The organism is Rhizobium sp. WSM409 (genome assembly GCF_057653825.1).
Genome location: NZ_CM172794.1, coordinates 2,633,869 through 2,687,207, shown reverse-complemented (window position 1 = coordinate 2,687,207; position 53,339 = coordinate 2,633,869). Strand labels below are relative to the sequence as shown.

Sequence of the window (53,339 nt, the reverse complement as noted above, 5' to 3'; positions counted from 1 at the left end):
CCCTTGCCGGGGCCGTCATTGCCGCCCTTGCCGGGACCGTCGTTGCCGCCCTTGCCGGGACCGTCATTGCCGCCCTTGCCGGGACCGTCATTGCCGCCCTTGCCGGGACCGTCATTGCCGCCCTTGCCGGGACCGTCGTTGCCGCCCTTGCCGGGACCGTCATTGCCGCCCTTGCCGGGACCGTCATTGCCGCCCTTGCCGGGACCGTCATTGCCGCCCTTGCCTGGGCCGTCATTGCCGCCCTTGCCCGGACCGTCATTGCCGCCCTTGCCCGGACCGTCATTGCCGCCCTTGCCGGGACCGTCATTGCCGCCCTTGCCGGGACCGTCATTGCCGCCCTTGCCCGGACCGTCGTTGCCGCCCTTGCCTGGGCCGTCGTTGCCGCCCTTGCCGGGGCCGTCTTTGCCGCCCTTGCCGTGACCGTCGTTACCACCCTTGCCTGGGCCGTCATTGCCGTCATTGCCGCCTTTGCCTGGGCCGTCTTTGCCACCTTTGCCGTGATCGTGATCTTCTCCGCCCTTGTCGTGGTCGTGATGATCGCGGTCCTTGCCGCCGTGATGGTCTTTTCCACCGTGGCCCGGACCGTCCTTGCCGTGCCCGTGATCTTTCCCGTCCTTGCCGCCGTGATGACCATGGCCCTTGCCGCCGTGATCGTCCTTTCCGCCATTGTCGCCGCTGCCGCTGCCGTCGCCATTGCCGTCGCCATTGCCGTCGCCGCTGCCGTCGCCGTCGCCATTACCATCATCGCCATTATTCCCATTGCTGGCGACGGAGCCGGTGCTGGATGTCTTCTTGCCGCCGCCAATGTTCTGGCTGCCGCGATCGTTATCGTTCGGATTGAACCTGCTATCGGACTGAATTGCTCTGGTCGGCATGCACAGCCTGTATTCGAGTGTTCCGCGAACTGCGGCCTTGCAATTAACGACTGCCGGCGCTGCCGTTGCCAAGCTGCTGCTTGCCAGAAGGGAAGCAACGGCGATGCTGAATTTCGCTGCTCTGCTGATCATTTCAATCCATCTCCCAAGGTTAACCGAATGTTAATGGGGAGAACTCTTACACTAACAATAAATTAACACGAAGAATAGATGATGGTTAATCTGTCTAATTCATCTAATACAGTTAAATTCGCAAGTATAAAATTTTACTAAATTTTTATTGTGCCTATGTTATTGTTTCGCAACAAATAAAAGGAATCGGCTATGAAGCGCCTCTTTTCGCTCGCTGCCTTTTTATTCATTCTTCTGCATTTTCAAGCGGTTGCGGGATCCTCGCTTCCTGTGACGCGAAGCATCGGCGCACCCGTGGGATTCGCCGCAGCCTGCGCCAAGTACAAGTGGCTGTGCGGCAGGATGGCGGCGCAACAGCTGAATGATCAGGCAGGAACAGCGCTACTTCAAAAGGTCAATCGTGCCGTAAATGGACGTATCATTCCCGCGGAAGATCGCCCGTCTTCCCGAAATAAGGATGTTTGGTCTCTGCCGGTTGCCGGCCGTGGGGACTGTGAGGACTACGCTCTCCAGAAGATGAAGGACCTGATCGAAGCTGGTTTTCCATCGAACAGGTTGGCGCTTTCCGTGGTGATTGGACCGCACGATCAAAACCATGTCGTTCTCATTGCCCGGACGGACGGCGGCGATTATGTGCTCGACAATCTGACCAGCGCCGTCAGGCTCTGGCGCACCACGGGCTATACGTTTCTGGCCACTCAGGATTTCCAATCGCGAACGGGCTGGCGCGTGACGCTTGCTGGTCCCCGTGCAGGCGAGTTCTCTTGAACTGAAAGTCTCGAGGCGGCGCGCTCGCCGCTGGCAAGTGCAGATGCCGGCGCTATCTTTGCCTGAGAATCCAAGCCAGAGACGATCGCGTGACGAAAACCGAACTCGCGAAGATATACCGCGGCTACATCGCCTGCCTGAACAGGCAGGACTGGCCCAATCTCGGGCAGTTCGTCGGCGACGATGCAGTTCATAACGGTCGGCGCCTCGGGCTGTCGGGTTACGTCGCCATGCTCGAGCGGGACTTCGATGAGATTCCCGATCTCTATTTCAAGGTGCTGATGCTTCTTTGCGATCCGCCATACATCGCCTGCCGGCTCGGCTTCGATTGCAGGCCGAAGGCAAAATTCCTCGGCCTCGATGTGAACGGCAGGCGCCTTTCCTTCACCGAGAACGTCATCTACGAATTTCGCGGCGGCAAGATCGTCGAGGTCTGGTCGGCCATCGACAAAGTGGCAATCGAAGCCCAGCTTCGGGGTGGGGAGAGGCCCAACAAGATGGAGTGATTGGCGTGTTCGATGCAAGGAGCCTCGTCCCTCGTGACAAGCACGACGTTGCCGCTCTTTCTGGTATCGAGAGCGCTGGTTATCCTGCGATCGCTCCGATCCTGGATGACTTGCTGGCGTGGACCGCGGACGGCAACTGGCCTATTGCTCCACCTCTGGCTCGTTTTCTCGTCTCACTCGGAATGCCAATTGTTGACCCGGTGTCGCGCGTTCTCCGAGGAGATGACTCCCCTCAAAAATATTTCTGCTTTCAACTGATCGTCGAAAAGCTGTCGATGGAGGTTGTTGAAGCGCTTGAGGGCGACCTCCGGAAGCTGGCGGATCAACCGAGCAAGGCGGACCAGTTGGAAGGGGTCGACGAGTTGGCACGTGAAGCGCTTCAGCGCTTGCATTCATAGCTTCCGGCAGCGCTGTTGCTGATCGTCTGCTCGGGGCCAAGTTGAAGATGAATGCCATCAATGTGATGTGGAGGCGCGATTTTGGTGCGCTTTTGATCAGATGATAGCGACGCGCTCGCCGAAGGGCGTGTCGTCGTCGAAATTGCGGGTGCCGATCCGATCGCTTTCGCCTGACAAGGCCGGCTGTTCCGCCTGTTCGCCGGCCTCTTCCCCTTCTTCCGATGCCGCATGCCGGTGCCGCTTTTGCGGATGCTCCTCGTCGTCGACGATCAGATCCGCGTGCGGAATGAGATCGGCTGCGGCTTCCTTCTCCACGGCCCTCTTTGCTGCCAACTGATCGGCGGTGATCTGCGACTGGCGGGCGGCGACCCAGGCGTTGTCTGGTTCGGAGTCGATCGAGGTGCTGGTGCCGACCTTGGCGGGTTCGGGCGCGGCGGTGGCGGAGATGGGGTTGATCGCGTCGACCATGAAACTCTCCTGCGGTGACCAACTAGCGAAGCAGTCGGCCGCTTCTTGGGATGAAAAACGGTGCGTTCTTCGGACCAATCAGGGAGACATATCGAGCCCGCGCCGAAAAACACAAGGGGACATCAACGTGACTGCCACCTCGGAATGACGAAATCGGTAGCAGGTAGCGGGAAATTCGACGAAGAATTGTGTGCACAAGGGGTGATCGGCGCGTGGTTAATGTAAGAATCGGAAACACTTTGTGACTAAGTGTCTCCAAAAGCAGCGTTTTTTGACTTGCTGCGCGCGAAGACATGACGGATATTGTTTAAACGTTGAGGAAGCCGTCATGATTAGAATGATTGAAAACCCTGCCGAACTGGCTGGCGAAGATATCACCGGCAAATATATACTCCGGAGGCTGAACTATCACTGGTTCGCCTACGGCAAGGCGGCTATCGTGACCGCCTGCAAGGGAACGATTCTGCAGCTTGAGCGGGAAGAGACGGTTTATTCCGAGCGTTGGGGACGTCGCGCCTATACGGGCACCGGCAGACGCTATCCCGGCGGTATCTGTCCCATTTCTGCGGTCGCCTGCGTTTGCGATACGCCCGACGACGTCAATGCCGTCATTCAATTGGACGTCGAAGCGCAGGACGAATTCTATCAACTGATCGCCAAGGCGGAAGCCAGGGTTCAGGCACTTGCCTCATCTTCACGAAACAGCCTGTTTCTCGAAGCCGCCGAGTAACGTGATTTTTTCAACGAAATCCGCCATGTTCAGCGTCCTTCTGCGCGTCCAAAAGGACGCGCGGCGCTGTCATGGTATGGAGAGCGATCATGACGCAGCGGGACACTCGGCCCGGTCACTCATTCGCCGCGGCGCCATCTTTCGGATCGCTCGCCATCACCATTGCCGTCATGTTTGCCGCGCTGTTCTGGCCGGCGGGCACGCTCGACTGGCCGCGCGGGTGGATTTTTCTCGGCCTGTACCTTGTGCTGACACGTGTCGCGCTCATCTGGATCCGGCGGACGAATCCGGAGCTGTTTGCGGCGCGCAGCCGATACCAGAAGGGTACCAAACCCTGGGACGCCGTGGTGGCGACGCTGACGATCATTCTCTTTGCCGCCATTTTTCCGGTCGGTGCATTCGACGACGGACGGTTCCACTGGGCGCCGCAGCCCGATTGGGTCGTCCTCATCGGCTATCTCCTGATGACATCAGGTTATCTCGGCCTGACCTGGGCGCAATCGGTCAACCGGCATTTCGAGCCGACTGTGCGCATTCAGACCGACCGTGACCACAAGGTGATCGACACCGGACCCTACGCCGCCATCCGCCATCCCGGATACGCAACCGCCCTCGTGCTCAGCGTCGGCATGGCGCTGTCGCTTGGATCGCTCTACGCGCTGGTTCCCGCCGGCCTGCTCATCATCGTCCTCTTCGGCCGGACGCTGGGGGAGGAGGCAGAATTGCGCAAGGGGCTCGAGGGGTACGAGGAGTATATGGCGCGCATGCGGTGGCGTTGGATTCCGGGCGTGTGGTGAGCGCTTTGGCGGGCGGAGAGGGGCCTAATCACCCGCCCCGGTCCTTCGAGGCTCCGGCCCTTGGCCTGCGCACCTCAGCAACCGTGTTGTTGGGGCTGGTTCCATGGGGTTCGTCTTTTAAGAATAGTGTTGATCATGATGATGAGCTTTCGCATGGCGGCGACGATGGCGACCTTGGGCGGTTTGCCCGCGTCGCGCAGCCTTTTGTGGAAGGTCTTGATGGCCGGGTTGCAACGGATGGCCGAGAGCGTAGCCATATAGAGGGCGCATCGGACGGTGGCGCGGCCGCCGGCGATATGGCGTTGTCCACGCCATGTGCCGCTGTCGTGAGCGATGGGGGCGACGCCGACGAGGGCTGCGAGCTTCTTGTCGTCGATGGCGCCGAGTTCGGGCAGTTCGGCGATGAGCACGGCGGCACTGACCTCGCCAATGCCCGGCACGGTCAGCAGCAGATTGCGGCGTGCGGCCATGTCGGGCTCGGCCTCGATGGCGAGCGCGATGGCGGCATCGACGCGGGCGAGCTGAGCCCTGAGGGCGGCGAGGGTCTCGCCAATCAGCGCTGCGACGGCCTCAGGCGCATGCTCGAGGCGGTTCTTCTCGGCGACCGCCATGTCGATGAGTTGGCGACGGCGGGTGACAAGCGCAGCAAGCGCGATGCGGCCGTCGTCGATATGGGGGATCTGTGCCGGCCGCATCGCTCTGGCGAAGTGGAGCGTGACGCGGGCGTCGACCTGATCGGTCTTGGCCAAACGACCGCTGGCCCTGGCGAAGTCGCGCACCTGGCGGGGATTGACGACGGCGACGGCAATACCGGCGGCCATAAGCGTTCTGACGATTGCCATCTCGTAACCGCCGGTCGCCTCGACGACGACAAGCTCTGCGCCGGCCACTGCCGCAGTGAGTGCGGCACAGCCTGGCGCATTGTTGTCGAAGCGGACAACGGCGCGTTTGCCCTCAACGGCAACGTCGAGATGGGCCTTCGAGACATCGATACCGACCATGAAAGATTGCTGGATATGCATGACTGCTCCTCCTTGCAACGCGGGCTCGAAGCCCAACCAACCGTTCGAGCGAAGACATGGCGACGGAGATGCTTGCTGAGGTACGAGTTCAAGACCCAAGGATGACACGCATCCCCGCCGCACAGCCCCTTTATACAGCAACGGCAACGTACAAGGATGAGGGCTGATCGGTGTGCCGTGTCGTTGGAAGGCTATGGATGTGTCTGCAGGCTGATGAATTCGCGACCGTCATCTGTTGCTCTTCTCTCACCCGTGCCCTCTCTCCAGCCTCATCCTTGTACGTTGCCGTTGCTGTATAAAGGGGCTGTGCGGCGGGGATGCGTGTCATCCTTGGGTCTTGAACTCGTACCTCAGCAAGCATCTCCGTCGCCATGTCTTCGCTCGAACGGTTGGTTGGGCTTCGAGCCCGCGTTGCAAGGAGGAGCAGTCATGCATATCCAGCAATCTTTCATGGTCGGTATCGATGTCTCGAAGGCCCATCTCGACGTTGCCGTTGAGGGCAAACGCGCCGTTGTCCGCTTCGACAACAATGCGCCAGGCTGTGCCGCACTCACTGCGGCAGTGGCCGGCGCAGAGCTTGTCGTCGTCGAGGCGACCGGCGGTTACGAGATGGCAATCGTCAGAACGCTTATGGCCGCCGGTATTGCCGTCGCCGTCGTCAATCCCCGCCAGGTGCGCGACTTCGCCAGGGCCAGCGGTCGTTTGGCCAAGACCGATCAGGTCGACGCCCGCGTCACGCTCCACTTCGCCAGAGCGATGCGGCCGGCACAGATCCCCCATATCGACGACGGCCGCATCGCGCTTGCTGCGCTTGTCACCCGCCGTCGCCAACTCATCGACATGGCGGTCGCCGAGAAGAACCGCCTCGAGCATGCGCCTGAGGCCGTCGCAGCGCTGATTGGCGAGACCCTCGCCGCCCTCAGGGCTCAGCTCGCCCGCGTCGATGCCGCCATCGCGCTCGCCATCGAGGCCGAGCCCGACATGGCCGCACGCCGCAATCTGCTGCTGACCGTGCCGGGCATTGGCGAGGTCAGTGCCGCCGTGCTCATCGCCGAACTGCCCGAACTCGGCGCCATCGACGACAAGAAGCTCGCAGCCCTCGTCGGCGTCGCCCCCATCGCTCACGACAGCGGCACATGGCGTGGACAACGCCATATCGCCGGCGGCCGCGCCACCGTCCGATGCGCCCTCTATATGGCTACGCTCTCGGCCATCCGTTGCAACCCGGCCATCAAGACCTTCCACAAAAGGCTGCGCGACGCGGGCAAACCGCCCAAGGTCGCCATCGTCGCCGCCATGCGAAAGCTCATCATCATGATCAACACTATTCTTAAAAGACGAACCCCATGGAACCAGCCCCAACAACACGGTTGCTGAGGTGCCCCGCAGGGGCCTCGAAGGACGGGGCTGGCCACCGGTCGCGTTGCCCGATCAACTGATTTGCCGGAGATCCCGCGCAAACCGCTGCCAATTCGCCACGTAGTTTTCCGCCGAGCGGCGGATGCTCTCGACAGCCTTCTCGTCCAGCACACGCACGAGCCGGGCGGGTGCTCCGACGATCAGGGAGTTGTCGGGGAATTGCTTGCCCTCGGTGACCAGCGCATTGGCGCCGACGAGGCAGTTGTCACCGATCTTCGCACCGTTCAGGATAATCGCACCCATGCCGATCAGCGTGTTGTCGCCGATGGTGCAGCCGTGGAGGATGGCGTGATGGCCGATGGTGCAGTCTTTGCCTATCGTCAGCGGCAAGCCCATGTCGGTATGGGCCATCACGCCTTCCTGGATGTTGGTGCCTTCGCCGACGGTGATCTTCTCGTTGTCGCCGCGCAGCACGGCGCCGAACCAGATGCCGACATTCTCGCCGAGCTCGATCTGGCCGATGATATTGGCGTCCGGTGCGATCCAATAGAGGCCGGCGGCGGGCAGTTTCGGCGTCGATCCGCCAAGTGCGTAGACGGGCATCGCTTTCTCCTCAGACGACCTCGACCGATAGGGTGGCGACGCCGTCGATGCCGCAATTGATGCGATCACCCCTGGCCACCGCGCCGACGCCGGCGGGCGTGCCGGTCATGATGATATCGCCGGCTGCAAGAGTGAAGAGCTTCGACAGTTCGGCGATGATCTCCGGCACCTTCCAGATCATCTGGTTGAGATCGCCGTCCTGCACGCGCTTGCCGTTCTGTTCCAGCCAGATCCTGCCTTCCGCGGGTTGGCCGAGGCGGCTGGCCGGAACGATTGACGAGATAGGAGCGGAATGTTCGAAGGCCTTGCCGACCTCCCAGGGACGACCAAGTTTCTTTGCCTCGCCCTGGAGGTCGCGGCGGGTGAAATCGATGCCGACGGCATAGCCGTAGACGCAGTCGAGCGCGTCCGCGGCCTCGATGTTTGCGCCGCCTGATTTCAGCGCCAGCACGCACTCGACCTCGTAGTGCACGTCGTTCGACAGAGACGGATAGGGAAAGGCCTTGCCCGCCGGCAGCAGGTTGTCGGCATTCTTCTGGAAGAAGAAGGGCGGCTCGCGGCTGGGATCATGGCCCATCTCGATTGCGTGATCGGCATAATTACGCCCGACGCAATAGACACGGCGCACCGGAAAGCGCTCGTCACTGCCTTCGACCGGCAGCAAAACCGGTGCGGGACGCGGAATGACGGTGGCGGGATGGGGCATGGCGGGTTCTTCCTTTTTGCGAGTCTTGCCCCATCTTAGACGCAAAACATCGCGCCGGGAAAGCCGTCCTTGGCGTCCGGCTTCGGCGCATTGACGCTGTCACCGTCGCGGGTTAACATTAGCCATGAACAGGACTTTTGCAGTTTCGATGACGTCTACGACCACCGCGCCGCGGTGGGTGGTAGACGCGTGAACTGAAATCCGTTCATCGCTGCTAAGACCAACCCGCCGGAGACGAGCGGGTTTTTTGTTCCCGCCCGTGCCCGCATTCGAGGACGAGATCGTGGACGATATCCAGAAGCATATTCTTGCGGAGCGGGCGCTGACCGCTGCCAACCGCTGTGTCGTTGGCCGCTATGTTGGGGCTGCTTTCGCCTACGCGGCGGGTTCCATCATGCGCGGCGAAGGGACCGCCTTTTCGGATATCGATCTGGTCGTCGTGTTCCCGTCCCTCGAAAGAGCATGGCGCGAATCGTTCACTGAAGGCGGTTTCCCGGTCGAGGCCTTCGTCCATGATCCGCAGACGCTGGCGCATTATCTCCATCAGGATGCCGACAGCGGTTATCCCATCATGGCCAACATGGTTGCGACAGGCAGAATCCTGGGATCGGATATCGACCGCGCCCGCGCAATCCAGACAAAGGCGACGGAGATGCTGGCGGCAGGACCCAAGCCTCTCGGCGGTCCAAGCTATGACATGCTGCGCTACCAGGTCACCGATCTGGCCGATGACCTGCGCGGCGCCCGCCCACCCGAAGAGATCGCCGCCATCGCCGCGCTGCTCTACCAGAAGCTCGCCGACCTGATCCTGCTCGGGCGTGGCGCATGGGCCGGCCGCGGGAAGTGGGCGCCGCGCCTGATGCGAAAGCTCGATGCAGAATTGGCAGCGGAATTCGACGCGGCGTTCAGACCGGCGGCAGCGGGCGACGGCACCCGATTTCTGGCTTTGGCCGATCGGGAGCTTGCCCTGCATGGCGGCCGTTATTTCGAGGGGTTCAGACAGGACGCGCCGCTGGAAGCGCGCCGCCTGGAATAACCGCGGTCAAGAAAGGGAAGCTGCGGCTTCTTTCTTGCTCCGGCGGCGTTCACGCTCGCGAGGTCATCCAGACGCCCACCAGTGTCACCGCCAGCCCGATGAACATCGTTGCCGTCAGCGGCTCGGAAAATAGAGCCCAGGCCCATAACATGGTGACAGGCGGGCTGAGGTAGATCGCGGCGCTGACCTGCGCCACGGGGAACAGTCGAAGGCTGGTGTAGTAGACCGAATAGGCAGCGAAGGTCGCAATCAGCACGAGCCATGCCATGCCGATGGCGAAATCGACGCTCATCGGCGGGATCATGTTGCCCTGCATGAAGGCGCAGAACGAAAACAAGGCCGAGCCGGTCAGGGTCTGGATGCAAAGGCTCTGATGGACAGGCATATGCGCCTCGCGCCGCCGTCTGTAGAGAACGGAGGCGAGGGCAAAGACCAGCATCGAGCCGGCCGTCAGCCCGTAGGCCCAGAGCGGGGCCTCGCCGAAGCTCAGGCTTTCGAGCGAAACGAGCAGAACGCCCGCCACGGCGATTGCCGTCCCCAGCCATTGTCGCTGCGTCAGCCGTTCGCCCAGGAGGGGTTGCGACAGGCACGCAATCGCCAGCGGCAAGAGGTCAGAAATCAGTGCGACTAGCCCCGTCGGCACGCGCTGCTCGATGGCGAGAGCGAATCCGCCGAGATAGAGGAAGACTGACATCACGCCGAACAGCATCTGGCCCAGCACAATGCGCAGATGCATCCTCGGCCCAATGGTCAGCGCGAAGGGCAGCAGTGTCAGTCCCGACAGAAAGGTGCGCCAGAACAAGACCAGGATGACGCTCGCCTCCTCGCTGGCGTAACGGATGCCGACGAAACCGGAACTCCAGCTGATCACCAGAAGCGTCGCCAGAACGGGCCATAAGAAGCGGTGATTTGGCGCACGCCGAGCGAGAACTTCATCCGTCATGGGATACTCATTTTGATTTCGTTCTGCTCAGCCATAGGCCAAAGGGATCGACCTCGCACATGACAAATTTCGATGACGACATGACAGGATGATTGATTTTTCGATGGTGGCTTGCCAACGTCACCACCTCCATGCATAGGCTTTGCAGCATAGTCAGCGGAGAGTGCCTGCCTTGACCGAACTCAACAGCCGACGATTGGAAATAGACGCGCTACGGGTCCTTTGGTCCGTTCGCCGTCATGGCGGCATCACTCGCGCTGCCGAGGCGCTGGGTCTGTCGCAATCGGCCGTCAGCCACAAGATCAAGCGGCTTGAAGTCAGCCTCGATTGTGATCTTCTCAGCCGCAAGCCGGGAGCGCCTGTGTTCACAGCCGCCGGCGAGGATTTGCTGGTTTACGCCGAACGCATTCTCGGTCTTCATGACGAAGCGCTTCTCAGCCTGACGAAAACGCCGCTCGCAGGACGCATCGCCCTCGGGCTGACCGAGGACACCACGTGTACCGATCTCGCCCGCATATTGGGCCGGTTTCGCCGCCTCCATCCTGATGTCGCCGTGCGCACCAAGGTCAGGATGAGTTTGGTTCTACGGGCGATGCTGGAGCAAGGAGAGATCGACGCTGCGATCGTGCAGATCTTTGCCCATGAGGTTCGCCCGACCGATATCGTGCTTTTCCGGGAGCAGCTCTACTGGGTGAAACATTCCGACCTGGCTCTGCCACCGAGTGGTCCGATTCCATTCCTGTCTTTCGACGACGAATGCTTCTATCGCCAATGGGCACTCGATATCGGCCAAGATGACGACACCCTTTTCGAGACGGTGTTTGAGTGCACCAGCGCCGCCGGAATCGTCTCGGCAGTCACCTCAGGCCTGGGTGTGGCGCTTCTGAACGGGCGCCACCTGCGTCCCGCGATGGATATCATTACCAACCGGCTGCCCACGCCTCCCGCCCTGGCCTATGTGGTGCGTCGGGCCCGTAAGGCGCGAAATCCTGCGCTCGATACTCTGGTCGCAGAAATCGAAAATGAAGTCAGTCGTTACGGCGGCCTGACCTTGGCGAGCTGATTTGCCGCCCTTAGGACGCAGAGCTGCCGGTGGCATTCGCCCCCCGAAAGTGATGGTCATTCCTCACCGGATCCGGCCAACGCATCCCGCATGATCGCGTAGTAGCCGGAAAGCCCTGGGATATCGGCGGCCAGCCTGTCGAAAGCGGGGTCGGATGGCGCAAGCGTGCCGGTGTATTTCGCCTCGAGAAAAGCCCGATGGGCGGCGAGGGCTTCGGCTTCGGCCTTGTGCACGACGGTATAGACAGGCGAGGGCGCGGTGCGGCCCTTGACGATGATGCGGTCGAGCTCGACGACGGTGTAGATGCTGGCGACCAGCCTTGCGGTCTCCTCGCCGAGTAGCAGGGCCACGCCATAATTCTTCGAGGCGCCTTCGAGGCGGGAGGCGAGGTTGACGCTGTCGCCGAGGCAGGAATAGTCGAAGCGGCGGGTCGAGCCCATATTGCCGACGATGCATTCGCCGGTGTTGATGCCGACGCCCATCTTCAACACATGCGGCCTGCCGCCCCGCATCGCCGCCTCTTGCTCGAGCTCGCGGTTAAGGCTCGATATCGCCGCCTGCATGGCAAGCGAGGCTTTGACGGCGTGCAGGGCATGATCGGGATCGTCGAGCGGCGCGTTCCAGAAGGCCATGATGCAATCGCCCATATATTTGTCGATCGTCCCGCCATGGTCCATCACCACGTCGGAAAGCGGCGTCAGCAGCCGGTTGATCAGGCCGGTCAGCTGCTCGGGGTCGTCCTTCAGCGTCTCGGCGATGGTGGTGAAGCCGCGTACGTCTGAGAAAAGCACCGAGAGGGTGCGCCGCTCGCCGCCGAGCTTCAGCTGCGAGGGATCGCTCGACAGGCGCCTGACTAGATCGGGCGAGATATATTGGGCAAAGGCGCGGGTGATTTGGCGCTTGTTGCGGCGCTCCTCGGCAAAATCGAAGGCGGCCTGGCCGAAGACGACAGAGATATAGGCGACCGTCGGCCCAAGCGGCGAGACGAAGATATGGGTTAGCCGCATACCGGCGGCACTGACGGCGGCGAAGGCGAGCAGCGCCGCCGCGCTCGTTACGATCGTCAGCCATCCCGTCGAGCGCCAGACGGTGGTGGCGGCCAGCAGCACCGATATCAGGATGCAGGCAGCGACCGTCGGCAGCCGGGCTTCCGCGATCGACAGGCCGCTGCGGATATTGTCGTAGATCGTCGCCTGGATCTCGACGCCGGAGACGAGCTTGCCGGTATGAACCGTGTAGGGCGTCGCAAAGGCATCGACGCCACCTTTGTCGATCGCCGGCGCATTCTGCAGGCTGAGGCCGACCAGCACGACACGGTCCTTGAAATAATCCGGCGGCAGCAGCTTCTTCGGGTCGAGCGCCTGGTAGTAGGAGACGGTGGGATAGCTGCGGGCGGGGCCGAAGGACTGGATGAGCCGGCCGGCGGGCAGAGTCTCGGGGGCCACGCCGGCGACCTTGGCCAGCATGGCGGCAAAGCCGTCCTCATAGCCCGGAATACGCCGGAAGGTGCCGTCGCCACTGAGTTCGACGGAGGCGATGCCAGTCACGGCACCTGCCTCGGTCAACTGCGGCAGCGGTGTCGCACGGATCAGTTGCGAGGCCTGCGGCGTCTCGATCAACGTCTCGTCGCCGGCAAGGACGACATCCGGGCCGACGGCGTTAGTGATCGCGTTGTCGTTCTCCGGCGTCGAGGGTTCGGCCAGGATGATGTCGAAGCCGATGACGCGGGCGCCGGCGGCGCGCAACTGGGTGACGAGCTGGGCATGAAGACTGCGCGGCCAGGGCCATTGCGCGTTGATATCGGCAAGCGAGGGTTCGTCGATCGCGACGATGACGGGTCCGCCGGGTGGCGGACGGGGATCGTCGACGGTCGAGAGATAGTCGAAGCTTCTGAGCTCGAGCAGTGACCAGGCGGGCAGGCGCGACAGCAGCGAGATGGCGATCAGCGTCGTCAGCGACAGCACGAGCAGCCTGAGATGGCGGCCCCTGGTGTGACTGGCCTGCCGAGGTTTGTCCCGCAGCCGCATCAGAAGCGGACTTTGAGCGTGCCCTTGAAGGCGCGGCCCCAGCCGGGCACACCGGGGGTGATCTCGAAGTCCTCGTCGAGCAGGTTATAGGCGGCCGCCTCCAGCTCGATGCGCTTGTCGAACGGTTCCCAGATCAGGTGGGCGTCGAGGCTCCAGTAATCGTCGAGCTTGGTGCCGAACCGATCGCCGTCGCGCTCGCCGATATAGTTGGCGGCGACCGTCGCCTTGACCTTGGCTTCGTTGACCCAGGTCAGCGCAATCTGCCCTGAATTCTGCGGTATGAAGGGAAGAGGGCCGCCATAGATCGGCTCAAGTGGATCCCGGTTTTCCGAATCCATGTAGGCATAGGTAGCCGAAAGGCCGAAACCATGGCCGAGCACGACGTTTGCTGTGACGGCAGCCCGATCGATGCTGCCGCGCGAGATCGGCAGGCTGCTATCCGAGGGAAGCGAGATCAGCGGAAAATCGATCGAGAAATCATGCAGCTCCTGGTGCTGGTACTCGACCGAGGTGAAGAAGCGGTCGGTCCATTCGGCATCCCACTGCAGGGCGACCGTATCCGTGTAACCTCGCGGATTGGTGGAAAACTGGTTGGCTTGCAGCCCGAGAACGCCGATGGGGGCAAGGGTCGGAATCCCAATATCAAAGCTCTGACGCATGAAGGCAGCACGCAGCCAGTGGTTTGGAACCGGCGCCCAGGCGAGGCCGAAGCGCGGCTCCAGCCGGGTGATATCGATGCCGTCGCCCTCCAGGCGCGTGGCAAACAAGGCGTATTCGCCCTTAAGATCCGGCGTGATCTCATGTAGCACATCGACATAGCCGCGGCCGATATCGATGGTGTTCTCATTGTGATCGAGGGGCGCCGTCAAGCCCAGAAGCGTCGTATCGACGGTGCTGCTGGCATCCATCCAGCCGCCTTCGATGCCGTAGCGAAATGTCAAAGGCCCGGCACCTATGGAATGGCTCAAAGCGCCGATATAGGTTTGGGATTCGCTTTCCTGAGTGACGCTGGCAAAGGGAATGATGAAGGGAACCCCTCTGCCGATAAACACTGGGTCCAGGTCGACATCAAGCACGCTGCTGGTATTCGATTTGCTTCCTGAATAAAGCAGCGCTCCATTCAACACGTTTTCATACGCAAAAGTGTGGCTCCAGCCGATGCCGGCATATGTGCTTTCTCGTACAGTCTCCTCTGTCGTGTAGAGAGGCAGAGGGATAGGGACACGGAACACGAGTTCCATGAACCCGGTGTTTGACGACAAGGCGCTCAGCGCTCCATCATTCTTGCCGTGGTTGACGAAGGCTACCACGCGATCATCAGGTGTGACCGTTGCCGTCAGATAACCGTTGGCGCTTAGCAGCTTGTTATCCGTCTGGACACCGCCGAAATCCTGGTAGTCGCGGTCGAGCGCCAGCTCTTCCCAGGTCAGGTTGCCATAGAAGCTGATTGGGATCGTCGCGTTCGAATAACCTTGGATATCGGCCTCGCCGATGCGTCTCGTGTGGCCGTCGACGCTGTTGATGCCGCCGCCGAGCGAGCCTTCGATGAAGGGGACATCGAACAGCGTTGCCGAGCGCGAGCGGCCGGAAAGCATGTGCGGCGAAAGCAACAGGCCCTGGATGAAGGATGAGTAGCTCGACGCGTTGCCGCGGTTTTGGATGATATTGTCGTCGCTGAAGCTGGTCGCGTTGACGAAAGGAAAGATGCTACCCTTGATCGTTTGATCGATATAACCGGTGCCGCTGAAGGGATCGAAGACGGCATCGCCGTAATAGCGGCCCCAGGCATCTAGGCCCTGCAGGCGGAAGGCGTTGTTGAGCGTAGAACCAGCACTCGCATTGGCGCCGAGCGAGCTGTAATCGCCGCCGCGGGCGCGCGAGCGGCGCAGGAATTCCTGCGCGTTGCGGATCGCGCCGTCGGCGTCGTAATCGTCGATATCGACGGCGGTGCGGAAGGCCGAGATAACCGGGTCGTTCTTGTCGAGCCGGTCGGCATTGTCGAGCGCCTGCTGGGAAGGAATGCGGTCGCCTTTTTCGTAATGGGCGGCGGCGAGCATCAGCTGTGATTGCGAATGCGCCGGGTTGGCGGTGCTGGCGGCGAGCAAATCTTGCAGCGCCTTATCGCGCTCGCCAGTTTGCAGGTAGTATCGGCCGCGGGCGAGCAGGGCGATATCGAAGGATGGATCGAGCGCAATTGCCGTGTCGATCTCGTGCTTGGCTTCCTTCATGCGCCCCTGATCGAGATAGAGGATTGCGAGATTCGCGCGCAGCAAGGGGTCCTGCGGATCGAGCTCGATCGCCTCCTTGAAGGCTTTTTCCGCTTCGCCATTAGCATCGCGCGAACTCTGCAGCAGGCCGAGCGAATTCAGCGTGCCTGAACCGCCGGGGGCAAGTTCGATGGCGCGGTTCAGATCGGCAAGCGCGCCGTTGACGTCGCTCTGATAGACCGCCTTGTAACTCGCGCGGGCGGAGAGCGCCATCGGATGGTCAGGGTCGAGCGACAGCGAGCGTTCTATCGCTTCCTTCATCTGCTCACGGTCGTCGGTGAGCTCCGCCAACTGGGCGCGGACCGCCGGCAGGGTCGGATCATCGGGATAGCGTTGCTCCGCTTTCTTTATGATCTCGAGCGCTGCGTGTGGGTTTTTTAGGAAGCCTGTCGTATAGGCCTGCATGATCGCGCCATAGGGGCCGGTGGTATTCGCGGGCGGCTGTTCGGCATGGGCAGGCTCGGCCAGCGAGCGGGCGAAATAGCCGCCATATTGCGCCATGTTGCGGCGTATCGGGTCGAGATGCGGCAGGGCCTTCTGGAAGAGCTTGGCGGCATCGCCATAACGCTTTTCCGAGCCGGCGATGGTGGCGTCGATCAGGTCGACGCGCGCCTGCTGGGCTGCCGTCAGTTTGCGGTCGCGGATATTCGTCAGCGTTGCCGCTGCAGCCCGGCGTCCGTCGAAGGCGCTCTGAACTTCGGCAAGTGCCAGCCAGTCTTCGGTCGTGCGGCGTTCCGGCGGCAGCGCCAACAGGCGGCGGCGTTCGGTCGCCATGCGGTCGGCCCGTAGCGGCGAAGTCGGCATCAGGTCGAAGCCGTCGCGCAGGTCAAGATAGAAGAGCATCTGTTCTCGGTCGTCAGGATTGACGCTGATGATCTTGCTCGGCGCCTGGCCGATGGTCGCCACAGCCCCTTCGCCCTCGTTCACCTCGACGCTGCCCTGCGGGTTGCTGAGCGCGACGCGGCCCTCGAGCACAATCATCGAAGTCTTGTTGCCCTCGACCGTCATCGTCCAGTCGGTGCCGCGGATTGCGGCCGCGGCGGCCGGCGTTTCCACCGTCAGGCCCTGGCCGCCGCGCTCGGCGCGCGCCCAGATCGTTCCCGATTGCAGCTCCAGCGTCGTGTCGCCGCTCGCGGCCATCTTCTTGACCTGCAACGAGGAATTGCGGCCGAGGCGAACCTGGGTGTGATCGGAAAAGACGATGGCGAGCTGGCCGTTGGCGTTGGTGCGCAGCACGTCGCCGGTCAGCAGATCCTGATTGATGTCGACGACACGCCAGTTCGACACGTCGATGAAGCGGACTTCTTCGCCGGTCTTGCGGGCGATGACGGAACCGGCCACCGGTGTTGCACGCTGCACCGGGTCAGCCGCGGCCGGCGAAAAGCCCGGCACGGCAAGCGCAAGCGCCACCCCGGCGCGACAGATGTTTTTCCAGCGACCCAGCATGACCCAACCCCAACTCCCGCTTCCCCTTTGTCCATGTAGAAAAGAAAAGTCAAGCACATTGCACACGTGTTCTTGAATTCTCTGTGAAGTGTAATATCAGGGAAACACTTGTTGGGTGGAGTATTCATGTGAGCGAATTCGAGAGTGCAACTGAACTTATGCCAAGCGAACCGTCGACAGGTGACATTGGTGTCGGGTATTTTGACCATATCAAGAAAATCAACGACATATTCTACGATCAGATCAAGATCTCAGACCAGAAAGCCGCCTATATCTTTACTTTTATGCTGGCCTTCCTGGTGAGTTCCAGCGAGGTGAGGGCGGTCTTCAGCCTGGCGCGTTACGCGACCGGGACACCAGGGAGCATGCTCTTCTCGGGCCTGCTTGCCGCCGCCTCGGTCTTTTCCATCCTATCGGCGATCCTCGTCGTGCTGCCGCGCCGTTTGGACACATCTACCTCGCTGTTCTGGGGCGCCTGGCAGAACCATCGCGACCTGTTCTTCGAGGCGGCACTGCGGCGCGACGAGCGCTACCTCTTCGACCAATATCTCGAAAACGCCAACATCCTCTCTGCTATCGCCCGCAGCAAATACCGCTGCGTCACCTTCGCGTTCCGCGGGCTGATGGTGAGCGTGATCGCCTATGTGCTGCTGTTGGTGGCGGTGTGAGGGTGTGATGCTTTGAGCTTATCGGTCGGCCGCGGCCGCGCTCACGAGAGCCTCATCCTGAGGCGCCCCGCAGGGGCCTCGAAGGACGAGGCGGGTGCGCCGGCGGTCGGTAGATGCAAGGAGCAGTGCCGGAGCGTCCTTCGAGGCTTCGCCCTGCGGGCTACGCGCCTCAGGATAAGGGACCTCGGACGATGCCGCGCCGGTACCGCCCCCATTCAGCCCTCGACCTCAAGGACAAGTTCAAGTTCGATCGGCACACCTAAAGGCAGGCTAGCGACGCCGAGCACGACGCGGCCGGAGAGCTTCTCCTCGCCGAAGACCGCAAGCAGCATTTCGGATGCGCCGTCCGCGACCTTCGGATGGTCGCGGAAATCGCCTTCGGTCGCGATATAGATGCCGAGCTTGACGACCCTGACGACCCTGTCCAGCGAGCCGAGATAGTCCCTGGCGGCTGCGAGCGCGCTCAGCGTTGCCGTTTCAGCCGCCTGCCGGCCGTCTTCGGCCGTCAGCGCGCCGCCGACGCGGCCTATATACCGCGGCTCGTGGCCGACGACCGGCAGCATCCCGCTGAAGAAGACCAGGTTGCCGGTCCTTATCGCTTCGACATAGGCCCCAAAGGGCGTCGGCGGCGGGGGAAGTGTGATGCCGAGTTCCTGCAGCCGTCGTTCCGCGCCGGCTGCCTGCGCTTTCGCATGGTCTACCATCTGCCCAGATGTGCGCCGCCGTCGACGTGCAGCACCTCCCCGGTTACGCGCGGCGCTTCGGTGAGGAAGACGACTGCGTCGACGATCTCCTCGACGTTTGATATGCCTGCCATCGGCGACAGCGTCTTCAGAAAATCCTTCGGATTGTCCTTGTGCAGCGGCGTGTCCACCACGCCAGGAGCGACAATGTTGAAGCGAATTCCCTCGTTCGCATATTCCATCGCCAGGTTCTTGGAGATGGCGTTGATGCCGCCCTTTGTCATCATCGAGACTGAAGCAGAGAAGCCGGCGATCGGATGATCGGTCAATGGCGTAGTGATGCTGACGACGCTACCGCCCGTTTTCTGCGCGAGCATCTGTCCGACGACCAGTTGGGTCAGATGGATGAAGCCCTCGAGATTGGTCGAGGACAATTTCTGGAAGTCGGCCATGGTGAACTCGACGAACGGCTTGGCTAGAAAAATGCCGGCATTGTTGACGAGTGCGTCGATCGAGCCGAACCGGTCGATTGCTGTCCTTGCCACCCGCGCTGCGGTTTCGGCATCGCCGATGTCGCCATCGACAAGCGCCAGTCTGTCCGAGGCTTGGAAAGCCTCCGAGGCGCTGACCTGGCGCGAGGTAGCAACGACATTGTAGCCGCGCTGGATGAAAGCGTTGACGAGGCCCGCTCCGATACCCTGGGAGGCGCCCGTCACGATGACTGTTTTTCTCGTAGTCATGCTGATCTCCATAATCTGGTTCGGGCAACGCGGGCCTTGCGGTTGCAAAGGCGGGGTCGCTCGAGATGGGGCTGCTGCGAACGCGCCTCCATCGGGTTGTCTTGTTTTCGCAAGGTGAATATGGCGAAAACTCCATTACTCGATTAGATGGAAATATCTGGATTCTCTTTTGCATCCATGCAAAAATCAGAACATGGCTGATCTGAACGACATCGCGGTTTTCGTGAAAGTGGCGCAGTACGGTAGCTTCAGCCGTGCTGCCCATTCCCTCGGCATGCCGGTATCGACCGTCAGCCGGAAGGTGACGTCGCTGGAGGAGCAGCTCGGCGTGACGCTTATACAGCGCACGACCCGCAAACTGAGCCTGACCGCGCAAGGCCGGGCCTATTACGACAGGTGCAGCGAACCGCTCGCCCATCTTCTCGACGCCGAGCACGCGCTCACCGAGACACAGAGAAAACCGGAAGGTCTGCTGAAGATCTCCGTGCCAGTCATCTTCGGACAGGAGGTCTTCTACGAATTCGTCTCGGCTTTCCAGAAGACCTATCCGAAGATCCAGGTTGACCTCTTCGTCACCAACCTGTTCCTCGATCTGATCGCGGAGAACATCGATCTCGCCATCCGCTTCGGCGACCTCAAGGATTCAACCATCGTCGCGCAGCGGCTCGGCAAGAGCGTGCGTTATCTGGTCGCCGCACCGGACTATCTGAAGGGCAGGGTGCTTCCCTTGAAGCCCGAAGAGCTGAAGGACCATCAGTGCGTGCTCTTGAATGGCCGCAACGGCGAGGCGGAATGGCATCTGGTGAGCGGTCGCAAATCGGTTCGCCTGCATGTGTCGGGGCCGATATCGAGCCGGGATTTCGACGCGGTAAGCGCCTTCACCTATCGCGGGCACGGCATCGGCCTGCTGCCTTCGACCTATTGCGAGGAGCAGATCAGAAAAGGCGAACTCATCCGCCTGTTGCCGGACTGGTCGTCCGAGGAAATTTTCGTGCACGCCGTCTATCCCACACGCCGCTTCCTGCCCTCCCGATTGCAGGTCTTTCTCGAGGCGCTGAAGGCATGGAAGACCCCCTTGTGGCTTCCCTTGCATTGAGGGCTTTCGATTCCATCACTGAAAATTGAAGCTGCACGCGCGGGCGAGCGTCCAGCGTCCGCCAAGCTGTGTTAGAGTTCTCCCGCTTGGATGGCGCAGGGATTGGATTGCCAATGCTGACGACACTTGCGGTGCTTATGGGTCTTTCCGGCCTCGTGCCCATCGCGCAGGCGGGGGGAAGCGAGGTCGATGTGACCCTCGTGCTTGCCGTTGACACCTCGCGGTCGATGGACTTCGAGGAGATCGGCATCCAGCGCGAGGGTTATGTCGAAGCGCTCAAGCACAAGGAATTCATCGACGCGGTGAAGGACGGGCTGACCGGCCGCATCGCCATCAGCTATTTCGAATGGGCTGGCTATGTCGTTCAGGATTCCGTCATCGACTGGCAGGTGATCGAGACGGAGGAGGATGCGATCGCTTTTGCCGATAAACTCGAAGCCCGGCCGATTGCCACGCAGCGGCGCACATCGATCTCCACCGCGATCGCCCAGGGCGCCAGCATGATCGTTTCCAGTCCCTTTCAGTCCAGGCGCCAGGTGATCGATGTCTCCGGCGATGGGCCGAACAATTCCGGCAATCCCGTCACCCCCGCCCGCGACAAGGCGGTAGAAGCCGGCATGATCATCAATGGTCTCGCCATCATGCTGCGGCCCTCCGATGCACCCAACGGGCTCGACAAATATTATGCGGATTGTGTGATCGGTGGTCCCGGCGCCTTCGTGCTGCCGGTCCGCAAAATCGAGGATTTCGCCGTTGCCGTGCGCCGCAAGCTGGTGCTGGAGATCAGTGGCCTATCCCCGCCGGCGACGGTGCAGAAAACAGCCGGCGCCGAGACGGGCGCCGACTGCCTGATCGGTGAGAAGCAATGGCGGGACATCTTCGACCGTTGATGCCAGAACAGGATGATTTTAGGCCGGGGCGGCCTAAAATCTCAATCCTGTTCTGAATTAGATAGTTAGAGCATGATGTTGTCCGAAAACCGCGTACACTTTTCGGCATCATGCTCTACCGGGTCAGCGCGCCGACGTTATATCAGTCAGTATCCGGTAAGCGGCAGAGACGCGATCCTCGTTGGGATAGTTTTTGTTGGCCAGAATGACGATGCCGAGCCGCTCCTTCGGGATGAACGCGACATATGCGCCGAAACCATTCGTTGAGCCGGTTTTATTGATCCAGACATCCTCGCGCGGTTCCATTGCGGGCGTCAGTTGCTTGACGGGAATGGTCTTCAGCATCGCGCTGGAATTGTTGTCCAACAACGTCGTCAGCGTCGCCGGATAGGAATACTGCTCCCAAATAAGGTCTTGGGTCATCGCGCCGACATCGAAGTATCCCCTATGCGTGTTATTGATCGCCTGCTGGAGCTTATCGCCCAGTTCGACCAGTCCCATGTTCGCGTCGATGAACCGGATCATGTCGCTTGCTGTGGATTTCACGCCATAGGCCTCGGACGAAAGAATGGCAGGTGTCATCCGCGCCGGCTCGCCGTTCCGCTTGTAGCCTTGGGCATAATCCGCCATCCGCGATTTCGGCACATCAATAAACGTGCTTTTCAATCCAAGGGAGGGAAACAATTTGCCTTCCATCAAAGCGACGAAACCGTCATTCATGCTTTTCGCCGTTATATATCCAAGCATCCCGATGCTTGGATTGGCGTATGTCCGGTGCGTTCCGGCGGCATATGAGGGTTTCCAGGTTGCGAGATACTCCATCAGTTGCTTCTCGGTTTTGACTTCATCGGGAACTTGAAGCGGAAATCCACCAGCCGTATGGGTGCCCAAATCCGTCAGGACGACATCGCCGAACGGCCTTCCCTTCATCGCCGGCAGATATTTGTTTGCCTTGTCCGACAGCGAAAGTCGGCCGGTCACGTCTGCGTAGGAGGTGAGGGTGACTGTAAAGGTTTTGCTGATCGATCCCAGTTCGAACATGGTCGCCGGGCTGACGGGCCTGTTCGTGTCCTTCGACTCGACGCCGTAGTTGAAGATGTGGTTCTGCCCGTCAACGGCGATGGCAACGGCCATGCCCGGAATGCCGTATTTATCCATGATTGGTCTTATCGCGGCGTCCGAGATGGCTTTCAGTTTCAGCGCGTCAGCCGCAAGGCCACTTGTGGAAATGCATGTCGAGACCAATGCGGCCGATAGAATTTTTATCCAATTACGATTCATTTTCATCCTCCGCAGGCAGCTTTTCATCAGCGCAAAGGCGCATGAGGACGGCATTTAATGGCACTGTTTTGCGGCAGCAAACGATGATATCTCGGAGGAGATCCAAGAAAATCTAGGGCTAAGATGGTTCGGCAATTCCTCCCCTTAAATGGCTTGAGGGCCTTCGAAGCATCGGCGAGACATCTCAGCTTCACCCGCGCCGCGATCGAGCTTTGTGTTACCCAGGCCGCTGTCAGCCAGCAGGTCAAAAGCCTGGAGAAGCGATTGGGGGCTGCCCTTTTTCAGCGTCTCCCGAGGGGCTTGAAAATCACCGCAGAAGGCGAAGCTCTTTTGCCGACCTTGACCAATTCCTTCGATCAGATGGCGATCATGCTGGACCGGATTGAAGCCGGGCAGGTTCGGGAATTGCTGTTCCTGGGCGTGGTCGGGACGTTTGCCGTCGGCTGGCTGTTGCCAAGGCTTTCGGATTTTCAACAGCAGCATCCGTTCATTGATGTGCGCGTTTCGACTAACAATAATCGCGTCGATATGGCGGCCGAGGGACTGGACTTTGCCATTCGCTTCGGCAGCGGCTCCTGGCACGGCACAGAGGCGCTGCGTCTGTTCGACGCTCCGCTCTCTCCTCTGTGCACACCCAAATTGGCCGAGCGTTTAAAGTCGCCTGCAGATCTGGTCGAGGCGACGCTTTTGCGGAGCTATAGGGCGGACGAGTGGAGCACGTGGTTTACCGCAGCGGACGTCCCTCCGGCGGCACAGATAAACGCCGGTATCGTTTTCGACTCTTCCCTCGCCATGATGGAAGCGGCCCTGCAAGGACTGGGGATCGCTCTGGCACCGCCGTCGATGTTTTCCAGACATCTATCCTCGGGGGCTGTTAGACAACCTTTTCCGACGACCATATCATTGGGGAGCTATTGGCTTACCCGGCTGCAATCGAGGCCGCCAACAGCAGCCATGCTTGCATTTTCCGATTGGATAACGTCGCAGAAGTCTCCCGCATCTCAATGAAGGCTTCCGGCGCACCCCAATATCCGACTTCGGTCTGCGCCCCGCGGATGGGGCCGGCGCGAAGCCGCAATGCGCGAGGCGGACTCATATCCGACGTCCGGGCCGATATAGCCGACGGGATAATAGGTTGACTGCAACAGCGAGAGGGTGGGGGACATCCTGACGTCGGCAAGGAGACCGGTGAGATTGGTGAGGCGAAGACACGATAAAGCGTTTCGGTATGGCGCGCGCCATACCGAAGTTCCCTTACTTCTCAGAGGATGTCACCGCCTATAGAGGTAGCTGCTTGCCGGCCTGTTCGCTGACCATGTATTCGGCGTACCAGTCCGGCCAGTTGTCGTCGTGTTTGCCGCCGTTTCGCTTCTCGTGTTCGCCGTGCGCGGTCGCTGCACGGCGCATGGCTGACGCGAGATCGGTCGAGGTCGTGAATGTCGTCCCGTCGGCGTCGATGCGTCCCGGCAGGCGCGTGGTGACTTCCTGGAACAGCCAGCCGTTGCCATCGGGATCCTTGAAGGAGGCAAAGGAGCGATAGCTGCGGTGATCGGGATCGCGGCCGGCAATGCGGAGCCGCCCGAACAGGTATGGTTCGTCCTTGCCGGCATAGACGCCGGCCGCGTCATGGAACACTTCGCTCACCTCGACGCTGCGGGCGATCAGATCACGGCGGGCGGCCTCGACGTCGGAGACGATAAGGTAAAGGCCTTGGGCCGAGCCGGGTGGCGCGGCGGTGACGTTCTTGCCGAAGATGATCGCGCAGCCGGAGCCGGGCGGGGTAAACTGGATCACACGGAAATCGGCATCATTGGCGAAGTCGGCGTCGAGCCGCCAACCCAGGCCGTCGTAAAAACGCTTGGCGCGGTCGACATCGGAAACAGGGATGACGACGACCTCGAGCTTGGTGTCGACGGGCTGTGTTCTCGGGGTCTCAATGGGGGTTTCACTGCGCATGGCATTGCTCATCTTCAGCTCCTTGGCGTTTTGGATGCGTTAAGAATGGCGATACATGTCACCGGCCAGTGGACCACAGCGCTGTGAGGCCGTCGAATCAATTATTCTGTCTGATTTGGCTGGCATTGGCGGATTCCACGCCCATTCCTGTTGAAGGCAGATCCCGGCCTGGCCATGCGAAGATCCCGCAGACGGCGCGTCACTCATGATCCGCCTTCAGCCGATGCCGGTGAGCTGCCTGTTTTGCGCGGTTGCCGCACATCGCCATACTGCACCAGCGCCGCCGGTGGCCTCGGGTGTGGTCGGCGAAGAGCAGCGTGCAGGCCGGCCCTTCGCAGGCCTTCACCGTGGAGAAATCCTCGGTGCAGACGAATTGCGCCAGCGCCTCGCCGACCGGCAGCAGCAGCGCATCGGGTGCGCGCCATTTGCGCATTGGTTGAAGTGCGAGTGTGGCATCGGCATGTCCTGCGATGATGCGGCTGAAGCCCTCGTTACGTTCGAGTAGGCGGTTCAGCGGCTCCAACTCCTCCAGGGCATTTGCCGGAAGAGGGTGGCCCTTGTGGCTGCGGACGAAATCCCGGAACCATTCGCGCAGGCTCCTTGCCTGGTCTGCGACCTTGTCGAGTTCGCCCGGCAGCGCCTGCGCTCGCATTGCCTCCAGCGTCGCATGGGGGACGAGCCCCGCCTGCTCCAGCCAGCGCAGCAGGCCTTTGCCATCATCGATCCAGTCGACTGGCGTATCGACCGGAGTGGCGATCGAATTCAAAAAATCCAGTCCCAGCGCATCGCCGACGAAAAGGGCAGGTGAGCGGTTGTCCATCATAACTCCTGTTCCGGTCGCCACGATGTGCACCGCTGGCGGTCTCTCGAAGACATGAGTGATATGTAACCTCTTAAAAGGCGCTTGACAAGTTATGCGCTCTGGGAGTAACCGTCATAAATACATTAGATAGGTTACTTTAGCAGAGCAAAGAGAACGCTGATGTCCCCCGAGAATGTGAATCTCGCGAACAGTGTGAATGTCGTATTTGTCCACGGCGCATGGGCGGATGGTTCGAGCTGGACAAAAATCATTCTGCCGCTCACCGCCGAAGGCTTGAGCGTGTTCGCGGTGCCGCTGCCGCTGACCTCCTTCAGCGACGATGTCGCAGCCCTTGAGCACACGCTGGAGCGGGTGACCGGGCCGGTGGTTCTCGTCGGCCATGCCTATGCCGGCGCGGTGATCGCTGCGACCCGGGACGAGAAGGTCAAGGCGCTGGTCTATATCGCCGCCCTGGCACCTGATGAAGGCGAGACGGTCGCCGATATCTTCTATCGCGGCGAGCCGCACCCCAAGGCGCCGAAGCTCGCGCCCGACAGTCATGGCCTGATCTATCTGCCGCTAGAGGCTTTTAGCACCGCATTCGCGCAGAATGCCGAGGCGGGTGAGCAGGCGGTGCTTGCCGCCGTACAGCGGCCGATCTCGCCGGCCTGCATCACTGTTCCCGTGCCGCGCCCGCTCTGGAAGGACCGTCCGGCCTGGTTCCTGATCGCGGAACAGGACCGGATGATCGTTGCCGACAATCAGCGCTTCATGGCCGAGCGCATGCAGGCGCGGGTGCGCTCACACGCCGCCGATCACACGCCAATCGTTACGGCGCCTGCCGCCGTGCTCGACATCGTCAGGGAGGCGGCCGCCGCGGTGGCAGCCTGAATTCAACTGTCAAAACAAGGGATGAGGAGGAAATCGAGATGCACGGAGAGAAGATGACGACCGAGCGGGTGAGCGCCTTTTCAGACGCCATGATCGCGGTGATCATCACCATCATGGTGCTGGAGCTCAAGGCGCCCAAGGTTCCCGACATATCAGCCGTGCTTTCGCTCTGGCCGATCCTGGTCAGCTATGCGCTGAGCTACCTGTTCATCGCGATCATCTGGATCAACCATCATCACCTGCTGCGGCTGGTGCGCTTTGCCTCTACCCGGCTGATCTGGATCAACTTCGTGCACCTCTTCCTGGTGTCGCTGCTGCCGTTCACGACGGCCTGGATGGCGAGGACCGGCCTCGCGCCGATGCCGGTTGCCGTCTATGCCGCGGTCTTCGTGCTGGTCAATGCTGCCTATCTGATGTTCGAGCGCGAGATATTCGCGCAAGCCGAGGCGGGCGCCATGCCGGAACCCGCCCGCCGCCTGGCGCGCCGGCGGACGCTCATCGGCCTGGCGATCTTTGCCGTGGCGGGGCTTGTTGCTCCCTTCGTACCGCTCCTCGGCTTCTTCCTGATCTGCTGCGCCCTCGTTCTCTATCTCCAGCCGGAGATCTTCAACAGCCGCCAGCAAGGGCAGGCGGAATAACCAGACCGGAAATACCAATCAAGTTATCACAGCAAAGGAGACTGTCATGTCCACCATCAAATACCGCACCGCCGACGTCGACGGCTTCAACATCTTCTATCGCGAGGCCGGTTCGCCGGATGCTCCGAAGCTGCTCCTGCTGCACGGCTTTCCGAGCGCCGGCCACATGTTCCGCGACCTGATGCCGCTGCTCTCCGATCGCTTCCACATCGTCGCGCCCGATCTTCCGGGCTTCGGACGATCCGACCTGCCGGCACGCGGCGCCACTTTCGACGGGATCGCCACGACCATCGATCGTTTCACCGAAGTCGTCGGCTTCGATCGTTACGCCGTCTATGTGTTCGACTACGGCGCGCCGACCGGCTTCCGGCTGGCCGTGAAACATCCTGACCGGATCATGGCGATCATCTCGCAGAACGGCAACGCCTATGTCGAGGGCCTGAGCGAGGGCTGGAACCCGATCCGGGCCTATTGGGAGGATGCGTCCGAGGAGAACCGCAATGCGCTGAAGGCGATGCTGCAGCCGGAAACGACGGTCTGGCAATATACGCATGGGGTTGCCGATCCGACGACGGTTTCGCCCGACGGCTATTCGCTCGACAATTTCTATCTGGCGCGGCCCGGCGTCGAGGACATACAGCTCGACCTCTTCGGCGACTACAAGAGCAATGTCGCGCTCTATCCTGCCTTTCAGGATTATTTCCGCACCCACAAGCCGCCGTTCCTGGCCGTGTGGGGCAAGAACGATCCGTTCTTCCTGCCGCCCGGCGCCGAGGCGTTCAAGCGCGATAATCCCAATGCGGTCGTCCGCTTCCTCGACACCGGCCACTTCGCGCTGGAAACGCATGCCGCAGAGATCGCGGCTGCGATCCGCGATTTTCTGGCCCGCTGAGAGCAGAACCAGGCGCTGCCCGCCGGAAGGGGCGGGCGGTCGCCCAAGCCAACAGGAGAGACGACATGTCTGATACAGTTGCCATCATCACCGGCGCCAGCCAGGGCATCGGCCAGGCGACGGCGCTGCGCCTCGCGCGCGATTTTTCCGCGCTGGTGCTGGTCGCGCGCAACCGCGCCAATCTGGAGGAGACCGCGCAGGCGGTGAGGGCGGTCGGCGCGCAGGCCCTCGTCATCGGCGCCGACCTTGCTGAGCCGGCGGCGGCGCAGGCCGTGGTCGATCAGGCGCTCGGTGCCTTCGGCCGCATCGATGCGCTGCTCAATATCGCCGGCGCCGTGCCGCAGATCGATCTTTTCGAGATGACCGACGCGCAGTGGGAAGGTGGACTGGCGCTGAAGCTGCACGGTGCGCGGCGCCTGACGATTGCCGCCTGGCCGGCACTGAAGGAGACCAACGGCTCCGTCGTCCTGATGTCGGGCAATTCGGCGGTGTTTCCAAAGGCGCCTTATGCGGCGGTCGGTACCATCAATGCTGCCATCGTCGCACTCGCCAAGGCCTTTTCCGATCGCGGCATCACCGATGGCGTGCAGGTCAACAGCGTGCTGCCCGGTCCCGTCATGACCGGCCGGCGCCGCTCCTATCTCGAGCACTGGGCACCGTTGCACGGTGTGAGCGTGGAGGAGGCGACCGCGCATTTCCCCGAACAGGCAGGCATTGCCCGCTACGGCGAGCCGGAGGAAATCGCCGAACTGATGGCCTTCCTGGTGTCGCCGGGTGCCCGCTGGATGACCGGCTCGGCGCTACGCATGGATGGCGGCGAGGTGAAGTCGATCTGATGCGGTCGACGGCGGGAGTGCCCCGCCGTCTTCATCTCCTGCGTTCCTCTATTCGTCGAACCGCTGACTACGCGGCAAGAGCGGCGCGCGTTTTGCCGATCGTCAGAGCCGCTTTTGCTGCTTCGCGGCCTTTCTCGACGAAGTGCGCGCGGTAGATCTGCTTGTGGTGCTCGGTTTCTTGATACTGATGCGGCGTCAGTGAGACCGACAGTACCGGCACGCCCGTATCCATGCCGGCGCGCATCAGCCCATCGACGACGGCCTGGGCGACGAATTCGTGGCGGTAGATTCCGCCGTCGACGACGAAGGCGGCGGCAATGACCGCGCAGTAACGTCCGGTTGCCGCAAGATCGCGGGAAAGCAGCGGCATCTCGAATGCGCCGGGGACGTCGAACACGTCGACCTGCTCGGGCGGAATAAGCTGATGGAAGCCATGAAGGGCGCGGTCGACGATGTCGGCGTGCCAACTGGCTTTGACGAAGGCGTAGCGGGTGGGTGTCACGGTAATCTCCTTTGGCGAACAGACACATCACCCAAGGCGATCACGAACGTTCCCGACAGCCGCAAGGGCGGCAGGAACGCACGTTCTCTTTCATCCGGACTATGACCGTCGGCTCAGGCATCTCACCTGATCTGCTGACCCTTCCTAAGAAGGCGCTCGCGGGCTCGCAATCGAAATTGCATACCGCCGGTAGGGACTTGCACCCCGCCCTGAGAACGGCGCGGACAATAGGGGGAAGGCGGCGGGCTGGCAATAGGTCGATATGCTTTCGCGGCCGGAGCTGGATCAGGCTCCCCAAGCGGCGATTTCGCTCGTTCGCCGATGGCGGCGGGCAATCCCTCTTGCGGAGGAGGAGCTTGCGCCTACATGCTCTCTGTGAGGACATCCACGTCAGAAGCACGACAAGACAGGACGCGCTGTCTCCGCCTGGGCGAGGCCGTGACAACCATGGGAGAGAGTGATGCCAGAATCTTTCGTCGTTCACCGCGAGGCGCATATTGCGGCGCCGCCGGCCGCGGTGTTTGCGCTGATGACCGATCCGGAGAAGATCCTGCGCTGGATGGGAACGGAAGCGCAGGTCGAGCCGCAGCCCGGCGGGCTCTATCTCGTCAACGTCACCGGCGCCCGCTTTGCGCGCGGCTCGTTTCGTGAGGTGGTGCCGGTTCATCGCCTTGCCTACAGCTTCGGCTGGGACGGCAGCGAAGTGGTGCCGCCGGGGTCGAGCCTGGTCGAGATCGACCTGATCGAACAGGAGGGCGGAACGCTGTTGCGGCTCACTCATAGCGGCCTGCCCAGCGCCGATCAATGCGCCGGCCATGCGGAAGGCTGGGCGCATTACCTGGGGCGCCTGACCGAAGTCGCCGCCGGGCGGGATCCGGGTCCCGACGCTTTTTACGGCCGGACATGAACAAATTTGCCGGCAGCGGGGCGTCTCTGCTTGCGGTTGTGACAACAACGGTCGGCGAGCGCCCAAGCGGGTCGTGCGGAAGCGCTTCTTTTGCTACCGCAAACATGAACGCGCAGTTCATCTCCAGTTCAATTTAGCGGTCCTAATCTGCGGACGGCTGGATTGAAAATGGAGTTCACGATGAAGGCACTTTCTATCGCGGCTGCCTTGCTTGCCGGCAGCCTCTCGATCGGTACCGCGGAGGCAATGCCGATGGGGACAATCAATGTCCAGAGCAGTGTCACAAAGGTCGACTACGCCTGCGGTCGCGGCTGGCATCTGACGCGCTGGGGCGAATGCCGGCGAAGCTGGAGACGCCCGCCGCCGGTAGCTTTCTACGGTGGTCCGCCCCGCTGGGGCTGGGAGCGGCGTCACCGCGATTGGGATGGCCCGCGCTGGCGCCATGAGCGGCGCTGGGATCGCGACCGGCGTTGGCGGGATAATGACTAAAAGTCTCGCTTAGATGTAAATGGACGAAGGCCGGAGCGATTTTCGCCCGGCCTTTTCTCATGAAAAAGCGTCGCCGACGCTGACAGCCAGCGTTCTCCCGATTTACCCGAGAGGGTCAGATCCTGCTGACGAGCCAGTGCTTGTCGTCGATCAATTCCTCGAGCTCGACGGGATCCTTGACGCCGAATTCGAACCATTCGACGAGTTCCTTTGCCTTGCGGCTGCTCTCTTCCGCCGTCAGCTCGACCTGATACCTTTCGCACCATCGCCGAAGGATCGACGTCAGCAGCGTCATGTCATTCCCATCCAGCGGATCTTTCGGCCAGAATACCGTGCCCATCGTACCCCTCAATCACACGATGACGAACGGCCCTATAATGGAATCAAAGTCGCGCAAGTTTAAAGTGTTTATTTTTTGTTTTCCACCGCGGCGAAGGGTTTTCGACAGGGGAGTGGACGTCCTTTGGGGCGACAGGTTGAGTCTATGGGAATGTCTTCACGGACACCCGCGGGGTGTCCTGATGGACGTGCGAACGTCGGCTTGTCGCACCCAGGGATGACCGCCAGCGGTCACCCCGAGGGATATCCTTGCGGACGTCCCGGCGAGCGTGCGATGTTAAGCCATGGATCTGCCATCTCCCCTTGCCTGGCTGGTTGACGAGGCCGGGGCCTCGCCTGGTCCCGAACGGTTTCTGGCCGAGCTCGGGCGCCGGTTGCTGGCCGATGGCCTGCCGATTTCCGGCGGCGCGCTGACACTTTCGGTGCCGCATCCGATCATCGCGCGGCGCACCTGGCTGTGGCGAGCCGAGACCGATGCTGTCATCGAGGCTTTGGCCTTTGCCGCGGCGCCGCAGAGCGAGGCTGGGCGCGAGTGGCTGGCTGGGCTCGGACCGGTATGGGAGGAGAGAATCGGGCCTTCGCAGGATAGTCCGATACTCGGCTGGGCGGGTATCGCCAACGGGGCAGGGGGCAGCGCATTCGGCCCGACCGAGGCTGGCCTGCTGCGCGAAGTCGCGCGTTTTTCCGTAGCCCCGCTCGCCGCTTTGGCGGCGCGGGAGGCGCGGGCCGCGCTGCTTGAAGCCTATCTCGGCCGGCGCAGCGCCGCCCGGGTGCAGGCCGGCGCGCTTGCCCGCGGTACCGGCGAGACCATCCGCGCAGCCCTTCTCTGCGCCGATCTGCGCGACTTCACCGCGCTCTCCGAGGTGACCGAGCCTCACGTGATGATCGCCGCATTGGACGCCTGGTTCGACCGTGTCGCAGGCGCCGTGCATGCCTTCGGGGGCGAGGTGCTGAAGTTCATCGGCGACGGCGTGCTGGCGATCTTTCCGGTCACGGCTACGTCGAGCGAGGGCGACACAGGCCGAGGGGATCGCGAGGCTTGCGAGGCAGCGTTGCGCGCGGTCACCGCCAGCCGCGCCGGCATGGCCCATCTCGATCAAGTTCGCCAGGCGCAGGGGCTAGCGCCGCTGCCCTTCGGCGCAGCACTGCACTTCGGCGAGATCCTGTGGGGGAATATTGGTGCTGCCGACCGGCTGGACTTCACCGCTATCGGCTCCGCCGTCAATCTGGTCAGCCGGCTGGAAGGGCTGTGCAAGCCGCTCAGCCGAAGCGTGTTGATCTCGGGCGCGGTGGCGGCGAATACGGCGACGGCGCTGATGCCGCTCGGCGAGCACACCTTGCGCGGCATCGCCGACCCTTGCGCGGTCTTCACCCTGCTTGAGGATTGAGCTGCGGACAGGGCACTTGCACTTACGCAAAGAAACTTTGCAAAGATGTCTTTGTAATAGTAGGCTTCCGGCATGAAAGACCCGCGCCCGCAGCCTGCTCAATCCGTCACCGCACCCCGCACCCTCAGCCGCGTCGTGCCCGATCCCACCGCGCTGAAGGCGCTGACGCATCCTGTCCGGCTGCGCATGCTCGGCATGCTCAGGGTCGATGGACCCGCCACGGCGACGCAGCTGGCAGTGCGGCTCGGGCTGAATAGCGGCGCGACCAGCTATCACCTACGCCAGCTCGCCCAATACGGCTTCATCGAGGAAGCGCCGCATGCTTCGCGGCGCGACCGCTGGTGGCGCGCCAGCCACGAGCTCACCTCGGTGCCGGCAAGCGAGGCCGAGGGTGAAGCGCTTGATCTCGACCTCGCCTTCAACCAGGCGATACTCTCTCTGCAGGTCGGCCAGATGCAGCAGGCGCTGGAGGAATATGCCGAGCTGCCGGCGGAATGGCGCAAGGCGAGCACGGCCAGCGACATCATCATCCCGATGACGGCGGAACAGGCCGAAGCCCTGACCAAGCGGCTGACCGATACCATTCTCGAAGCGATGCGGGTGGCTCCGCCTTTGGGGGAGCTGGCACCCCCGGATATGGTTCCCTTCTCGATCATGCTGCACGCCTTTCGCTATCCGGGCCGGCTCCCGCATCGCGAGGAAGATGATGGGTCATGAGGAAGGGTGGGCCATTCCTGGCGCTTGCCGCGGCCGAGACGCTTTCGCTTTCCGGCACGCGGCTGTCGACCATCGCTATTCCCTGGTTGGTGCTGAGCGCGACCGGCAGCCCCGTTTTAACCGGGCTGACAGCGATGATGGAGATGCTCCCCTATGTCGCCGCCAAGGCGCTCAGTGGGCCGCTGATCGACCGCGTCGGCCCGAAACGCATCGCTGTCGTCTGCGACACCGCCTCGGTGGCCGTGGTGATGCTGGTGCCGCTGCTCGATTGGCTCGGCCTGCTTGATATGTCGCTGCTGCTGCCTGTCGTCTTTGCCATGGGTGTGCTGCGCGGTCCATCCGATGCTGCCAAACAGGCGATGGTGCCTGATATTGCCGAATTGGCGGCGGTGCCGCTCGAGCGGGTGACAGGCCTCGTTGGTGCCATCGAGCGGCTGGCCTCGACGGCGGGTGCGGCCGGCGCCGGCGCGCTGATCGGCCTGATCGGCCCGGGCCAAGCGCTGGTGGTCAATGCCGTCACCTTCGCCGCCGCTGCGCTGATTGTGGGAGTAGGCATCCCCGGATTGCGGCGCGTCCCCGAGCTGCGCTGCATGCCCGAGGCCCGGCCGGGCGGGATGTCCTCCTATCTCGGCGATCTCAGGGAAGGCTGGCGCTTTCTGCGCGGCGACGCGGTGCTCGTCAGCATTGTCATCATGGTGGCGACCACTAACCTGCTGGACCAGGCTTATCACGCGGTGCTGCTGCCCGTCTGGACGCGGAGCTCAGGCCATGGCCCGGAATTGCTGGGGGCGATGTTTTCGGCCTTCACCGGCGCCTCGATCGCGGGTGCTGCGATTGCCGCTGCGATCGGCGAGCGGATGCCGCGCCTGATGGTTTATACCGTGGCCTTCCTGCTGACCGGATTTCCGCGCTTTCTCGTTATTGCGCTGGATGCGCCACTCCCCATCATCTTCCTCACCCTGGCAATCGCAGGATTTGCCTCGGGCTTCCTCAATCCGATCCTGTCGGCGGTGATCTTCGAGCGCATCCCCAAGCCGCTGACCGGCCGCGTCACCGCGATGAACGCCGCCCTCTGCTTCGCGCTCATCCCCTTCGGCGGCCTCGTCGGCGGCGCCCTGATCAGCACGATCGGCCTCGCCGCGGCGCTCTCGCTCACCGGGCTCGCCTATCTCGCCGCAACCCTCTTTCCCCTGGCGCTGAAGAGCTTCCGCGGCTTCGACAAGCCTATCACCCAGACCTAGCGTCGCGGTTGCGTGCCTCGCTCTGGTCTCCAAGCTCCTCGACCATCAGATCGATGAAGCGTCGGACACGCGGTTCCAGCAGGCGCTTGTCGGGATAGAGCGTGACGATCTTTACGTCGTCGGTTTCGAGGTCGGGCAGGATCTGCCGGAGGCGGCCGGTGACGAGATCGTCGGCGACGAGAAAATCGGGAAGCAGCGCGATGCCCAGTCCCGCCAGGGCGGCGTCGCGGATCGCCTCTGCGCTGTCGAGCCTCAAGCGGCTGCGGTCCTGCGCCTTGATCCAGGAACCGCCTTCCCCGCGAAAGCGCCAGCCCTGCCTTTGATTGCGGCCGGCGAAGATCAGGCAGTCATGGACCGCGAGATCGTCGATATCGCGGGGCTCGCCGCGCTCGGCAAGGTAGGCCGACGAGGCGCAGAGCCGTGCCTTATAGGTGGCGATCACGCGTGAGACCAGGCGGGTGTCCGTCGCCGTCGCGCCGATCCGGATCGCCAGATCGAAGCCTTCCTCGACGATGTCGGCCAGGCGATCGGTGAAGCTCACTTCGACCTGGATGTCGGGCCAGGCCTGAAGATATTTTTCAAGCAAAGGCAGCACGACAAGCCGCCCGAAGGCATCGGGAACGGTCAGCCGGAGAACGCCTCGCGGCGTGCTGTTCTGCCCCGCAACGCTCGCCTCCGCCTCGTCGACCAATGCAAGGATCTGCAGCCCGCGCTCGTAAAACATCCGGCCTTCGTCGGTCAGGTTCAACGTTCTCGTCGTGCGGTTGAGCAGACGCGCGCCGAGCCGGTCTTCCAGGCGGATGACAGCCTTGCCTGCCGCTGAACGCGACAGGCCCATGGTTTGGCCGCCGGCGATAAAGCTTCCGGCATCGACGACGGCCATGAAGATCAGGATATCGTTCAGGTTCGTACGCGGCATCAGGCAACTCGAGCGGTTCGGCTACGGCATAACTCGGTCAGTCATGCGACCGATTCAAGGTTCGGAGCATCAACGTCCAACACGGCAGTAAGGTCCGAGCACGTCGCTTCTGTATCGGCGGTCGGCGTTTCGCGCCTCGCTTTCCGCGTCAGCTGCGCGGTCGCCTATACCGGATGACATGCAGCCAGAGCCGGGGTTGTGCCGAATGAGGCAGTCGAACCAAGCTACAGCATATCGCCGAGGCTCCAATGGTTATTCCATCGGACGTCGATCTCGTCGTCGACATTCTGATATCTGATGTCGGTGGAGAGGCGCAGCCGCCGGCTGCGGTCCTGATTGGTGGTCGAGGCGTGGATCATGTAGGGCGAGTGAAGCACCACGTCGCCGGCCTCATAATCGGCGGCGAGCCAGCGGGTGTCGAAGCGCTCGGCCATATCGGGCAGATCCTTCGAGATCCAGCCGCCTTCCGCCATGTGGCGGTTATAGGCATTGATCCGCTCCTCCGGCGAAAGATCGCCACTCGTGGCCTGGAACTCGGCTTCCATCTTGACGCCCAGCGCGTGCGAGCCTTCGAGGTAAACCAGGCCACCCATCTCGGTGGGGATGTCGCCGATTGGAATCCAGGCCGTCACCAGGCGGCTGGTGCCGCCGCGGAGATAGACGAGATCATAGTGGGCGGGCGTGGCCGTCGGCGATCCCGGTTGGACGAAACGCATGAGCTTGCGCTTGTGCAGATAGGAGATGCCTTGCATGAAATCGTCCATGAAGCGGGCGAGCGGCGGTTGCGCACAGAAGCCTTCATAGGCGGCTGAGCGGACGAGCGACATCAGGCGCCGGTCCGCCAGGCTCCTGTCGAAGCCACCGGCAGACGCGATGCCCAGAGAAAAATCGCTGCCGGGATCGACCAGGCCGGTTTCGGCGAGATGTTCAAAAACCCAGCGGCGGAAGTCGATCACATCGGCCCGAGGCAGAAGGCCTTTCAGCCAGACATAGCCATCGTCCTGGAAGCGGCGGCGGATGGCGTCCACGCCGATGGCGGGATCGGTCGGCGTGAGCCAGCCCGTCCGCTCTGCAGCCAGGGTTTTGCCATGGGCGGCAAGGGGAAATTCCGGCTTTCGGACCTGCATGACCTCCGCAGCAATTGACATTTCACTCCTCCATCGCTTGAGTTGGCTTGTCATCAATTACCTGATCCGGCGGGCCAACCGACATAGAGGAAATTCATAACTGGACTTTTCGCTCATCATGAGAGACACCGAGGCCATCTATAGAACGCCGCTTACCGCTGCCGGCGGACTTGCTGTCACGGGCAGCGGCAGGCAGCATGCCCGCCGTGCGGTGACGGACCGGAAATTACCGAGTTTCGCCGTCGTGCTGGTGGAGCGGGGGCAGGGCTGGCTAGAAACCGCCGCCAGCGGCCGCATGAGCCTGACTGGACCTGCACTGTTCTGGCTGTTTCCGAACCGAGTGCATTCCTATGGCCCCGACGAAAGCGGCTGGGACGAGCGCTGGGCGCTTTTCGAAGGATCGTTCACGCGGGACTTCGTGAGGCTGAGGATCATGACCGAGCGACACCCGGTCGTTGCCTTGCATCATCTCGATGAGGTTGTACGGCAGTTCGGCAAGCTTCATGCCGATCTGCTTGACGACACCAATCTCGGGCAGGCATCGGCGGCATTGATGCTGCATCATATCGTCATATCAGCCGCCAGACAGGCAAGCGGCGCGGCCGATCGACGCCAGGAAAGGCTAGATATGGCCGACATCGTGGAAACGCTACGGCGGCGGGCGATGCAACCGTTGGACCTCGCGGCCTTTGCGGCCGAGCACGGCATGTCGCCGGCTACGCTGCGCAGGCGATTCACGCTCGAAACCGGATTGCCTCCCAAGGCATTTCAGCTTCGGGCGCGCATGGACCATGCCAAACAGCTCTTGGCAACCACCGACGAAAAGATCGAAACGGTGGCCGCCATGATCGGCCTGGATGATCCGTTTTATTTTTCGCGTGTTTTTCACGAACGCGAAGGCTGCAGTCCTCGCGAATTCCGTGCGAGGTATCCGCGGGTTTGAGAGTCCGGCAGCAATGACAGCGCGTCAGCGCCAACCCATCGCAGGCGCGATGTGGGTCAGGATCGCTTCGATGACGTGGGCGTTATATTCGACGCCGAGCTGGTTGGGGACGGTGAGCAGCAGCGTGTCGGCCTCGGCAATCGCCTCGTCTTCGGCGAGCTGCTTGATCAGGGCATCGGGTTCGGCGGCATAGCTGCGACCGAAGATTGCCCGGGTCTTCTCATCGATGAAGCCGATCTTGTCGCCCTCGTCGTTGCCGTAGCCGAAATAGGCGCGGTCGCGATCGTCGACCAGCGCGAAGATGCTGCGGCTGACCGAGACGCGCGGCTGGCGCGTGTGGCCGGCTTCTTTCCAGGCCGCGCGGTATGCCCGGATCTGGTCGGCCTGCTGGACGTGGAAGGGCTCTCCCGTCTCATCGTCCTTCAGCGTCGAACTCTGCAGGTTCATGCCGAGCTTGGCCGTCCAGACGGCGGTGGCATTCGAGCTTGCGCCCCACCAGATCCGCTCACGCAGGCCCTCGGAATGCGGCTCGAGGCGCAGGAGGCCGGGTGGATTCGGAAACATCGGCCGAGGGTTCGGTTTGGCAAAACCTTCGCCGCGCAGCACTTCGAGGAAGACTTCGGCATGTTGCCGGGCCATGTCGGCTTCGCTCTGGCCTTCGGGCGGGGCATAGCCGAAATGGCGCCAGCCATCGATCACCTGTTCGGGCGAACCGCGGCTGATGCCGAGCTGCAGACGGCCGCCGGCGATGAGGTCGGCCGCACCGGCATCTTCGGCCATGTAGAGCGGGTTTTCGTAGCGCATGTCGATGACGGCAGTGCCGATCTCGATCCGATTGGTTCTAGCGCCGACGGCTGATAGCAGCGGGAAGGGTGCGGCCAGCTGGCGGGCGAAATGATGCACGCGAAAATACGCCCCGTCGGCGCCGAGTTCCTCGGCCGCCACCGCAAGCTCGATCGACTGCAGCAGCGCATCGCCGGCCGAGCGCGTCTGCGATTGGGGCGAGGGCGTCCAGTGCCCGAACGAGAGGAAACCGATCTTCTTCATACCGATGCCGCACCTTGATCCGTTGTATCTGGGGTCGATGGGTCATTGCACAATTTCGGCTCGAAAGACAATCGTAACCGGATGAGTTCGGCGTATCACTTCTGCGGCATTGGCGCGCTATCCGCTCCGCCGGGCGGCGGTCAGGCGGGTGCGCCCCAACGGCGAGATCAAATGGAGCGGTGACCTGATCTACATCGCCCAGGGCCTCGCGGGCGAACCGGTGGCGGGCGAGGAAACCGAGGATGGGCAGTGGGTCGTGCGCTTCTATGCTCATCCAGTCGGCGTCATCGATCCCATCCACGGGAAACTGCGCCGCTGTGGCTTCAACTGCGCCGGAACTGTAACCTATGTATCCGGTTCAATCTGTCACCCATCTTTCAGCTGGACAAGGCGGATGGGGGTGAGCGGCAAAGCCGCGAATGCGCTGAACGCAAGCGAAGAGTAGCATGAAGGGCGTAACGTGCGGCCCCTCACGACCCTTCGGGCGACCTTCTCCCCGGCGGGGAGAAGAGGGAACAAGCGGCGACCTCAGCCATTCCATAAATCACGCGCTGCCCACATCCTCCATCTGCTGGCGCACGCCGTTGAAGACCTGCGCCGGCACGCGCAGCCCGGCATCGCCCTCATAGAGCGCCCGCAACTCCCCGAAGCGTTCGTCCGCTGCCACCGTCAGGGCAGCGAGGCGATCGAAGCGGGCGAGACTATCCGCAGACATCTCCTCCTCGGGTTCCGGCATCGCTCCCCAATTGTCCCAGGGAAGCATCTCAATATTGTTGAGCGCGGCGAAGTCGCGGACGAGATTCATGGCGATGAACCAGAAGCCGGACTCGTTGAAGATGCCGAATTTCCCGGGGTCGGCGGTGCCGGCGCGGCAGCGTTGCCAGGTTTCGCCGGCGCTCTGGAATTTGCCCGGCGGCTGGTCGAGCGGGTCGAAATCGAGCTGAAAAGCGGCGCGCTGGAGAGCATCGATCTGGAAATCCGCGGAGACCCAGCGCTGTCCGTCCCAATATTCGGCGATCCAGTGATCGATGCCCTTGCCGGCCTCGAAATACATGCCGAAGCCGCAGCGGGCGCGTGCCGGCACGCTATGGGCCTTAAGTGCTGCGCAGGCAAGCACGGTGAAATTGCGGCATGTGCCGATGCTGCGCTTGTCAGGCGGGCGCGTGATGTCGAGGGGCGCGGGATCGATCGCCATGATCGTATCGAGTATCGCGCGCGCCGGCCGCGTGTGCGATTGCGCCCTTCGCTCCGGGGTCAGCACCTGATCGTAGTGTTGCGCCCAGGCATCATGCAGCAGCGTGCCATGCACGGCGGCGGCAACGGCGCCGACGCCCTGGAGCGCGGCAAGGGCGGGCGCATGCAGCCCGGCCGAGGTCATCGGGCCGGGTCGCGTGTAGAACTCGATGGGGCTCTCATGTCCGCTCATGCCGGGCAGTATGATAAAACCGGCGTCGCAGGGCAAGATCCCGCGGGCCATGCGTGAGGCCCGCGAGCGGCGTGGCTGGATTCCTGTGACCAGCACAGGACGGAGGAGAGGCGAGCGACCGTCAGGAATTTGCCAAGCGATTGGGGATGAGTTCCGACTGCATCCAATGCGTTTCACTCTGAACGTGGTTGTCCCGCACATACTTGCCCATCCGAGCTGGCATTTCGGTTTCCAGGAACGCATCAGCGATCCGAACGACAAACCCCTCCTGCTTGGTCTTATCCAGCGATGCCGCAGTATCTTCGAACAGGCCGGCTTTGTATGGTCCCCGATATAGTGTCGACACCGGAACGATGCCCAGTTCTTCGAACCGGGCTTGCGTCAGATCCCAGGATTGGACCTTATCGTCGATAATCCATGCAAAGCCGAGGAAGTATGACGGCAGATCATCATAACCGATCGAGTGCCGGGCATAGAGGTTCTCACCCACGATGCGTTCGCCATCTGCAAGTTGCGGGCTGATGCTGGCAGCAAAAGCCTTAAGCCAATCGCGCGACGAATGGTAACGGCTATCGGGACTACGCGCATGAGACCCGTCCCGATAGATGGTCGTGTTCTCACCATCCATTTTCTCGGTGATGACAAGATCGCCAATCATCAGCCCGTCAAGCATCGCCATGACTTTGTCATCGCTCATCGCTCCTGGAGAAATCGGTAGGTGATAGGTTCGTCCGTATTTCTTCATGGTGATGAACGCATAACCGGTGGCGATTGCACAATGCAAGGTCGCCTTCGGGCTATAAGCTGCCCTTGATGGTACGTAACGCCTGGCTTTTATTGATGAGACAATCGTCCGTGGATCGGCATCTTCGGCGATTGTAACGGCGATCGCCGACGGGTGCCTGTCTAGTTGTCATCCTACGATCCATTGCGATTTCTTCGAGCGGTCTCTGCAGGCCTCGATCGCGCCTGAGGAAATCGACGAAGGCGCGCAGGCTCGGCGGTGTGTAGCGTTGTGAGGGATAACAGAGGAACCAGCCAGGGAAGGTGCCACACCACTCCTCAAGCAGCGGCAGGAGCTTGCCGTCCTCGATCAGCGGACGCACGAGGTCTTCGGCCCAGAAGGCAATGCCGACGCCCTGGACGGCGGCGGCAAGGGCCATCTCGCGGTGCGAGACGATCAGCGGGCCGTTGACCGCGACGGAGAACCACGTGTTGTCTTTGAGGAATTCCCACTTGTAGAGACCTTTACCGCCCGGCTGGCGCCAGTTGATGCAATGGTGCTGGAGCAGGTCGCCCGGCACATTCGGGCGGCCGTACCGGGCGATGTACTCTGGCGAGGCGACGGCCAACTGGCGCTGCTCGCCGCCGAGCTGAACGGCGATCATATCGGCTTCGAGAAACTCACCCAGCCGTGCGCCGACATCATAACCGGCTTCGACGATGTCGGTGACTGAATCGTCGATCGTCACGTCAAGGACGATATCGGGATAGGCGGCGTGGAAGCGGCCGAGGGTTGGCTCGAGGAAGGTTGCGGCGGCGACACTCGGCAGATGCACCCGGAGCGTTCCCGCCGGCGTGTCGCGTGCGTCGACGACATTGCGGACCGCCGCCTCCATCTCGATCATGGCCGGCCTGAAGCGTGCATGCAGCCGTTCGCCGGCGTCGGTGAGCGATACGCTGCGCGTCGTGCGGTTCAATAGGCGAAGCCCCAGGCGGGCTTCCAGCGCGCGGATCGTCTGGCTGAGCGTTGATGCCGAAATTCCGAGCTCGGCTGCGGCGCGCGCGAAATTGCCGTGGGCGACGATGGTCACGAACGCCTTGAGCTCCGCATAGTCGCTGCCGCGCATTAGGCCTCCAAGTCCACATAGTCTGTTTGATTTATATAGCATTGTTGTCATGATCATCGCAGCCTAAATTGCCGATAATTTCGCCAACCCTGAACCAAAGGACGGGAGAGCCGGTATGCAGACAGACAAAAAGCTCAGTGGCAGGGTCGCCCTCATTGCCGGCGCTTCGTCTGGCATAGGTGCGGCGACCGCTCTGGCGCTAGTGGAGGAAGGGGCAAGCGTGGCGATCGCGGCCCGCCGCATGCCGCGCCTCGAGGCGTTGGCGGAGCGCATCCGCGAGCGCGACGGTGAGGTCCTAGCGATCGAGACCGATGTGTCCGACGAGGCACAGGCTGCGGCGATGGTGCAGCGGGCGATCGGCGATTTCGGCAGGCTCGACATGCTGCTCTGCGTCGCCGGCGTCGGCGTTGCCGCGCCGTTCCGGAACACGACCACCGCCGAGTATCAGGAGATGGTCGAGGTCAACTTCCTCGGGCTGCTCTACCCGATCCATGCGGCGTTGCCGGCGATGCAGCGGCAGGGGACCGGCCATATCGTCATCGTCTCCTCCGGCACCGGCCGGTACATTCATCCCTCGACGGTCTATTCCGGCACCAAGCATGCGGCGAGCGCTATGGCGGAATCGCTGCGGCGCGAGATTGGCCGGGATGGCATTCGCGTCACCTGCATCGAGCCTGGCGCCGTCAGGACCGAGTTTACCTCCCACATGCGCGCCAGTGTGCGCGAAGCGGTGGAACAACGGCTTGGCGACATCGAGCAACTAGAGGCCGCGGACATCGCCGCGGCCATTCTCTATGCGGTGACGCAGCCGCGCAGGGTCAATGTCAATATCCTGACGCTCTACCCCACTGAGCAGGCGTGAGTGTTGTGGCGATTGCCTCAAGCGGAAGGAGAGCCAACCGCCATAAATGCCGGAGATTGAGTCGGTTTTCGCGATGGCGGCGGGCTTTCGTTTGTTATGATGCGATGGACGGCGTGGGGCGTGAGCCTCGGCATAATGCCCTGGCGCGCCTTCTCGTCTTGGCCGCGCGCCATCGCACTGCAGCCGAGAGGGTCGAAGCATGCGCTACACGTTCGCCATAGGTGATATACATGGCTGTATCGATCCGCTGAACAGGATGATCGATCGGATCGCGGCCTATGCGCCTGGAGGGACCGTCGTCTTCGTTGGCGACTATGTCGATCGCGGGCCTGACAGCAAAAGCGTCCTCGACCGGATCATTGCCGGTCCATCGGACTCGTGGCGATGGATCTGCCTGAAAGGCAATCATGAGGACCTGATGGTCGCTGCCTATGCCGATAGCGATAGCAGAGACGTGTGGATCGGCAGCGGCATCGGCGGACTTGAAACCGAAATGTCCTATGGCGGCAGAGTTCTGCCCCAGCATCTGCAATGGGCGGCCGATCGTCCCCTCATGCATGTCGATCGATATCGGATCTTCGTCCATGCGGGCGTCGATCCAGAATTTCCGCTGGAGCAGCAGAGCGAGCACGATCTTCTCTGGTTACGGTTCCCTTCCGGTGAGTCCAGCGACTATTGGGGCAAGCACCTGGTCCACGGCCATACACCGTCGCTGTCCAACCCGGTGACGACAGGAAACCGCACCAACATCGACAGCGGCTGCGTCTTCGGCGGCAAGCTTTCCTGCGCGGTCTTCGATGACGATATTGCCGGCGGGCCGATCGACTTTATCGAGGTGAGGGCATGAACTTGATCGCTTTGGTAAGTGGGTAAAGCCCGGCGCGGCTTGCTCCCTCTTCCCTGCGCTGGGGAGAAGAGGGAGCAGCGGCGTCGCGGAGCGTTATCGGGGGCTCAAGCCCCGCCAGCCGGCGGCGAGCCGCAGCCAGGGCGTCAGGTGGAAGCCGCTCATCAGCAGGTACATCGGCACCATGCCGCCGATCGGGAAGGCATCCGGCGTCGTCATGCAGATCATGTTGGCACTGCTGGTCGTGGCCATCAGCAGTGCCATGACCGCGAATGTCGGGGCGGCGGCGAGCGACAGCCAATCGGCGGTGTGGGCCGCAATCCGGCCGCCCGGGCTAGCGATGCCACTGCTCGGCTTAGCAACTGATCCGTCTGCTGAGGCGGCCAGCGAGAGCCATTCGGCGGCGTTGAGAGCGGCGTTGCCGTCGGCTCTCTTTGGAGTGTGGGCGGAAAGCAGCATCGGCGTCACTCCTTGCCGTACCGGTCGTGGTGGCGCCACCAGATGCCGGTTTCGTTGCGACCCTTGGGGGTGCGGTCGAGCCATTGGTACATGCCCCATAACCCGTCCAGCCCGCGCGCATAGCTGGAATAGCTGTGGTAGACGGCGCCATCGATGAGCTCGAAGGCGCTGACACCCGGCCGGTCGCGGGTATAGGTTGGGACATCGGTGCCGGTCATGGCGGCGATCTGAGTGATCGGCGCCTCGCTGTCGCCCGGCTGCCATTCCTGGACAGTCCTGCCTGTGAGCGGTTCGGGGGCGGGCGGTTCACGGCGGTAATTATAGTCTACCTCGCCCTGGTGCTGCTGCTCGGCAGAGAACCAGACGCTGAAATCGCCGTTGAAATCGCTGCTGAAGGAGGAGGCCCAGGGAAAGCTCCAGTCCATCTGTCGCTTGAATGCTTCGAGCTTTGCGAGCGGCGCGCGCGAGACCGCCCAAAAGGCGACGTCGTGGTTTTCCAGGTGAACGAAGAAGCCGTTGAAGCCATCGGCGATCGAGGAGCAGGACGGGCATCCCGCGGTATAATCCGGCCCGAACATGAAGTGATAAACGAGCAGCTGCGAGCGCCCGCCGAAGAGGTCTTTCAGCGAGATGTTGCCGCCGTCGGTGTCGAAGCGATATTGTTTGTCGATCCTCACACGCGGCAATTGCTGGCGCTTGATCGCCAGCACGTCGCTCTGCCGGGTCAGTTCCTTTTCCTCTTCGAGCAGATCGAGGCGAGCCGCCAGCCATTGCTGCCGTGTTGCGTTCAGCTCTGTCGTCATGGGTCTTCTCCTTTGCCTGTCTCTCGTCGTAGCATCCGGCGCAGGCTTGCTTGCCGGTCGACGACAAAGCTACGACCGGGCAGGGCAAGGGTGGGAGTGACAAGTGTGACGGGATTTGAATGGACTCGCTGATCACGGCGGCGGCGCGGGCGCTGGCAACGGGAGATGCGCTCGGCGCGCTGAAGCGGGTGGCGCTGCGCGACGATGCGCCGGCGCTGGCGCTGCGCGGCATTGCGATGGCGCAGCTCGGCGATCTCGTCCGCGCCAAGGCGCTGCTGAAGAGTGCGGCGCGTGCTTTCGGCCCGCGGGAGGCGGTGGCGCGAGCCCGCTGCGTGGTCGCCGAGGCCGAGATCGCACTGGTCTCGCGTGATCTCACCTGGCCGCCCAAAGCGCTGGAGGCGGCGCGCAAGGTGCTCGAAGCGCATGGCGACAGGGTCAATGCCGCCCATGCCAGGAATGTCGAGCTTCGCCGGCTGGTGCTGATCGGCCGGCTCGACGAGGCCGAGCGGGCGCTCGAAACACTCGACCCGACGCCACTGCCGCCGGCGGCAAGGGCCGCTCATGAGCTGGTGGTCACGGGCATCGCGATCCGGCGCCTGCAGACGAAAGCGGCGCGTGCGGCGCTTGACCGGGCGAGGCAGGCGGCGCGCGAGGCCGGTATGCCGGTATTGACGGCGGAGGTGGAAAATGCCGCCCAGGTGCTCAGCGCGCCGGTGGCGCGGTTGATCTCGCGCTGGCGGGAAAGCCCGCTGCTGCTCGAGGAGGTGGAAGAGCTGCTGGGTTCGGGCACGCTCGTTGTCGATGCCTGCCGCCATGTCGTGCGCGACGATCAGCTTTCGGTGTCGCTGGCAACGCGGCCGGTGCTCTTCACGCTCGCCCGGACGCTTGCCGAAGCTTGGCCGGCGGATGTGGCACGCGGCACGCTCATCGCGCGCGCCTTCCGCGGCAAACATGCCGATGAATCGCATCGTGCCCGGCTGCGCGTCGAGATCGGCCGGCTGCGTGCCGAACTGCGGGGACTGGCGGAGGTCTCGGCGACGAAACGCGGCTTTGCGCTTTCGCCGCGGCGCGCCGGCGAGACTGCCGTGCTGGCGCCGCTCGTCGAAGGCCAGTATGGGGCGGTGCTTGCCTTTCTCGCCGATGGCGAGGCCTGGTCGAGCTCGGCGCTGGCGATCGCGCTCGGCGCCAGCCCGCGCACCGTGCAGCGGGCGCTGGATTCGCTTGCCGGGGAGGGCAAGGTGCAATCCTTCGGGCGCGGGCGGGCGCGGCGTTGGATGAGCCCGCCGCTGCCCGGTTTCCCGACGGTCTTGTTACTCCCGGGACCTTTGCCAAGCGATTAGTATGGCCTGACTGATGAAGATGGCCCGACGGGCGAACAGGATGGAAGAGATGAAAAAATCGGCAGCGACGATCATCCGTGAATATGGACCCTTTCCCGGCGCCGAGCGCGTCAACGGCGTCACCTTCGATGGTGAGCACGTCTGGTTCGCCTCGGGCGACAGGCTGAACGCGCTCGATCCCGCAAGCGGCGAGGTGGTGCGCTCGATCGAGGTTGCGTCCCATGCCGGAACGGCTTTCGACGGCGAGTTCCTCTATCAGATCGCCGAGGATGTCATTCACAAGATCGATCCGAAGACCGGCCGCATCCTTTCCACCATCCCGGCGCCCGGCAATGGCGGCGATTCCGGCCTTGCTTGGGCCGAAGGCTCGCTCTGGGTCGGCCAGCACCGCGGCCGCAGGATACACCAGATCGACCCGGAAACCGGCAAGATCCTCCGCACCATCGAATCCAACCGCGTCGTGACAGGCGTCACCTGGGTCGACGGCCAGCTCTGGCACGGCACCTGGGAGGGCGATGACAGCGACGTCAGGCGCATCGATCCTGAAACCGGGGAGGTGCTGGAGCGGCTTGATATGCCCGAGGGTACCGGCGTCTCCGGCCTCGAATCCGACGGCGGCGACTGCTTCTTCTGCGGTGGCGGCGGCAGCGGCAAGATCCGCGCGATCAGCCGGCCGGCGCAGGGCAAGGAGGGGAAAGGGAAGTAGCCGATGCGACGCCGAAGAGGCCGATACGACATATCTCTCCCGGGCGACAGTCAGCTCGCCAGCAATTCGGGCGTCAAGTTGGAAGTCGATATCAAGGGGTCAAGTTGTTGGAATTTTAACCGAGTGGGAGATTGATTTCGGTACGTGACGAGCTACTTTCGCGGCAGTGTCGGTCGAGGTCTTTACGCAAAGCCGGTATGATCGCGGGGGAGAGATTTTGAAATATCTGCGCACCACGCTCGGGCCTAAGAGCAAATCCGAACTTGGGATGATCCTCCCGCACGAGCACGTTTTCGTCGACCTCAGGACGCCGGACCAGCCCGGTTATGCCGAGGCAGACATCGACGACGTCGTCCGTCTGATGGCTCCCGAAATCGAGCGGATCAAGAAGCTCGGGGTGACGGCACTGGTCGAATGCTCGACGGGCGGCGTTGGACGCCGTGCGGATATCGATCTTGCCGTGTCGCTCGCGACGGATTTTCCGATCGTCGTGCCCACCGGCAATTACCGTGAACCCTGGATTCCCGAATGGGTCCGCCAGGCTTCCGAGAAAGAGCTGGAGGCGTGGATGCTTCGCGAGCTGACGGAGCAGATCGACGAAACCGGGTTCCAGGCGGGCTGGATCAAGCTCAGCGCCGGCGATGACGGCATGACGGCGCTTGAGACGAAAATCCTGCGGGCAGCCGCACGCGCCGCGGCCCAGACGGACGCCGTCATCGGCAGTCATACGATCAGGGGACGGGTCGTCATGGACCAACTCGATGTCATCGAGGCGGAAGGCTACAAGGCCGACAGGTTCATCTCCATCCACACGCAGGAAGAAGCGGACTTCGCCCTTAATGTCGCCGTCGCTGAGCGAGGCGCCTGGATCGAATATGACCATGTCGGCCGGAGCGGGGACAACGAGGTGGCGGAGCTGGTGATCAAGGCGCTGGAGGCGGGCTGCGGCGATCGCTTGTTGTTGAGCCATGACCGCGGCTGGTTCGATCCGGCGCAGCCGATGGGCGGGATACCCAAACCGTATACGCATCTTTCCACGGTTTTGCTGCCCGAGTTGAAACGGCGGGGCATAGACGACGACACCCTGGTGCGCCTGACACACGACAATCCGTTCGAGGCTTTCGCCCGATAGGAGAGTGGCCGGGCGAAAGGAGCCTGGGCATTCATGTCGCGATCCCCGGAATTGCTCAAGACCGGGTTCAGCCGATTGCTGACACCTCTGCTCCGCGGGAGCGGAGTTCGCTGAGAATGCTGTAAGGACCGTTCAAAAGGCCTATCGGCAGGATGACGAAAGCGTTGGTGCCTGCCGGCAGATTTGTGATCCGCTCGATCAGAAGCGCGCGCAACTTGTCCGCATCGATGAGGTCGGTGGGCGTCACGATGCCTCTGGCGGTGATTTCCTCTCCGAGGCTTGCAATCTCACCACTTTTTCGAGCCTTGTACAGCTCGTCGAAATAGGCGCCGATCGGTCCGATCCGGCGGCGCAGCTCGAGAAGGTAGATGATCGAGGCGGGGCCGACCGAATTGACCGTTTCGAGCGTCAATGGCTTCTGCATGGCCTGCATTTCCCCGTCGGCGGCAAGCGTCTCCACATCGCGCCCGATCGATGCGCCATACTTCGCAAGCGCCAGGCCGATGCTCGGCGCGTCTGGGGCGAAGGCATGCTGTCCTTCGCCGATGAGGAGCAGGCTCGCCTCGAAACCGGAAAGCTTTGCGATCGCTCCCTTTGCCGGGGATGTCGAAAGGATTGTCTTGAACTCGTCCTGACCGGATGGCGTCAAACCTGACAAGACCGGCGTGATATCGCTGTTCTTGAACTTGGTAGTAGACAGGATAAGGCTGGGATTGACGTCGATCAGCACCTTCTTCGATTGATCGATCAGGCGTTTTCCCTCGGTAACGATGTCAGGAAAAGCGTCGGCGCGGATGCGCACGTAGCCAAAAAGTACATGGTCATTCGCGGGGGATTTGGCGCGCCAGAAGAGGGCGTTCTCCTCGTCTGCTGCGCGTGGCATCCCTGGTAGGAAAACTACGGCTGCAAGCGCTGCAAATTGCCGGCGGGTGAAGTGCATGGCTGCCTCCTCGCTGAGCCCGATGCATGGCGGCGCATTCGCATTGGACTAATCGCGTGAAAGAGCATTTGTTCCAACTCCCGGTGGAAATGATGAACATCCGGGGCACGGGAGTCAGCTGGACTCGTTCAAAAATTCTCGGCGATACCTGGATCTATGCCGCGCCGCGCTCGTCGAACAAAAGCGCCATGCTGATCGCATCGATGAACTGACCGTCGATGCGTGCCGCATGTCGGACGATGCCTTCGCGGGCAAATCCCATCTTTTCGTAGAGAGCGATAGCAGGGGCGTTGTCTTCATAAACATCGAGTTCAACCCTGGCAAACCCGCTTTTCTGCGCCGCTCTCAATGTGGTCTCGATCAACATGCGTCCGAGACCTTTGCCCCGATAAGCTGGGAGGATTCCCATTCCGAGGTTTCCGCGATGGGCGTGCGACGGGAAGAAATGCCGGCTGATATCGCACCAACCGACGACCTTGTCTTGAGCGGTGGCAACGAATTGCGGATTGCGTTTCGCAATCATGCCCATCACGAATTCACGCGTCTGCGGCAGCGGAGTCGCTTCCAGCATGGACAGGTATTTTTTCTCCCGCGCGACAACGTCGAGCGCATGATGAAAGCTGTCGATATGGGCGGTAGCGATCGGCTCGATCCTGATGCCTGAGGTGTCCGACGATGCTGCTGCATCCACGTGCTTCTCCTTCAACGATTGCGATGCCTATGGGGACCTGCCACAGACCTTCACGGGAGCGCATAATTCATGGTCCGTCAACCTTTGCGTGTCAATTTCTCGGCAGCAGGCGCCATCAAAAGGTTGCAGATATTGAAGGTCGGGCTCACATCCCACATCACATTCGTCTTGGTGACGCTCACCTGCGCGGCGGCTGCGTTGCTGTGCGGATTTGCGTGGCTCGCCGCGGTGAAGGTCGATGATCTCTCGTTGCGCCGGCAGGCCGACTTCGTCCGCCAAGGATTGGAAGAGCAGATCGCGGCACTTCCCCGGGAACAGGAAAGCGTCACCAAATGGGATGACGCCTTCCTCTATGCCAAGCAGCGGAACCATGAATGGCTGCTCGACAATGTCGGTCGGTGGACGAGCCAGTATTTCGGGCACGACAGAACCTATATCTTCGACGATACCAATCGCCTGATGTTTGCGTTCCGCGACGGCGCGGATGCCATGCCGCCGCGGCTCGGTGACGACGACGGCCATGAAATGACCGCTCTTGCCGGAGAGATGCGCGCCGCTCTCGTCGAGCGGGCTGTAAAACCCGGCGCCGAAGCGCTTGGTCAACTGGCCACGGTTCGGACGATCATGATCGGCAACAGGCCGGCGATAACAAGCGCGCGTCCCATTCTGCCGAGCTCGGCCAGGATGCAGATCGAGGCGGGCCAGGAATTCATCGCCATCTCGGTCAAGTTCATCGATGGAAAGACCGCCGAAAGTATCGCGCATCATGCGCTGCTCGAAGGCTTGAATTTCGCGCCTTCGAAAGGTGAGGACGAGCGGGCGCAAGTGCCTGTGTCGTCCCATGACGGCGGCACGATCGGCTATTTCGTGTGGCCGCCTATCCGGCCCGGCTTCATGCTGCTGCAGCAGATCGCGCCGGCGGGGCTCGGCTGCCTGGGGCTGCTGATCACCGTCGTGTTCTGGCTCGGACGAGGTCTGCATCGCACCTCGCTGACACTGCTGGACAGCCAGGCGCAGCTCACCCACCACCGCGACCATCTGGAAGAGATGGTGGCCGATCGAACGGCCGAGATCGAAAGGCAGAGAGAGGAACTGGACCGCCTGCTGGTGCACGAACGGCAGGTGAATGCGCTTCAGCGGCAGTTCGTCGCCATGGCCTCGCACGAGTTTCGCACGCCGCTCGCCATCATCGACGCCGCTGCCCAGCGGCTCTGCCGCTCGACGACCAACGTCAGCGGTGATTACGTTCACGAAAAAGCCGGCGTGATCCGCAGTGCGGTGGTGCGCATGGTGGATCTGATGGAGAGTATTCTCGCCAGCGGCCGGCTCGAAACCGGACAGATCACACTAAAGCGCAGCGAAGGCGATCTGAAAGCCCTGCTCGTCAGCTGCTGCGACAGGCAGCGCCACCTCAGCCGCTCGCATGTGTTCCATCTCGATCTCGAGCCCATCCCTGACATATTGACGTTCGACCGCAGCGCCATGGAACAGGTCTTCACCAACCTGATTTCGAACGCCGTCAAATATTCGCCCAACGCGCCTGACATTCATGTTCGCGCCCGGGCCGACGAGAAAACGGTGGAGATCGCCATCTCCGACAGTGGTATCGGCATGGATGCGGAGGATCTGCCGAAGCTTTTCCAGCCCTATTATCGCGCCCGCAGCGCGACGGGCATTGCCGGAACCGGCATCGGCCTCAACGTCGTCAAGCAGGTCGTCGAACTGCATGGCGGCACCGTCGAGGTGACGAGCGAGCTCGGCAAAGGCACAACATTCACCATTCTTCTGCCAATAGAGTTTCTATTGTCGGATCAACAAGTCGCAGCTTAAGGAAGAGCTCATGGTTACAGTCCTGTGCATAGAAGACGAAGTCGAGATCCGGAACCTCCTCGTCGAAGAATTGAGCGAAGCCGGCTACAAGACGCTCGAGGCATCGAACGGCGCCGAGGGACTGGAAATGATCCTGTCGAAGTGGCCCGATATCGTCATCAGCGACATTTCGATGCCTGTGATGGATGGGCACCAGCTTCTGGCGGAAATTCAGATCAACCACCCCGAGCTTTCCAACATCCCCTTCATCCTGCTGACGGCACTGACCGACCGGGAAAACACGCTAGCCGGCCTGCGCGGGGGAGCGGCGGACTATCTGACGAAGCCGCTCGACTTCGATCTGCTGCTCGCCAAACTCGAAGGCTGCGTGACGCGCCTTGCCAACGACAAGGCGGTCCATCGGTCGTTTTGATGGTTGTTGGGCGGCGCCCAAGAGAGCCTCATCCTTGTACGTTGCCGTTGCTGTATAAAGGGGCTGTGCGGCGGGGATGCGTGTCATCCTTGGGTCTTGAACTCGTACCTCAGCAAGCATCTCCGTCGCCATGTCTTCGCTCGAACGGTTGGTTGGGCTTCGAGCCCGCGTTGCAAGGAGGAGCAGTCATGCATATCCAGCAATCTTTCATGGTCGGTATCGATGTCTCGAAGGCCCATCTCGACGTTGCCGTTGAGGGCAAACGCGCCGTTGTCCGCTTCGACAACAATGCGCCAGGCTGTGCCGCACTCACTGCGGCAGTGGCCGGCGCAGAGCTTGTCGTCGTCGAGGCGACCGGCGGTTACGAGATGGCAATCGTCAGAACGCTTATGGCCGCCGGTATTGCCGTCGCCGTCGTCAATCCCCGCCAGGTGCGCGACTTCGCCAGGGCCAGCGGTCGTTTGGCCAAGACCGATCAGGTCGACGCCCGCGTCACGCTCCACTTCGCCAGAGCGATGCGGCCGGCACAGATCCCCCATATCGACGACGGCCGCATCGCGCTTGCTGCGCTTGTCACCCGCCGTCGCCAACTCATCGACATGGCGGTCGCCGAGAAGAACCGCCTCGAGCATGCGCCTGAGGCCGTCGCAGCGCTGATTGGCGAGACCCTCGCCGCCCTCAAGGCTCAGCTCGCCCGCGTCGATGCCGCCATCGCGCTCGCCATCGAGGCCGAGCCCGACATGGCCGCACGCCGCAATCTGCTGCTGACCGTGCCGGGCATTGGCGAGGTCAGTGCCGCCGTGCTCATCGCCGAACTGCCCGAACTCGGCGCCATCGACGACAAGAAGCTCGCAGCCCTCGTCGGCGTCGCCCCCATCGCTCACGACAGCGGCACATGGCGTGGACAACGCCATATCGCCGGCGGGCCGCGCCACCGTCAGATGCGCCCTCTATATGGCTACGCTCTCGGCCATCCGTTGCAACCCGGCCATCAAGACCTTCCACAAAAGGCTGCGCGACGCGGGCAAACCGCCCAAGGTCGCCATCGTCGCCGCCATGCGAAAGCTCATCATCATGATCAACACTATTCTTAAAAGACGAACCCCATGGAACCAGCCCCAACAACACGGTTGCTGAGGTGCCGCGCAGGGGCCTCGAAGGGCGAGGCGGGCGCGCCGGCGTGGACGCATGCAAGGAGCTGCGTTGCGGCGTCTCCTTCGAGGCTTCGCCCTCCGGGCTACGAGCCTCAGGATGAGGGACGTTGGTGAATACCGTTCCTAAACAATCAGCGTTGGTGGACGCCGCGAGAAGAGGGTGCTTGATCCGTTACCGCCCACTTTCCATTATCCTCTTCTTGCCAGCGCATCACCCAGCACCTCGAACACCCTTGGATCGAGCGTCTGAGACACGTTGAAGCGCATGAAATTGGTTGCCGATTGCGACAGGCTGAATGCGTTTCCGGGAGCCAAAACGATCCTCTCTTCCAATGCGCCGCGCGCCACATCAGCCGCATCGATGCCGTCGGGCAGCCGGCACCAGAGGAACATTCCGGCCTGGGGCTCCAGCCAGGGCGTTATGCCGAGGTGCTTCAGCTTGGCCGAGACCTCACTCATCGCTCGGGAGAGCCGGTGTCTCAGCGTCTCCATGTGTTTGCGATAGCTGCCGTCGCTCAAGACGTTCAGCACCAGTTCCGCTGTCAGCCGGCCGCCGCCGAAGGAGGTGGCGATCTTCAGGTCTGTCAGGCCGTCGATCCATTCCGGTTTCGCCACGACGAAACCGCAGCGGGCCGAGGCCGACAGGGTTTTCGAGAAGCTGCCGATGTGGATGACGCGCTCGAGCCCGTCGAAGGCAGCGAGGCGGGGTGCTGGCGTGTGCTCGAAATCGGCAAAGATATCGTCCTCGATGA

General features: G+C 62.2%; 57 protein-coding genes, 1 pseudogene and 1 riboswitch (2 of these 59 only partly in view). Of the genes and pseudogenes, 32 read left to right on the top strand and 26 right to left on the bottom strand.

The window, feature by feature from the left end; all coding sequences use genetic code 11:
* Positions 1-1,007, bottom strand: partial view of a hypothetical protein gene (locus AC25BC_RS13555; RefSeq protein ID WP_128438124.1) — the 5' portion only. The gene continues 73 nt to the left of window position 1, outside the view; the window shows 1,007 of its 1,080 coding nt (coding positions 1-1,007); it begins with the start codon at positions 1,005-1,007; its stop codon lies off the left edge, out of view.
* 192 nt (positions 1,008-1,199) lie between these two features.
* Between AC25BC_RS13555 and AC25BC_RS13550 the strand changes: the two genes are divergently transcribed.
* The 3 genes from AC25BC_RS13550 to AC25BC_RS13540 all read left to right on the top strand — a co-directional run bounded on the left by AC25BC_RS13550 (position 1,200) and on the right by AC25BC_RS13540 (position 2,679).
* On the top strand, positions 1,200-1,775 hold the full coding sequence (locus AC25BC_RS13550) for a transglutaminase-like cysteine peptidase (RefSeq protein WP_012758155.1): 576 nt from the start codon (positions 1,200-1,202) through the stop codon (positions 1,773-1,775).
* A gap of 89 nt (positions 1,776-1,864) precedes the next feature.
* On the top strand, positions 1,865-2,281 hold the full coding sequence (locus AC25BC_RS13545) for an ester cyclase (protein WP_012758154.1): 417 nt from the start codon (positions 1,865-1,867) through the stop codon (positions 2,279-2,281).
* 5 nt (positions 2,282-2,286) lie between these two features.
* Positions 2,287-2,679: a DUF5071 domain-containing protein gene (locus AC25BC_RS13540; protein WP_245459789.1), complete on the top strand. Its 393-nt coding sequence runs from the start codon at positions 2,287-2,289 to the stop codon at positions 2,677-2,679.
* A gap of 96 nt (positions 2,680-2,775) precedes the next feature.
* On the opposite strand, the gene AC25BC_RS13535 is transcribed toward AC25BC_RS13540, so the two are convergent.
* The gene (locus tag AC25BC_RS13535; protein ID WP_012758153.1) at positions 2,776-3,147 is read right to left on the bottom strand and encodes a hypothetical protein; all 372 of its coding nucleotides are present in this window, start codon (positions 3,145-3,147) and stop codon (positions 2,776-2,778) included.
* Between the two features lie 328 nt (positions 3,148-3,475).
* On the opposite strand from AC25BC_RS13535, the gene AC25BC_RS13530 reads away from it, so the two are divergent.
* Positions 3,476-3,877 carry a hypothetical protein gene (locus tag AC25BC_RS13530; RefSeq protein WP_003560747.1) on the top strand — a complete coding sequence of 134 codons (402 nt, stop codon included), beginning with the start codon at positions 3,476-3,478 and terminating at the stop codon, positions 3,875-3,877.
* Between the two features lie 89 nt (positions 3,878-3,966).
* On the top strand, positions 3,967-4,674 hold the full coding sequence (locus AC25BC_RS13525) for a methyltransferase family protein (RefSeq protein WP_012758152.1): 708 nt from the start codon (positions 3,967-3,969) through the stop codon (positions 4,672-4,674).
* A 74-nt stretch (positions 4,675-4,748) separates the two neighbouring features.
* On the opposite strand, the gene AC25BC_RS13520 is transcribed toward AC25BC_RS13525, so the two are convergent.
* Positions 4,749-5,696, bottom strand: a complete 948-nt coding sequence (locus AC25BC_RS13520; RefSeq protein WP_012755866.1) for an IS110 family RNA-guided transposase — start codon at positions 5,694-5,696, stop codon at positions 4,749-4,751.
* A 429-nt stretch (positions 5,697-6,125) separates the two neighbouring features.
* Between AC25BC_RS13520 and AC25BC_RS13515 the strand changes: the two genes are divergently transcribed.
* Positions 6,126-7,073: an IS110 family RNA-guided transposase gene (locus AC25BC_RS13515; RefSeq protein WP_012755866.1), complete on the top strand. Its 948-nt coding sequence runs from the start codon at positions 6,126-6,128 to the stop codon at positions 7,071-7,073.
* Between the two features lie 54 nt (positions 7,074-7,127).
* Here AC25BC_RS13515 and AC25BC_RS13510 read toward each other — a convergent pair whose 3' ends face one another.
* Together AC25BC_RS13510 and AC25BC_RS13505 are read right to left on the bottom strand one after the other, a co-directional pair.
* On the bottom strand, positions 7,128-7,658 hold the full coding sequence (locus AC25BC_RS13510) for a gamma carbonic anhydrase family protein (protein ID WP_128440342.1): 531 nt from the start codon (positions 7,656-7,658) through the stop codon (positions 7,128-7,130).
* A 10-nt stretch (positions 7,659-7,668) separates the two neighbouring features.
* Positions 7,669-8,364, bottom strand: coding sequence for a fumarylacetoacetate hydrolase family protein (locus AC25BC_RS13505; protein WP_012758150.1), 696 nt, complete (start codon positions 8,362-8,364; stop codon positions 7,669-7,671).
* 283 nt (positions 8,365-8,647) lie between these two features.
* Here AC25BC_RS13505 and AC25BC_RS13500 point away from each other — a divergent pair, with 283 nt between their 5' ends.
* Positions 8,648-9,400: a nucleotidyltransferase domain-containing protein gene (locus AC25BC_RS13500; RefSeq protein WP_012758149.1), complete on the top strand. Its 753-nt coding sequence runs from the start codon at positions 8,648-8,650 to the stop codon at positions 9,398-9,400.
* A gap of 49 nt (positions 9,401-9,449) precedes the next feature.
* Here AC25BC_RS13500 and AC25BC_RS13495 read toward each other — a convergent pair whose 3' ends face one another.
* Positions 9,450-10,343 carry a DMT family transporter gene (locus tag AC25BC_RS13495; protein ID WP_012758148.1) on the bottom strand — a complete coding sequence of 298 codons (894 nt, stop codon included), beginning with the start codon at positions 10,341-10,343 and terminating at the stop codon, positions 9,450-9,452.
* A gap of 172 nt (positions 10,344-10,515) precedes the next feature.
* Between AC25BC_RS13495 and AC25BC_RS13490 the strand changes: the two genes are divergently transcribed.
* Positions 10,516-11,406 carry a LysR family transcriptional regulator gene (locus AC25BC_RS13490; RefSeq protein ID WP_012758147.1) on the top strand — a complete coding sequence of 297 codons (891 nt, stop codon included), beginning with the start codon at positions 10,516-10,518 and terminating at the stop codon, positions 11,404-11,406.
* Between the two features lie 56 nt (positions 11,407-11,462).
* Here AC25BC_RS13490 and AC25BC_RS13485 read toward each other — a convergent pair whose 3' ends face one another.
* Positions 11,463-13,433, bottom strand: a complete 1,971-nt coding sequence (locus tag AC25BC_RS13485; RefSeq protein ID WP_012758146.1) for a CHASE2 domain-containing protein — start codon at positions 13,431-13,433, stop codon at positions 11,463-11,465.
* Positions 13,433-17,146 carry a FecR domain-containing protein gene (locus tag AC25BC_RS13480; protein WP_012758145.1) on the bottom strand — a complete coding sequence of 1,238 codons (3,714 nt, stop codon included), beginning with the start codon at positions 17,144-17,146 and terminating at the stop codon, positions 13,433-13,435. The genes AC25BC_RS13485 and AC25BC_RS13480 overlap by 1 nt, the downstream gene beginning before the upstream one ends.
* A 128-nt stretch (positions 17,147-17,274) precedes the next feature.
* On the opposite strand from AC25BC_RS13480, the gene AC25BC_RS13475 reads away from it, so the two are divergent.
* Entirely contained in the window at positions 17,275-17,814 is a 540-nt protein-coding gene (locus AC25BC_RS13475; protein ID WP_012758144.1) for a Pycsar system effector family protein, read from the top strand.
* A 215-nt stretch (positions 17,815-18,029) separates the two neighbouring features.
* Here the strand turns inward: AC25BC_RS13475 and AC25BC_RS13470 are convergent, their stop codons facing one another.
* Together AC25BC_RS13470 and AC25BC_RS13465 are read right to left on the bottom strand one after the other, a co-directional pair.
* Positions 18,030-18,518 carry a RidA family protein gene (locus tag AC25BC_RS13470; protein WP_012758143.1) on the bottom strand — a complete coding sequence of 163 codons (489 nt, stop codon included), beginning with the start codon at positions 18,516-18,518 and terminating at the stop codon, positions 18,030-18,032.
* A complete protein-coding gene (locus tag AC25BC_RS13465; RefSeq protein ID WP_012758142.1) occupies positions 18,512-19,237 on the bottom strand; it encodes an SDR family NAD(P)-dependent oxidoreductase in 726 nt (241 codons plus the stop codon). Before AC25BC_RS13465 ends, AC25BC_RS13470 begins: the two co-directional genes overlap by 7 nt.
* Positions 19,238-19,430: 193 nt before the next feature.
* Between AC25BC_RS13465 and AC25BC_RS13460 the strand changes: the two genes are divergently transcribed.
* Positions 19,431-20,333, top strand: a complete 903-nt coding sequence (locus AC25BC_RS13460) for a LysR family transcriptional regulator (RefSeq protein WP_012758141.1) — start codon at positions 19,431-19,433, stop codon at positions 20,331-20,333.
* 113 nt (positions 20,334-20,446) lie between these two features.
* Positions 20,447-21,223 carry a DUF1194 domain-containing protein gene (locus AC25BC_RS13455; RefSeq protein WP_012758140.1) on the top strand — a complete coding sequence of 259 codons (777 nt, stop codon included), beginning with the start codon at positions 20,447-20,449 and terminating at the stop codon, positions 21,221-21,223.
* A 123-nt stretch (positions 21,224-21,346) separates the two neighbouring features.
* On the opposite strand, the gene ampC is transcribed toward AC25BC_RS13455, so the two are convergent.
* On the bottom strand, positions 21,347-22,504 hold the full coding sequence (gene ampC / locus AC25BC_RS13450) for a class C beta-lactamase (protein ID WP_128440344.1): 1,158 nt from the start codon (positions 22,502-22,504) through the stop codon (positions 21,347-21,349).
* Between the two features lie 123 nt (positions 22,505-22,627).
* On the opposite strand from ampC, the gene AC25BC_RS13445 reads away from it, so the two are divergent.
* Positions 22,628-23,512, top strand: coding sequence for a LysR family transcriptional regulator (locus tag AC25BC_RS13445; RefSeq protein ID WP_017994611.1), 885 nt, complete (start codon positions 22,628-22,630; stop codon positions 23,510-23,512).
* Between the two features lie 270 nt (positions 23,513-23,782).
* On the opposite strand, the gene AC25BC_RS13440 is transcribed toward AC25BC_RS13445, so the two are convergent.
* Positions 23,783-24,472: a VOC family protein gene (locus tag AC25BC_RS13440; protein ID WP_017994610.1), complete on the bottom strand. Its 690-nt coding sequence runs from the start codon at positions 24,470-24,472 to the stop codon at positions 23,783-23,785.
* 187 nt (positions 24,473-24,659) lie between these two features.
* Positions 24,660-25,280 (bottom strand): CGNR zinc finger domain-containing protein, encoded by a 621-nt coding sequence (locus AC25BC_RS13435; protein ID WP_012758136.1) that lies wholly within the window; start codon positions 25,278-25,280, stop codon positions 24,660-24,662.
* A gap of 162 nt (positions 25,281-25,442) precedes the next feature.
* On the opposite strand from AC25BC_RS13435, the gene AC25BC_RS13430 reads away from it, so the two are divergent.
* From AC25BC_RS13430 to AC25BC_RS13415, 4 genes are all read left to right on the top strand, one after another.
* Positions 25,443-26,153 (top strand): alpha/beta fold hydrolase, encoded by a 711-nt coding sequence (locus AC25BC_RS13430; RefSeq protein ID WP_128440341.1) that lies wholly within the window; start codon positions 25,443-25,445, stop codon positions 26,151-26,153.
* Between the two features lie 38 nt (positions 26,154-26,191).
* Positions 26,192-26,791: a TMEM175 family protein gene (locus AC25BC_RS13425; RefSeq protein WP_017994608.1), complete on the top strand. Its 600-nt coding sequence runs from the start codon at positions 26,192-26,194 to the stop codon at positions 26,789-26,791.
* A gap of 46 nt (positions 26,792-26,837) precedes the next feature.
* Complete coding sequence (locus tag AC25BC_RS13420) at positions 26,838-27,683, top strand: alpha/beta fold hydrolase (protein WP_128440340.1); 846 nt, start codon at positions 26,838-26,840, stop codon at positions 27,681-27,683.
* A 65-nt stretch (positions 27,684-27,748) separates the two neighbouring features.
* Entirely contained in the window at positions 27,749-28,519 is a 771-nt protein-coding gene (locus AC25BC_RS13415; RefSeq protein WP_128440339.1) for an SDR family oxidoreductase, read from the top strand.
* A 67-nt stretch (positions 28,520-28,586) separates the two neighbouring features.
* On the opposite strand, the gene AC25BC_RS13410 is transcribed toward AC25BC_RS13415, so the two are convergent.
* Positions 28,587-29,021 (bottom strand): 6,7-dimethyl-8-ribityllumazine synthase, encoded by a 435-nt coding sequence (locus AC25BC_RS13410; RefSeq protein WP_012758131.1) that lies wholly within the window; start codon positions 29,019-29,021, stop codon positions 28,587-28,589.
* 78 nt (positions 29,022-29,099) lie between these two features.
* Positions 29,100-29,242, bottom strand: a riboswitch (FMN riboswitch).
* A 239-nt stretch (positions 29,243-29,481) separates the two neighbouring features.
* Between AC25BC_RS13410 and AC25BC_RS13405 the strand changes: the two genes are divergently transcribed.
* Both AC25BC_RS13405 and AC25BC_RS13400 read left to right on the top strand, forming a co-directional pair.
* Positions 29,482-29,928: an SRPBCC family protein gene (locus tag AC25BC_RS13405; protein WP_128440338.1), complete on the top strand. Its 447-nt coding sequence runs from the start codon at positions 29,482-29,484 to the stop codon at positions 29,926-29,928.
* A 180-nt stretch (positions 29,929-30,108) separates the two neighbouring features.
* On the top strand, positions 30,109-30,417 hold the full coding sequence (locus AC25BC_RS13400) for a GCG_CRPN prefix-to-repeats domain-containing protein (protein ID WP_017994604.1): 309 nt from the start codon (positions 30,109-30,111) through the stop codon (positions 30,415-30,417).
* A gap of 115 nt (positions 30,418-30,532) precedes the next feature.
* On the opposite strand, the gene AC25BC_RS13395 is transcribed toward AC25BC_RS13400, so the two are convergent.
* Complete coding sequence (locus AC25BC_RS13395) at positions 30,533-30,757, bottom strand: hypothetical protein (protein ID WP_128440337.1); 225 nt, start codon at positions 30,755-30,757, stop codon at positions 30,533-30,535.
* A 283-nt stretch (positions 30,758-31,040) separates the two neighbouring features.
* Between AC25BC_RS13395 and AC25BC_RS13390 the strand changes: the two genes are divergently transcribed.
* The 3 genes from AC25BC_RS13390 to AC25BC_RS13380 all read left to right on the top strand — a co-directional run bounded on the left by AC25BC_RS13390 (position 31,041) and on the right by AC25BC_RS13380 (position 34,102).
* Positions 31,041-32,144: an adenylate/guanylate cyclase domain-containing protein gene (locus tag AC25BC_RS13390; protein WP_012758127.1), complete on the top strand. Its 1,104-nt coding sequence runs from the start codon at positions 31,041-31,043 to the stop codon at positions 32,142-32,144.
* A 72-nt stretch (positions 32,145-32,216) separates the two neighbouring features.
* On the top strand, positions 32,217-32,861 hold the full coding sequence (locus tag AC25BC_RS13385; protein WP_128440336.1) for a winged helix-turn-helix domain-containing protein: 645 nt from the start codon (positions 32,217-32,219) through the stop codon (positions 32,859-32,861).
* Positions 32,858-34,102 carry an MFS transporter gene (locus tag AC25BC_RS13380; RefSeq protein ID WP_012758125.1) on the top strand — a complete coding sequence of 415 codons (1,245 nt, stop codon included), beginning with the start codon at positions 32,858-32,860 and terminating at the stop codon, positions 34,100-34,102. Before AC25BC_RS13385 ends, AC25BC_RS13380 begins: the two co-directional genes overlap by 4 nt.
* Here the strand turns inward: AC25BC_RS13380 and AC25BC_RS13375 are convergent.
* Both AC25BC_RS13375 and AC25BC_RS13370 read right to left on the bottom strand, forming a co-directional pair.
* The gene (locus AC25BC_RS13375; RefSeq protein WP_012758124.1) at positions 34,089-35,021 is read right to left on the bottom strand and encodes a LysR family transcriptional regulator; all 933 of its coding nucleotides are present in this window, start codon (positions 35,019-35,021) and stop codon (positions 34,089-34,091) included. The genes AC25BC_RS13380 and AC25BC_RS13375 overlap by 14 nt on opposite strands.
* A 224-nt stretch (positions 35,022-35,245) precedes the next feature.
* Positions 35,246-36,169 carry a phytanoyl-CoA dioxygenase family protein gene (locus AC25BC_RS13370; RefSeq protein WP_128440335.1) on the bottom strand — a complete coding sequence of 308 codons (924 nt, stop codon included), beginning with the start codon at positions 36,167-36,169 and terminating at the stop codon, positions 35,246-35,248.
* Positions 36,170-36,266: 97 nt separating this feature from the next.
* Here AC25BC_RS13370 and AC25BC_RS13365 point away from each other — a divergent pair, with 97 nt between their 5' ends.
* Positions 36,267-37,091, top strand: a complete 825-nt coding sequence (locus AC25BC_RS13365; RefSeq protein WP_128440334.1) for a helix-turn-helix transcriptional regulator — start codon at positions 36,267-36,269, stop codon at positions 37,089-37,091.
* Positions 37,092-37,115: 24 nt separating this feature from the next.
* Here AC25BC_RS13365 and AC25BC_RS13360 read toward each other — a convergent pair whose 3' ends face one another.
* Positions 37,116-38,138, bottom strand: coding sequence for an LLM class flavin-dependent oxidoreductase (locus AC25BC_RS13360; RefSeq protein ID WP_128440333.1), 1,023 nt, complete (start codon positions 38,136-38,138; stop codon positions 37,116-37,118).
* Between the two features lie 109 nt (positions 38,139-38,247).
* Between AC25BC_RS13360 and AC25BC_RS13355 the strand changes: the two genes are divergently transcribed.
* Entirely contained in the window at positions 38,248-38,583 is a 336-nt protein-coding gene (locus AC25BC_RS13355) for a hypothetical protein (protein ID WP_128440332.1), read from the top strand.
* 99 nt (positions 38,584-38,682) lie between these two features.
* On the opposite strand, the gene AC25BC_RS13350 is transcribed toward AC25BC_RS13355, so the two are convergent.
* The 3 genes from AC25BC_RS13350 to AC25BC_RS13340 form a co-directional block, all read right to left on the bottom strand.
* Positions 38,683-39,564: a transglutaminase-like domain-containing protein gene (locus AC25BC_RS13350; RefSeq protein ID WP_128440343.1), complete on the bottom strand. Its 882-nt coding sequence runs from the start codon at positions 39,562-39,564 to the stop codon at positions 38,683-38,685.
* A 121-nt stretch (positions 39,565-39,685) separates the two neighbouring features.
* Complete coding sequence (locus AC25BC_RS13345; RefSeq protein WP_245459917.1) at positions 39,686-40,261, bottom strand: RNA ligase family protein; 576 nt, start codon at positions 40,259-40,261, stop codon at positions 39,686-39,688.
* A gap of 100 nt (positions 40,262-40,361) precedes the next feature.
* A complete protein-coding gene (locus tag AC25BC_RS13340) occupies positions 40,362-41,414 on the bottom strand; it encodes a LysR family transcriptional regulator (protein WP_245459916.1) in 1,053 nt (350 codons plus the stop codon).
* 115 nt (positions 41,415-41,529) lie between these two features.
* Between AC25BC_RS13340 and AC25BC_RS13335 the strand changes: the two genes are divergently transcribed.
* Complete coding sequence (locus tag AC25BC_RS13335) at positions 41,530-42,276, top strand: SDR family oxidoreductase (protein ID WP_128440330.1); 747 nt, start codon at positions 41,530-41,532, stop codon at positions 42,274-42,276.
* Positions 42,277-42,475: 199 nt separating this feature from the next.
* Positions 42,476-43,123: a metallophosphoesterase family protein gene (locus tag AC25BC_RS13330; RefSeq protein WP_128440329.1), complete on the top strand. Its 648-nt coding sequence runs from the start codon at positions 42,476-42,478 to the stop codon at positions 43,121-43,123.
* A gap of 93 nt (positions 43,124-43,216) precedes the next feature.
* Here the strand turns inward: AC25BC_RS13330 and AC25BC_RS13325 are convergent, their stop codons facing one another.
* Positions 43,217-43,579 (bottom strand): hypothetical protein, encoded by a 363-nt coding sequence (locus AC25BC_RS13325; RefSeq protein WP_128440328.1) that lies wholly within the window; start codon positions 43,577-43,579, stop codon positions 43,217-43,219.
* 5 nt (positions 43,580-43,584) lie between these two features.
* Positions 43,585-44,382 carry a DUF899 domain-containing protein gene (locus AC25BC_RS13320; protein ID WP_128440327.1) on the bottom strand — a complete coding sequence of 266 codons (798 nt, stop codon included), beginning with the start codon at positions 44,380-44,382 and terminating at the stop codon, positions 43,585-43,587.
* A gap of 119 nt (positions 44,383-44,501) precedes the next feature.
* Between AC25BC_RS13320 and AC25BC_RS13315 the strand changes: the two genes are divergently transcribed.
* The 3 genes from AC25BC_RS13315 (at position 44,502) to AC25BC_RS13305 (ending at position 47,560) form a co-directional block, all read left to right on the top strand.
* Positions 44,502-45,722: a helix-turn-helix domain-containing protein gene (locus AC25BC_RS13315; RefSeq protein WP_128407668.1), complete on the top strand. Its 1,221-nt coding sequence runs from the start codon at positions 44,502-44,504 to the stop codon at positions 45,720-45,722.
* 49 nt (positions 45,723-45,771) lie between these two features.
* Positions 45,772-46,428: a Vgb family protein gene (locus AC25BC_RS13310; protein ID WP_026157418.1), complete on the top strand. Its 657-nt coding sequence runs from the start codon at positions 45,772-45,774 to the stop codon at positions 46,426-46,428.
* A gap of 217 nt (positions 46,429-46,645) precedes the next feature.
* On the top strand, positions 46,646-47,560 hold the full coding sequence (locus tag AC25BC_RS13305; protein ID WP_012758114.1) for a phosphotriesterase family protein: 915 nt from the start codon (positions 46,646-46,648) through the stop codon (positions 47,558-47,560).
* 67 nt (positions 47,561-47,627) lie between these two features.
* Here the strand turns inward: AC25BC_RS13305 and AC25BC_RS13300 are convergent, their stop codons facing one another.
* Together AC25BC_RS13300 and AC25BC_RS13295 are read right to left on the bottom strand one after the other, a co-directional pair.
* Positions 47,628-48,500: a TraB/GumN family protein gene (locus tag AC25BC_RS13300; RefSeq protein ID WP_012758113.1), complete on the bottom strand. Its 873-nt coding sequence runs from the start codon at positions 48,498-48,500 to the stop codon at positions 47,628-47,630.
* Between the two features lie 154 nt (positions 48,501-48,654).
* On the bottom strand, positions 48,655-49,191 hold the full coding sequence (locus tag AC25BC_RS13295; RefSeq protein WP_128440326.1) for a GNAT family N-acetyltransferase: 537 nt from the start codon (positions 49,189-49,191) through the stop codon (positions 48,655-48,657).
* Positions 49,192-49,275: 84 nt separating this feature from the next.
* Here AC25BC_RS13295 and AC25BC_RS13290 point away from each other — a divergent pair, with 84 nt between their 5' ends.
* The 4 genes and pseudogenes from AC25BC_RS13290 (at position 49,276) to AC25BC_RS13275 (ending at position 52,570) form a co-directional block, all read left to right on the top strand.
* Positions 49,276-51,021: a sensor histidine kinase gene (locus AC25BC_RS13290; RefSeq protein WP_050563538.1), complete on the top strand. Its 1,746-nt coding sequence runs from the start codon at positions 49,276-49,278 to the stop codon at positions 51,019-51,021.
* 10 nt (positions 51,022-51,031) lie between these two features.
* On the top strand, positions 51,032-51,433 hold the full coding sequence (locus AC25BC_RS13285) for a response regulator (RefSeq protein ID WP_003560657.1): 402 nt from the start codon (positions 51,032-51,034) through the stop codon (positions 51,431-51,433).
* Positions 51,433-52,422: pseudogene (locus AC25BC_RS13280) on the top strand (IS110 family RNA-guided transposase); the annotation flags it as partial. The gene AC25BC_RS13285 and the pseudogene AC25BC_RS13280, both read left to right, overlap by 1 nt.
* Positions 52,388-52,570 carry a hypothetical protein gene (locus AC25BC_RS13275; RefSeq protein WP_487778521.1) on the top strand — a complete coding sequence of 61 codons (183 nt, stop codon included), beginning with the start codon at positions 52,388-52,390 and terminating at the stop codon, positions 52,568-52,570. The pseudogene AC25BC_RS13280 and the gene AC25BC_RS13275, both read left to right, overlap by 35 nt.
* A gap of 206 nt (positions 52,571-52,776) precedes the next feature.
* On the opposite strand, the gene AC25BC_RS13270 is transcribed toward AC25BC_RS13275, so the two are convergent.
* Positions 52,777-53,339: the 3' end of an aminotransferase-like domain-containing protein gene (locus AC25BC_RS13270; protein WP_128438355.1), read on the bottom strand. 847 nt of this gene lie beyond the right edge of the window; 563 of the gene's 1,410 nt are visible here — the last part of the coding sequence; the start codon falls outside the window, past its right edge; its stop codon occupies positions 52,777-52,779.

Excerpts from the sequence above, each read along its gene's own strand:
- AC25BC_RS13550 (WP_012758155.1), top strand. The coding sequence starts at position 1,200 with ATGAAGCGCCTCTTTTCGCTCGCTGCCTTTTTATTCATTCTTCTGCAT.
- AC25BC_RS13535 (WP_012758153.1), bottom strand. The coding sequence starts at position 3,147 with ATGGTCGACGCGATCAACCCCATCTCCGCCACCGCCGCGCCCGAACCC.
- AC25BC_RS13530 (WP_003560747.1), top strand. The coding sequence starts at position 3,476 with ATGATTAGAATGATTGAAAACCCTGCCGAACTGGCTGGCGAAGATATC.
- AC25BC_RS13525 (WP_012758152.1), top strand. The coding sequence starts at position 3,967 with ATGACGCAGCGGGACACTCGGCCCGGTCACTCATTCGCCGCGGCGCCA.
- AC25BC_RS13520 (WP_012755866.1), bottom strand. The coding sequence starts at position 5,696 with ATGCATATCCAGCAATCTTTCATGGTCGGTATCGATGTCTCGAAGGCC.
- AC25BC_RS13515 (WP_012755866.1), top strand. The coding sequence starts at position 6,126 with ATGCATATCCAGCAATCTTTCATGGTCGGTATCGATGTCTCGAAGGCC.
- AC25BC_RS13510 (WP_128440342.1), bottom strand. The coding sequence starts at position 7,658 with ATGCCCGTCTACGCACTTGGCGGATCGACGCCGAAACTGCCCGCCGCC.
- AC25BC_RS13505 (WP_012758150.1), bottom strand. The coding sequence starts at position 8,364 with ATGCCCCATCCCGCCACCGTCATTCCGCGTCCCGCACCGGTTTTGCTG.
- AC25BC_RS13495 (WP_012758148.1), bottom strand. The coding sequence starts at position 10,343 with ATGACGGATGAAGTTCTCGCTCGGCGTGCGCCAAATCACCGCTTCTTA.
- AC25BC_RS13485 (WP_012758146.1), bottom strand. The coding sequence starts at position 13,433 with ATGCGGCTGCGGGACAAACCTCGGCAGGCCAGTCACACCAGGGGCCGC.
- AC25BC_RS13480 (WP_012758145.1), bottom strand. The coding sequence starts at position 17,146 with ATGCTGGGTCGCTGGAAAAACATCTGTCGCGCCGGGGTGGCGCTTGCG.
- AC25BC_RS13470 (WP_012758143.1), bottom strand. The coding sequence starts at position 18,518 with ATGGTAGACCATGCGAAAGCGCAGGCAGCCGGCGCGGAACGACGGCTG.
- AC25BC_RS13465 (WP_012758142.1), bottom strand. The coding sequence starts at position 19,237 with ATGACTACGAGAAAAACAGTCATCGTGACGGGCGCCTCCCAGGGTATC.
- AC25BC_RS13460 (WP_012758141.1), top strand. The coding sequence starts at position 19,431 with ATGGCTGATCTGAACGACATCGCGGTTTTCGTGAAAGTGGCGCAGTAC.
- AC25BC_RS13455 (WP_012758140.1), top strand. The coding sequence starts at position 20,447 with ATGCTGACGACACTTGCGGTGCTTATGGGTCTTTCCGGCCTCGTGCCC.
- ampC (WP_128440344.1), bottom strand. The coding sequence starts at position 22,504 with ATGAATCGTAATTGGATAAAAATTCTATCGGCCGCATTGGTCTCGACA.
- AC25BC_RS13445 (WP_017994611.1), top strand. The coding sequence starts at position 22,628 with ATGGTTCGGCAATTCCTCCCCTTAAATGGCTTGAGGGCCTTCGAAGCA.
- AC25BC_RS13440 (WP_017994610.1), bottom strand. The coding sequence starts at position 24,472 with ATGAGCAATGCCATGCGCAGTGAAACCCCCATTGAGACCCCGAGAACA.
- AC25BC_RS13435 (WP_012758136.1), bottom strand. The coding sequence starts at position 25,280 with ATGGACAACCGCTCACCTGCCCTTTTCGTCGGCGATGCGCTGGGACTG.
- AC25BC_RS13430 (WP_128440341.1), top strand. The coding sequence starts at position 25,443 with ATGTCCCCCGAGAATGTGAATCTCGCGAACAGTGTGAATGTCGTATTT.
- AC25BC_RS13425 (WP_017994608.1), top strand. The coding sequence starts at position 26,192 with ATGCACGGAGAGAAGATGACGACCGAGCGGGTGAGCGCCTTTTCAGAC.
- AC25BC_RS13420 (WP_128440340.1), top strand. The coding sequence starts at position 26,838 with ATGTCCACCATCAAATACCGCACCGCCGACGTCGACGGCTTCAACATC.
- AC25BC_RS13415 (WP_128440339.1), top strand. The coding sequence starts at position 27,749 with ATGTCTGATACAGTTGCCATCATCACCGGCGCCAGCCAGGGCATCGGC.
- AC25BC_RS13405 (WP_128440338.1), top strand. The coding sequence starts at position 29,482 with ATGCCAGAATCTTTCGTCGTTCACCGCGAGGCGCATATTGCGGCGCCG.
- AC25BC_RS13400 (WP_017994604.1), top strand. The coding sequence starts at position 30,109 with ATGAAGGCACTTTCTATCGCGGCTGCCTTGCTTGCCGGCAGCCTCTCG.
- AC25BC_RS13395 (WP_128440337.1), bottom strand. The coding sequence starts at position 30,757 with ATGGGCACGGTATTCTGGCCGAAAGATCCGCTGGATGGGAATGACATG.
- AC25BC_RS13390 (WP_012758127.1), top strand. The coding sequence starts at position 31,041 with ATGGATCTGCCATCTCCCCTTGCCTGGCTGGTTGACGAGGCCGGGGCC.
- AC25BC_RS13385 (WP_128440336.1), top strand. The coding sequence starts at position 32,217 with ATGAAAGACCCGCGCCCGCAGCCTGCTCAATCCGTCACCGCACCCCGC.
- AC25BC_RS13380 (WP_012758125.1), top strand. The coding sequence starts at position 32,858 with ATGAGGAAGGGTGGGCCATTCCTGGCGCTTGCCGCGGCCGAGACGCTT.
- AC25BC_RS13375 (WP_012758124.1), bottom strand. The coding sequence starts at position 35,021 with ATGCCGCGTACGAACCTGAACGATATCCTGATCTTCATGGCCGTCGTC.
- AC25BC_RS13370 (WP_128440335.1), bottom strand. The coding sequence starts at position 36,169 with ATGTCAATTGCTGCGGAGGTCATGCAGGTCCGAAAGCCGGAATTTCCC.
- AC25BC_RS13365 (WP_128440334.1), top strand. The coding sequence starts at position 36,267 with ATGAGAGACACCGAGGCCATCTATAGAACGCCGCTTACCGCTGCCGGC.
- AC25BC_RS13360 (WP_128440333.1), bottom strand. The coding sequence starts at position 38,138 with ATGAAGAAGATCGGTTTCCTCTCGTTCGGGCACTGGACGCCCTCGCCC.
- AC25BC_RS13350 (WP_128440343.1), bottom strand. The coding sequence starts at position 39,564 with ATGAGCGGACATGAGAGCCCCATCGAGTTCTACACGCGACCCGGCCCG.
- AC25BC_RS13345 (WP_245459917.1), bottom strand. The coding sequence starts at position 40,261 with ATGAGCGATGACAAAGTCATGGCGATGCTTGACGGGCTGATGATTGGC.
- AC25BC_RS13340 (WP_245459916.1), bottom strand. The coding sequence starts at position 41,414 with ATGCGCGGCAGCGACTATGCGGAGCTCAAGGCGTTCGTGACCATCGTC.
- AC25BC_RS13335 (WP_128440330.1), top strand. The coding sequence starts at position 41,530 with ATGCAGACAGACAAAAAGCTCAGTGGCAGGGTCGCCCTCATTGCCGGC.
- AC25BC_RS13330 (WP_128440329.1), top strand. The coding sequence starts at position 42,476 with ATGCGCTACACGTTCGCCATAGGTGATATACATGGCTGTATCGATCCG.
- AC25BC_RS13325 (WP_128440328.1), bottom strand. The coding sequence starts at position 43,579 with ATGCTGCTTTCCGCCCACACTCCAAAGAGAGCCGACGGCAACGCCGCT.
- AC25BC_RS13320 (WP_128440327.1), bottom strand. The coding sequence starts at position 44,382 with ATGACGACAGAGCTGAACGCAACACGGCAGCAATGGCTGGCGGCTCGC.
- AC25BC_RS13315 (WP_128407668.1), top strand. The coding sequence starts at position 44,502 with ATGGACTCGCTGATCACGGCGGCGGCGCGGGCGCTGGCAACGGGAGAT.
- AC25BC_RS13310 (WP_026157418.1), top strand. The coding sequence starts at position 45,772 with ATGAAAAAATCGGCAGCGACGATCATCCGTGAATATGGACCCTTTCCC.
- AC25BC_RS13300 (WP_012758113.1), bottom strand. The coding sequence starts at position 48,500 with ATGCACTTCACCCGCCGGCAATTTGCAGCGCTTGCAGCCGTAGTTTTC.
- AC25BC_RS13285 (WP_003560657.1), top strand. The coding sequence starts at position 51,032 with ATGGTTACAGTCCTGTGCATAGAAGACGAAGTCGAGATCCGGAACCTC.
- AC25BC_RS13275 (WP_487778521.1), top strand. The coding sequence starts at position 52,388 with ATGGCTACGCTCTCGGCCATCCGTTGCAACCCGGCCATCAAGACCTTC.